Genomic DNA, 57671 nt, shown 5'->3' with positions numbered 1-57671 from the left:
CCAGAGATTCACGATATAGTAAACAGTTTTACGCTGACGTCGCAAGTACCGCTAGTAGACACCCTCGATGACGGTTTCGTTGTCAAACGCAACCACTGGACCAACGTCGGCGATAGAGTCGCCCACCGCCCCGTCGGGCGCCTGGATGCGGGTGGCCATGTCGCGTTCGAGATTGTTCGGCAACAGGAACGACTTGCTGACATGGTTCATCACCACCTGTCCTCGTTCGCCAAGTGCTACAGGCTCTTTCGTATCGGGGTTCACTACGCGAAAGGACAGCCACGGCGCGATCGGATCGAAGATGCACAGGTCGTTGTCGCCTATCCGCTCGGTGAATGAGCCGAGCGTCATGGTGTTGCCGAAGAACCCGTACAGCGGGATTTCGGGGAAGACCTCGGTGCGCAGAATGTCGGCGGTGTCGGGGTCGAAACGTGTTCCGCCCCATAGAATGACCTTTACCTGCCGTCTCACCAGCTCCGCCAGCTGCTCGACCTCGGCGATTTGGGCAAGCAACGGAGGCGTGGCCACCAATACGCCGATTTCTTGAGTCTGCAGAATGTAGGAGGACTGCTCGATCAAGTGCGCCGAATAGGCGCGCGCCCCATCGAATTTGCCGTCCGCGATGAGCTTCTTCACCCATCGGGGATCCATGTCGATGGAGAAACGTATGCCGCCCCGGAGTGCGGCCACTGCGCCCATGAACTGACCGATCCCATGGGGACCCGTCGGTGTGATAGCCAGCCAATCCACGTCGTGCGGGACGCCGACGGCGTCGAGTTGGGTGCTGATGGTGGCGGTCATTTGGTCCATCCAGTCTTGGAGGAAGACCACGCGTTTGGGCGCGCCGGTGGTGCCGCCGCTCTCGAACACCCCCGCGATTGGCGGTGTCGGGCCATATCCCTGGGGAATGAGATCACGTACCGCGACGTCACGCAGTTCGTTGGTGACGTTGGGGAACAGCGACAGATCGGTGAATTCCTTGACATCGCGCCGCGGATCGAAATCCAGCGATTCGCCGTGTTTCAACCAAAACGGTGATCCGGTGTCGGGGCTGAAGTGCCATTGCATTGCGGCTTGAAGAAACTCGTGCGGATCGGGGGTCTCGCCGAACGGGATATCGAGGATGGCGGTGGACGGATTCGACATGCGGATTCTCCTTGGATGCGATTTCGTCGTGAGTTCGGCGATCAGCCTCGGATGACGGCCTTGGTGCGCATGAGAAAGTCGGCGAGATACGAGTCATGAGGGATTCCCGGTCGCTGCCAATACGTCGGGTGCCCGCCGATGTACAGGTTCTTGATCGACGGATCGGCAAGCAGCTCATCGAGGAGCTGCTCATCCCGTGTGATCGCAGTCAACACAAGGCTATTGGCGAGCGGCGCCGCCCCGGATCCACGCGTCCACGGGGCGACCCAGACGCACGGGAAAGGCAGTTCGATCGCGGCCTGCTCGGCAGTTGGGCTGTCGAGCTGATAGACCGCAGGCCGCAGGACGGCACTGCCGTCGCCGAGTGGGTCGACGACGCCGTCACCGCCGAGCCACGCTTTGGCGCCGGCGGCCTTCGCCAGGAGATGCCGCTCGTATGTCCTGGCGGTGTCAACCGGATGGACCGGCAGCACCGCCCGCGGATCCTGCAGCGGCAGACTCGGAATTGCCGCGAGGCGTTCGGCCAGCGCCTGCGCGAGCGGACTCGGGTCACCCTCGATGAAGACGGCGGTGGTGTTGATGCACCCGACGCCGCCGTCCCAACTGACCGATTCCACGATCACATCGAGGTAGTCGCGCCAGTCGGAGTCCGCGGTGACGAGGATCTTGGACCGGCCCGGCCCGTTGGGCAGCACCGTCGGGTCGTCGGCGTACTTGTCGATGACGTCCTGGCCGCCGTAGACCATGCTCAGGTCGGCTTGGCGCAGGATCTCATCCGCGCCGTCGTAGTCGGTGGGCAATGTGACCACGTGGTCATCGGCGAAACCCGATTCGCGCAAGGCGGTGACCAGTCGATGCGGGGTGAGCGGCTCGCGGCGGGAGGGGCGGATAGCCACCCGGTACCCCAGGGCGAGGGCCTCCAGCCACAGCGAATGCACCGCCGGATGATTACCGGCGGCATGGACGGCGAAGACGTCGCCCCGACGGATCCACACCCCGTGCCCGTCCCGCACCAGTGGATCGCGCCAATCCTCGACGGCGCCGATGGGGCGGGCGGCCCGCACGCTCCGATATGCCGCGGCGGCGCTGGCCCGGATGGTGTCGATCGCGGTCCGAACGTTCGACAGCGGAGTGCCCAGGCGGCAGACGGTTTCTTCGTACTGGGCGACGGACATACCCGCGACCTCGCCGGTAGCGAACAGATCGCCTGCACGGGACAGAGCAGCCAGCCGGTCGTCCAATGGCATGGTCCGGGCCGCCCGCAGAGCGGCCATCGTTCGGGCGACGTACAGCCTGGGCACCAGGCTCAATTCGGCGACCGGCGTGCCCACGACATCCGCGATCGACACGCGATTGCGGGTCCGATAAGGCCCGGCAGGGCCTAGTGCTTCGATCACCAACGGAGCGAGAACCGATGGCGTGTCGGTCTGCAACATAGGCGGTTCCTCTGTGTTGGGCGTTCGCCGGTTGGATTAGATTACAGTACAGACATGTAACATAAATTTTCAAGCTATTCTTGCCTTGTGCCCACCCCTACGCGCGACACACCGCGGCGCCCGGGCAGGCCGCGTGATCCCGCTGTCGACAAGGCGATCCTGGACGCGACATTGGAGCGCCTCGCGTCTGACGGGTACGCGCGACTGACCATCGGCGACATCGCTGCGGATGCCGGGGTTGGCCGGCCGGCGATCTATCGGCGGTGGCCGAACCTGCAGGCGCTGGTCATCGACGCCCTCGATGCCCTTCTGCAGCAGTCGCGGACCGGCGATCCGTTGTCCGATATCGACGAGATGTCGCCGATTGAGGCACTTGTCAAGGTTCTGCACGGAATCGTTCCCACGGCGGTCTGGCAGCGAGGCCCTGGCCTCATCGGCCACCTCATCGCCGACATGGGCCACGTTCCCGGGTTGGATGAAGTAGCCCGCGCGCACCTGGTCGAGCCGCCCCTTCAGACGATCGTTCAGGCCATGCGGCACCTCCAGACGCGCGGCCACATCCGCGGTGACCTGGATCTGGACGTGTTCGCCGACCTCCTCTTCGGCAGCTATATCGCCGCATACTTGCGTACAGGCCAGCTTGATCCGGAGCTTCCCGATCGTGTTGTCCGCGCGATGTGGCCCGTGATTGCCACAGCACAGTCCCTCCAACCTGGCGTGCGAAAGCCACCGATCCGACCTTGAGACGAGTGACCGGCCGGTCGGATTTTGGGATCTACGCGAATCTGCTGAGCCGCCTGGTGATTCGCCACAGCAGCTCCGGCTGGTTCATCCGAGTTAGGGTGTGGCGCGGGCAAATTGACGCGCGGCAACGTCGTCGAAGGCGGCCGGTGCGCGGCCCAACAGCTGGGTCAGGACGAACGGGTTTCCACAGAAACCGTGACGGTCGTAGTGGGCAAATGTGGAAATCATGTCGGCGGCCGCCTCGGAGTTTTCTTGAGCGGCCGGCGGCAGCGGACCTTGATCGACGCGAGCGGTTTCGGGCTGCAGGTCGATCCCCCGGGCGCGTGCCACGGCAGTGACGGCGCGGCGCATCGTCGTGAGTGGGCCGGCCAGTTCGTATGTGGCGTAGTCGTGAACGCCGGGCTGCGTCAAGATCTTGGCGCCGATCTCGGCGCTTTCGACGAGATCGAGCACTGCGATCTCGGCGTCGATATTGAACGGGACCTCCACGACGCCGGCGGGCCGGCCACCGAACATTGCGATTACCACCTGCGCATACATGGACGGCTGAAGGATCGTCCACTTCAGGCGACTCGATTGCAGAATCGACTCGGCTCGGGCCTTCCGAAGATGGTTGCGCAAGAAGGGCGTATTGGAATGCATCACCGAGTGATAGGTGAAACGCTCGACGCCGCAGGCCTCGGCCACCCGCACTGCGTTGATGATGAGTTCGTCTTCACGCGGATGCAGCGCCGGGGGGATCGCATATACCGAACGCGCCCCGGTGAACGCCGCCGTGAGAGTGGACGGTTCGGCCAGGTCGGCCCGCACCACATCGCGCGCTCCGGCGGCGTGCAGCCGTTCTGTCCCTGCGTCGCTGTGGCTGATCACGCTGAAGTCTGCATCAACGGCGGCCAACGCCCGGACCAATTCGATTCCTGCCCAGCCCGCCGCACCGGCGATGACGATTTCGCTCATCGGTCAAGCTCCCTTCAATACGTTGCCGATCCGTGCCCATCCAACGCCTCGCACTCGACCATGTGGGCGTACCCTATGCGCGCACCTGCAGATGAGGCAGTGCACATTTCGAGCGCGTATTTTCACGACACACGGCGGCTCTACACATTTGACAGTTTTTAAACTAATGTGTCAACACCGGGTCGGAGTCTACTCTTCCAGCTTCGCCCACGATCGAACTGCTCGGCAAGAACAATGAGGTGAAATAGCATGGAAACACTGAAGTTTCCGGTGCCCGACCGTTGGGACATGGAAACAGATCTGGTGGCGATCGGATCCGGGATCGGCGGCCTGAGCGCGGCGATCACAGCCAACGAATACGGCATCGAAGCGGTCGTGCTCGAGCGTTCGGCGTTGGTGGGCGGCGTTACCGCCTATTCGTTCGGCGAGCTCTGGGTCGCGGGGAACCACCTTGCGGAAGCAGCCGGGTTGAGCGACTCGGCCGAGGCCGGCCTCGGCTACATGCGCTGGCTCTCGGCGGGCTTCGGCGATGAGCGTTTGATCCGCTCGCAGGCGGTGCATGGCCCGATCGCGCTCAAGTTCTTCGAAGAGAACGCGGGCGTGCGCTGGTCACTCATCCGCGACTTCTCCGATTATCTCTGGCCGCAGTGTGCGGACGGCGTGCCGGAGGGGCGCTTCATCGAGGTAGAGCCGTTCCCCGCAGCCAGTCTCGGCGACTGGCAGAGTCGAGTACGCGTCTCGCCGCACGTGCCCTACGGCATGTCCCACAAGGACATGTTCGGCGCCGGCGGCATCGCGAACTTCGCGAACTGGGATTTCGGCGTCATGGCCGGCAGGCTGGCGCAGGACGAGCGTTGCCTTGGCCCGGGGCTGGCCGCTTATTTCGTCAAGGCGGCGCTGGATCGCGACATCCCTCTGCTCACCGAGACCGACGTGGTTGGGCTGATCCAGGATGACGAAGGACGGGTGGTCGGCGTAGCCAGCCGGCGTGACGGACAGGACTACTTCGTCCGCGCCCGGCGCGGCGTGGTGATCGCGACGAGCGGCTATGACGGAAATCAAGGCTTCGAGAAGCGCCTGAGTCAGCATGTCGACGTCCACTCCATGCTGGGCCCCGAGATCGATGGCGCACACCTCCGGCTCGCAGGACGCCTGGGTGCACAGGTCGCGCGCGTGCCCGACGTCTCGATGCTCGGCTATTCGATACCCGGCGAGGAGATCGAGGACGGCCGGCCGCTATGGCGCAACACCCTGACGGAGATGGGCCTTCCTCATGCGCTGGTCGTGAACCGCGCGGGCCGCCGCTTCGGCGACGAATCCTTCTACCGCACCTTGGCTTTCGCCGTCGACTACTTCGACGGGAGCAACCAGAGTCAACCGAACTTCCCCTGCTGGATCATTCAGGACGCGCAATCGCGCGCCAAATATCCGTTCGGCTCGATCATGCCCGGCCAGGACCTGCCCGATGGCCTGGCGGTCAAGGCTGACACGCTGGCGGAGCTGGCGACACGCACGGGGATCGACCCGGAGGGGCTGGTGGCCGAGGTCGACCGCTTCAACGGCTATTGCGAGGCTGGCGTCGATCCCGATTTCCACCGCGGTGAGAAGCCGTGGGCGAAATACATGTGCGGTGATGTCAACAACAAGCCCAACCCCAACCTCGGCCCCGTCGCACAGGCGCCGTTCTATGCGATCCGGCTGGAGCGGGTGAGCGGTGGCGGCATTTCGTCGACGGGCCTTCTGATCGACGAGCATTGCCGAGTGATCGACTATGACGATCGCCCCATTCCGGGCGTCTATGCGGTCGGCGGTTCGTCCGCGCGGCTGGATCAGGGCGCGGGCTCCCAAAGTGGTTTCTCCAATACCCGAGGCATGACACAAGGCTGGCTATCTGCCCGTCACGCGGCCGGGAAGCCATCGGAGGAGTTGGCGTGATCGATCATTCGCTCACCCTGGGGATCGACGCGTCAACGGATCAGGTCTGGGACTACGTCAGCGACATGTCCAACTGGGCGGCCGCCATGCCGGGCTATCGCGAGTTCGAAGTGATCGACGAGATGAACTCGCGCTGGACCTTGAAGGTCGGCGTCGCGGCGATGGTCCGCACGGTCAACGTCCTGGTCCGGATCGATCGCTGGGAGGGACCCGATCTGGTCGAGTTCACCTATCGACTGGACAACGACCCCGTGGAGGGCGCCGGGACGTACAAGGCCCACTCACGGCCCGATGGGGGCACGGAAATCGAGCTCGAGGTCTCGATCAACGGCCAGGGTCCCATGGCACCCGCCTGGGAGGCGATGGCGACGCCGCTGCTGCCGAAGCTGGCAAGGGGCTTCGCCGAGAAGTTGAGGGACAGCATCGAGGCCGTCGCCACTGCACACGAAGCGCCAGTAGCCGGTGCTCAGGCCGACGTCCCGACCAGCATCTGGCAACGGCTCCGAGGCATTTGGCAACGACTCCGCTACCGCAGCCGCAACACAAAGTCCGTCGTGTGATCGGAGAGGACCGACTATGAGCCAAGCGACCGAAACTGCCCTTCCATCGCGATCCGTTGAGGCACGCATCGACGAACTCGAGAGCCGCGCCGCGATCCAGCGGCTGCTCGCCGAATACTGCCACGGAGTCGACAAGCATGAGTTGGATCGATTTGCCGCGGTCTGGCACCCCGACGCGTCGCTCATGATGGGTGAGCCGATCGGCGATTACCACGGCATCGACGAGATCCTTTACTTCATACGCGAAATCATTTGGGAGACACAGCTACCCGAGAGCCACCACTGGACCACCAACACATCGCTGACCTTCTCCGACACCGATCATGCCGATGGGGTATCCGACGTGCTCGCCGCCGGAACCGGCCCCGACGGCCGTCGTGTCAGCATCGCGGCGACCTATCGCGACATCTTCGAGCGCCGCGCGGGCCAGTGGCGCATCCTGCGCCGTGCCGCGGAGATCCACTACGAACTGCCGGTCGCCGTTCCCGGCGAGACCGAGGACGTTTCGTGACGCCCCACGCTCACCCGGTCTGCGCTCAGCGACCTATCTGTCGCTCAGCTGTGCCCGACTAACCCACGCCGCGATCTGGGTGCGCGAATGGAAGCCCAGTTTGGTGAGGATGTTCTGGACATGCGACTCCACCGTCCGGGGCGAAACCACCAAAGCCGCCGCAATCTCGCGGTTACGCATCCCCTTCGCCAGAAGCTCGGCCACCTTGCGTTCCCGCTGGGTGAGCGACTGGAGCTGATCGGAGATGACCGAATCCGCGGCGGACTCCCCGCGGACTTCATGGCCGCCGTGTGACCCGATCAGAGAGTCGAGCGGCTGTGACATTCCGTCCACAAATGCTTGGTCGAATGCAGCATCTCCGATGCCTTCGCGAATCTGCGCCTCAACCATTTCTCGTATCTCGGCTCGGTCGAACTGGTATGGCATCCGGAGCGGCCCCGCCCGCCATATCACATCTGCTGCACCCTGTAGTCGAGCGGCGCGGACGTAGTCGCCGGAAAGCGTTACTGCCCAAGCCATTCCATCCAGGCACATTGCGGTCCCAAGATCATGGTTCATTTGTCTGAAGATCACCATCGCCGTGGTGAAGCAGTCGACGGCGACCTCACGGCGGTCCTTGCGGCAGTGCATCAGACCGTTGATCCAGAGCGCCGATCCACGCCAAAGCTGAGCACCGTGCGCCTGCATGAAAGTCAATGCGTCGATGGCCAGGTTGTCAGCGCGCGAATCATCCAGTGCGAACGCCATCGCCGAAGCGAAAAACATCGCCTCCCCGGTGATGGCAGGGTCATTCACCGAGCGCCCCGCGGCGACCGCGTTCTCCGCAGCGGACAGCGCCGCGCGCGTGTCACCGAGTAAGAATTCGGCCATTACCGGACACAGGGTCAGCGCTGCGTTGATGCGATCCAGTGAGTACTCGCCGGCGAGCTTTCTGCACTCGGCCATGCTTTTCAATGACGAATCTACTTCTGCCAGTAGCACTTCTATGTACGCGAGTACCCACAGCGCCTCTGCGCGGGCCGCCGACGGTTCAGTGTCGGCCGCGAGAGCCTTTCGCAACCATTGGCAGCCTTCCACGACCAGTCCCGGCGATGCCCAGAACATGCGCAGGACGGCGGCTATGGACAGCGCCACCCGTGGCTCACCGACGCCGGAGATACATTCCTGCAATGCCAAGCGGATATTCGCATGGTTCGCACGAATGTCCTGAAACCACGGGATCTCCCGTTCGGTGAAGAAGTCATCGTGGCCGCGCTGTGCTAGCGCCGCGAAGTATCGAACGTGGCGAAGTCGGACCTCTCTGGCCTCGCCCAACGTCGCGAGCCGTTCCTTGCCGTATTCGCGCATCGTTTCCAGCATCGAGAAGCGGGCACCACGCCCCGAAACCGCGTCCTGCCTCCGCAGGATGGACTTGTCGACGAGGCCGGCCACAAGATCGAAGACATCGTCTCGGGGTAGCCGATCGTCGGCGCACACGGATTCTGCCGCGTCGAGGTCGAATCCGCCGGCGAAGACCGACAACCGGACCCACAACAGCTGTTCCACCGGCGAACACAGCTCGAAACTCCAGTCGATGGTGGCTTTCAATGTCTGATGCCGGGCGGGAGCCGACCGTGGTCCTGTGGTCAGCACGTCCAACGAACGTTCGAGGCGCAGCAGGATCTCCCCCACCGAGTAGGCCCGCAAGCGGGCGACAGCCAGTTCGATCGCCAATGGGATGCCGTCGAGCCGGCGACAGATCTCAATGACCGACCGCCGGAATTCCGGCCCGTCAGGGAGGACGGCAAGCACCGCCGCCGCGCGATCGAGGAACAGATCTACCGCTTCGGAGTGGAGATCCGCCGGTTCGATCCGGTCCAGCGCAGACGACCTCGGCACGGATAGCGGCGGCACCTCGAACAGGTATTCACCCTCGCTGCCAAGAACTTGGCGACTGGTCGCCAGAACATGCAGTCCAGGCGCCGCGGTCAACAGTCTGCTCATCAGGCTTGCCACCGGTTGGATCAGATGTTCGCAGTTGTCGATGACGAGCAGCATGGTCTTGTCGGACAGGTACTCCGCCAGCCTCTGAGCGGGGTCGCCCGAGGTGTCGGTGAGCCCGAGCGTTACCGCCGTATGGAGCGCGAGCAGGTCTCCCTGCCCCAACTCGGCGAGCTCCACCAGCCATACACCGTCCGGAAAGGCCGGATGCACGTCACAGGCGACCCGGCGTGCGAGCCTGGTCTTTCCCACTCCGCCGGGCCCGGTCAGGGTAAGCAGCCGAGTAGCGGTAAGCGCACGCCGCACCTGAGCCAGCTCACGCTCACGCCCGACGAAGTTCGTGACTTCGGCAGGGAGCTTGCCCAGCGACCGCACGTGCATAAACCGACGCTACATCCAGGGCGATGCCGGTTGTTATAACGCGGGCATCAACCCGACCGCCGACGGGCTCTCGGTTTCTCCGTGGTCTTCGATTGTTTTTGCTGGTCGAGTGTCCGCTCGAGGTAGTCCAAGTCCGCACGAAGTTGCGCAATCGCCGCACGTGGACCAATCGCGCCTGGTAGGTGCCCGTCGGGCGAACGAACCATGCCCAGGGCGAGATCGGCAATCTGCTCGGCCACCTCGGTCGGGGTGTGCTCGCCCAGCGATTGCTGCCACCAGGCGATCCAGTTGCACATGCCGATCACCGCAAGCGCGGTGGTTCGCGGATCGACCGGCCGGAACTGACCGGCCTCGATGCCCTCCTCGATAAGCAGGATGAGTTCCCGCAGCGTCGCCCGCTGGGCCGCGCGCTGCGAGCGGGCGAGATCGTCCGGGAGTTCCGCTTCTGAGCGGACCAACATCTGGAAGCGCCCGGGATCGTTCGCCCGCCGCAGGGCGATGGCGTGTGCAACGCCGCGCAATCGCGCGGCTGGCTCACTACCGGGGTGAGTGGCCAGACGCTTGATTTCGGCCGCGGGGGCTTCGGTCGTCTCGGTGACCAGCCGAGCAAGCAGCTCGTCCTTGCTCTTGACGTAGTAGTACAAGGCGGGTCGTGTCATGCCCATCGCATCGGCGACATCCTGCAGACTCGTCCCCGCGAACCCACGCTCGGCGAACAGGCGCGCCGCTTCCGTGAAGATCTGGTCCTCTACCAGACCTCGGCGCGATGTGTTGCGAGGTGCGTCGTCGGTGCGGGTCGCAGCAGCGGCTTTCGGGGCCGGCCGCGACTTCGTCGCCTTCGCGGTCGCCTTCGGAGTCGCCTTCGAGCCCGGCTTGTTAGCTGCCACGCTCAAAGCTTAACGGCAAAGTAAAATCCATGGCCGGCAGGCGGCAGCCGTGTTCAGCGCCGAAGATCAGAGGGCGCATGCGAGTCGGTAACTACAGGGCCGGTGTGGGCGTCGACGCATATTCGCTGATCATGGAGTTCGCGAGTTCGTCGAGGAGCGCCGTCATGCGCCGCGTGGCGCGCCGAGCGGCGAACGCATCCTGGCTGTGTGTGGCCTTCCGCAGATCCCACATGGTTTCGGAGATCAACTGCTGCAATACGGCCGCATCGGGTCGCGGCCCGACTGCTCGGCCAATGGGGTTCGGTCTGGCCTCGAGCCGAGCCGTTACTTCTGCCCGAGGCGGCGTTGCCAGTGTGGTCATCGTCACACCTTGGCACGGCGCGGACGACTGTACGACGTCAGGACTACTGAGTTCACTACTGAATTTTGTCCGTCGGTACTGCCCAGATGCCGACGAACAACCGCCCTGCCCCGCCGACGGCATCGCATATCTGATCAGCCGACGAAGGCCTTGAACAGGGTCGCGGGGTCAGATGCTCCATGGCCGTCAGCGGCGAGTTTGTGGAAGTGTTCGCCGACGATGCTGATCAAGTCGACGGGCGCATTGATCGACTGTCCGTAGGCAATGACTTCGTCGACGTCCTTCAAACTCATGTCGACGGTAACGAGCCGCCCTTCGAACTGGCCCGACGCGATGAGCGGGGCCCGTATCTTGAATTGGCCTGACATGGCGCCGGGACTCGCGGAGATGAGCTCTGCAACCTGATGCAGGTCGAGACCCGCCAAGTGCGCGTACGCCATGGCCTGTGACGCGGCCGTCACGTGGACGAGGCCCAGGAACTGGGCGACCAGCTTCATCTTGGTGCCGGTCCCAAATTCCCCCACGAAGCAGTAGTTCGGCGACATTGCCGCGAAGACGTCTTTCAACCGGTCGTGTACCGAGCTGTCTCCGCTGGCGTAGATCACCGCGATCTTGGCTTGCGCCATCGCCGGTGTGCCGCTGACCGGTGCATCGAATAATTCCGAGCCGCGCTCGTTGAACTGCTTGCGTACCCTTTCCTTCTCAGATACGGGCAGTGTGCTCATTTCGATCAGCGGCGGCGGGTCATCGACCGCGAGCAGCTCGGATGTGACCTCGTCGAACGAGGCAACAGACGGCAGGCAACTAGCGACGACGTCCGCGGCCTCAGCGACAGCCGATACCGACCCGTCACCCGGCACTGTTGCCCCGCGCGCGACGAGGAGTTCGGCGTTGCCGCGATTAGTGCAAACCACCGTGAAGCCCGCATCGAGCAATGAACACGCCAAGGGCAGGCCGAGACGACCCACTCCAACGAAACCGACTGTCGTCATCGCCCTTATCTCCTTGTCGACCGGACGAACTGCACAGCCGTCAGAACGGCTGTGTTCCTCGACACCTACGTTAATCTATCGTCGTATGTGTAAGCAACAGTAGGATTGGCCCCCCAGTTGCGCCGGTCGCTGGCCTCGAGATGCCGGAGATCGATGCACCGTGTCAACCGCTTGTTAGCGACTGTCGTTCAACGGGTTTCAACGATCGAGTGGTGCACCGCGCAGCCAGCGCGCACCACTGGCGTAGAGGGAGTCGGCCTGACTGCCACACGGACCGGGCATGTTCAGATCGATGTGAAATCCCATCCTCGCTTGAACGTACGCGAGATGGCGGTATCCCTCTGGAAGATTGTCCAGCAACGCCGTGTCGAGTTGCACGGTCTCCGTGGGATTGACTGGGCTGAGGCGATCGTGTTCGTAGATCGGTTGGCGAAGGACCAAGCCCCACTTGTCATCTCGACATTCGAAGAAGTCATAGAAGCGGCCGCTGGCCTCCACATCGCACAGCACGCCGTCGACGAGTGCACGCTGGCCTATCCTCACTTTGGTCTGCGCGACGGCCCGGTGGCCAAGCACATCGACAACCGAGCCGCCGAGGAAGTGGCTGACTTTCGCGCCCCGTTCGGCTGCGTCGCGGCACAGGCGAATGAACTCGTCACGGGGCCCGTGCCACCACAACGTCACCATCCGTCCGTCGTCGTGCCAGACCGACCGGAGGCGTTCCCAATCGAACGAGTCGCGCCAAATCGCCCAACCATCGATCAGTCTCCTGATCTCCAGTTCATGCCGCAGCCCGGTCGGGTTGGCGTTCATGTCGTCGCATCAGCTCTTGTTCGCCATGCGGCACGAAGGCCGGCCATCCGCTCCCAGAACGTTTCGGGTCCTGATCGGGGATCCAGCCGGCGTGCCCAAAAGTAGGCATACAGCGCATCGTAGATCTCGCAGGAGGCCTCAATATTGTCGTGATCCGCCGGCCACCGCAGCATGAGGCCCTCAGACAAGGCCAATAGAGCCATGCCCAACCCGAGGGTCTCGGGCGTGGCACCTTGCTGGTCCTCCCCGAACAAGTGTCGGATGCCGGCGCGCACTACATCCGCGATGTCGTGCAGAACCGGATCGTCGAGCTGGTAGCGCCGCAGCAACTTGTCGAAAGTGGAACCGTTCTCGTCATGCATCCCGATCTCCGCCCCGGGTAAGGCGAACGGAATCGCATCGGTGGGCCATGGCTTGTCCGGGTCAATGAACACGAACTCCGCATCCGGATCGATGCTCCTCCGGATGAGCCACGGCGATGCCACTCGATCCAGATGTACGTTCTCTCTAGTCACCCAACGCATCAGCGTGTCAACTCCCGCAGCAGGGCCTTGCCGAACGCCATGCCGCCCTCCCCGTCGAGCCTCACCGTTGCCGCCATCGCCACATCTCCTTACGCAAACGTTGATAATTCTTCACAATAGTCTGCTATCCGGGTATGCTTCCGGCACTCCAACATTCCCGATACCGGAGGACTAAACCATGCAGTCGTTCGTCGCCATATTGTCCGGCGTCTTGGCGGTCGCCTTTCTCCTGTCCGGAGTCGCCAAGTTGGTCGGAGTCGAGGCGCTCGAAAAGAGCGCTCGGAAGCTGGGCATCTCGCGCCGCCTGCATGTCACGGCTGGACTTCTCGAGATTGCCGCCGCCGCAGGACTTGTGCTGGGGCTGTGGTGGATCCCGTTGCGTATAGCGGCGGCCGCCGGATTGACGGTCATGATGGCGATCGCCGTCGGCTATCACGTGCGCGGCAAAGACAAGGCGGTCGAAACCTCCGTACCGGCTCTACTGGGTGCTCTCACGCTGGTCGCCGCCGTTCTGTCAGTACCGACGAATCTTTGACATAATCGTCCACCCGGGAATACGGTGCCGGGTGAACCCGTGAGCCAACAAGAGGGACCAACGACATGACCGAGACATTGAGCCCGCACACCAACCATGAGGCCGTGGTCAAGGCAGCAGCCGCAGTCGCCCAGGAGATCGGCGGCCTGGCCGCCGAGGCGGAGCGTCTCGGGCGCCTCCCCGATGAGACCGTCCGGCTACTGGACGAGGCCGGCCTGCTCAGATTGCTCGCGCCGCGCGCTCGGGGCGGCCACCAAGGGTCGATCGACACCTTCAGCGATGTGGCGGAGGAGCTCGCGAAGGCCTGCGGTTCAACGGCCTGGGTCGCCAGCATCTACATCGGCAACTTGTACATGCTGACAGCGTTCTCCGACGAGGCGAACGCGGAGGTTTACGCACACGAGTACCCCAAGGTCGCGCAGTCGTTCACGCCCACCGGGCAGGCGGTTCCCGTCGACGGGGGTTTCCGTCTGTCCGGTACCTGGCGGTTCTGCTCCGGCCAGCATCATGCGCAGTGGGTCATCTTCCTGTCCTTCATCACGGACGGTGACAACCCTCCCGAGGTCGCGACGTTCCTGGTACCTAAGGAAGACTGCGTTGTCGCCGACGACTGGCAGGTCTCCGGCCTGGCGGGGACGGGCTCGAATTCGATGACCGTGACGGACAAGTTCGTTCCCAACCATCGAGTTGCGCGGCCGAGTTCGCCGCAGCCGTCGGCCGACTTTGCCGATCCCTTCTATCAGATCCCGACCATCCCATTCTTCAACGCGGGTAGCGTCGGCGCTCCGCTCGGTCTCGCCGGCCAAGCTCTCACATTGCTCCGTGAGCGCATCCACAAGAAGGGCATCACCTACACCAGCTATACGCGTGCGGCTGACGCTGCGGTCACGCACTTCCAGCTCGCCGAGGCCTCGATGAAGTTCGATCAGGCACGCTTCCACGCCAAGCGGGCCCGCGATACGGCGATGAAGCTCGCCGACGGACCGCTCGAGTTGGAGGAGCGGGTTCGAATCCGTGCCGACGTCGCCTGGGTGGTCGATCTCTGCCGCGAGGTCATCGACATCGCGCGGCGCGCATCCGGTGCGAGCGCCATCCACCTCAAGGACCCGACGCAACGCATCGTCCGCGACATCGGGGCCTTGTCCGTGCACGCCTTCCTTATCCACTCGACGGCTGCGGAACTCTACGGCCGCGTTCTCTGCGGACTTGAGCCCGGCACAGATCTGTATTGAGTCCACAGCAGAGGGAAAGGAATTCACCCATGAGCCCAGAGCAGAACAAGGCCGTAGTCGCCGAGCTCTTGAAGGCACTCGAGGGCGGAGATGTCGACGCCATTCTGGCGCGGCTGACTGACGACGTAACGTGGTGGGTGGCCGGCGATCTGCCCCTCTCTGGCGACCATGACAGGGCAGCGATCGAGCAGATGATCGCCGGACAGGCTGCGATGGTTGTCCCCCCGATCAAGTTCACTCCGGTCGGCTTCATCGCAGAGGGCGACCGGGTCTCGGTCGAAACCGAGTCCGCTGCCGACCTGAAGAATGGCAAGCACTACAGCAACAAGTACCACCTCGTGTTCGAGTTCGAGGGCGACCTGATCTCGCGGGTGCGTGAGTACATGGACACCAAGAGAGTCGCCGACATCCTGTTCGGCTGACCTTCTGCGCTCAGAGCACTCCACGCATCGGATCCGAGACTCGTGGTGTTCTGTGCTCATGCCTTGTCGACGATGTCGAAATAGGCTCGAATATCTCATATTTCGGTGTGGTTGACCCTCGGCTCCTCGGCCTCGAACGTGGCTGCGGTGACGCTGAACCAGCGACAGACGGCCCAAGCTTCAGTGAAGCATTCGTTGACTACAACGTCGAACATTTTATACAATTGTCAGTATCTCGCGAATGCAGCCGACAACACTCGCCGACGCAATGCGTCTACCAGAGATCGAAGGGAACCCATGACTACCAGCTTCGGGGCGAAGGAAATGATCGAGCTGGTCAATCGCCATACGGAGTGCGAGGTTCGCGCCGATTGGGATGGTTGCATGGCGACGATGTCGGCAGATCCTTACTACTTGCATTATCCGCTGGGCTTGCGGGTTAGTGGTCGCGACGCGGTCCTCGAGATGTGGAAGCGCATGGTGGCCACCGCCGAGTTTGGCGATGCTGTCACGTCGTCGACAATCCGCCACTGGATCGTCGATGAGTCGGTCATCGTCGTCTTCGAGTGGGATGTCGATGACGGCGATGGGCAGAAACGGAAGAAGTGCAGCTTCGCAGAGTTCCGGTTCGCCGGCGGTCTGATCGAAAGCGAGACCATCTTCGGTGACAACGACGTCGACGCCCTGACGCGCGAGGCGCTGGGCGGGGACTTCCTGCGTCTGCCGGGAGTGGAGCCTCTCGAGGAAGCAGCAGTGCCCGTCATATGACGGCGCGAGGTGCCAATGTCTCATAAACACTGAGAGCCAAGCGATGTTCTGGACGATGGTGATTTCAACAGCCGTCTTTACGGCCTGGATCGTGCCCGCGACTCAGCGCCGTTGTGAACAGTGGGCCCAAGCTCGCGATAGGGATCTGTAGCAGCTCCGGCGCCGCCCAACAGCACATCTCAGCTTCGAGCGATGCGACGAGCCTGCGCCATCGGGATTCTCGGGAATCTGCTCGTTCGAGACGAACATAGTCGACAACGATTCAACGCAATAGTACGAGCTCTGCTCAAATATCTGATGCGCTGAAACCGGTTTCGAGGCGATTCTTCACCGCGCCCAGATACCTGGCGGCATCGGCGCCGTCGACCAGTCGGTGGTCGTAGCTGAGCGACAAATACGCCATCGATCGCACGCTGATCTGCATGCTGCCGTCGACGCGCGTCGGCACGACTCGTTCCACTACTGCGCCAAGCCCGAGGATGGCCGATTGCGGCTGGTTGATAATCGGAGTGTCGAATAGTGCACCACGACTGCCGGTGTTGGTGATGGTGAAGGTGCCGCCGGACAGCTCGTCGACGCCGACCGTGCCGTCGCGCACCCGGCCGGCCAGATCCGCGATGGCACGCGCGAGACCGCTGACGCTCAGATTCTCGGCGTTTCGGATCACCGGTACCATCAGCCCCTTCGGACTGTCGACGGCCATGCCGAGATGGCACACATGGTGGTAGATCACCTCGGTGGCGTCGGCGTTCAAGGAGGCGTTGATGACGCGGTGATCGGCAAGCGCATCCACGGCGGCCTTCGCGAAGAACGGCAGAAACGACAGCTTGATCCCGGTCTGCCGCAGGAAATCGTCCTTGTGCCGGGCGCGCACGGCCGCGACCGCGGTGACGTCGGCTTCCAGCACGGTGGTCAACTGCGCCGAGGTGTGTAGCGACTCCATCATGCGGCGCGCGATGGTCTGCCGGATTCGCGGCAGTTTCTCGATGGTCGAGTCAGAGGAACGGACTGGCTCCGGCGCCGAAGTCGCGGCGGGTGCGCTGACTGCCGTGGATGTCGTTGCCGCCGCGACAGATTCGGGTTCGACCGGATCCGCCGCGGTCACTTGGTGTGCCTGTTCCCGCCGATCGGGCACCACCTCCTCGGCGGGAACAGGCGTCGTCACCGGAGCGGCGGGGTTTCCTGCTCCGATGACAGCCAGGGGTTCGCCGACGGCGACGACGCTGTCTTCGTCGGCGAGAATGCGCAGCAATGTTCCTGCTGCGGGCGAGACGATCTCGGTGTCCACTTTGTCGGTGGACACCTCGAGCATCGGCTCGTCGAGGGCGACCTCGTCACCTGGTTGTTTCAACCAGCGGGTCACGGTGGCCGAAGTGACGCTTTCGCCGAGGTCGGGCAGCGGCACACTGGTCTCGGCCTGACTTATTGTCGTCACGAATCGGCTCGCGTCGTTGCGGCTTCACCTGCGGCGCCGAGAACGTCGAGCGCGGCAGCGACGATACTGTCGGCGTCTAGACCGTGGTATCTGTAGACCTCGTCTAGCGATCCGACCTGTCCGAACCGGCTTACGCCGAGCGCGACGTGGTGCACGCGATTGACGCCGGCCAGGAACGCCAGCGTGTGGGGATGCCCATCGAGGACGGTGACGATCGGGGTCGCCCGGTTGACGGGGAACAGCTGATCGAGGATCCAACTCTCGGCGGTGCCACGACCCTGCCGGGCCTGCATTGCCTCGAACAGCAGCCCCGGGCTGGTGACGCAAACGACGTCGGCGACGACACCGGCTGAACCCAGACGCTCGGCGGCTGCAAGCGCTTCGGTCATCACCGCGCCCATCGCGACGATGGTCACCACCGCGCCATCCCTGCGAACGATCGGATATCCGCCGGCCACAACCTGTTTTCGACGGCGCTCGCGTGCAGCCAGGTCTTCGGGCACCTCGGCGAGCTGCTGGTCGACCGGCCGGGTGGACAGCCGAAGGTAAGCGGAGGTGCCGTCGGGCCGGCCCAGCCGGGCCAGGCTGGCCAGCAGCGTCCATTCCACGTCGATGGCGAACGCAGGCTCATACGAGATCAAACCTGGCGTTTCGATGCCTACCGACGGCGTCGTAATCGATTGGTGGGCTCCGCCTTCGGCAGCGAGGGTAACCCCCGACGGAGTCCCGATCAGGATTGACTGCCCACCCGCGTATATGCCGTAGGTCCACGGTTCCAAAGCGCGCTCGACAAAGGGGTCGTAGAGGACGCCGATCGGGAACAGCGGCTCACCCCAGCGGCTCCAGGTGGCGCCCAACTCGCCGATCAGGCCGACGAGGTTGGTTTCGGCGATGCCCAGTTCGATGTGCTGCCCGGTGGGCTGCTCTCGCCAGTGCATGAGGGTCTCGGCGTCGTCGGCGAACCAGTCGTAGCGTTCCGCGGTCGACCACACACCGACCTTGTTGATCCAGCCCGCCAGATTCGTGGTGGAGCTGACGTCGGGGCTCACGGTAACTGTTCGACGTGCCGCCTCCGGAGCTGCCCGGCTCAGGTCAAGCAATACCCGGCCCAGTGCTGCCTGCGTGGTGGCCGTGCCCTTGGGGGTACGGCCGAAATCTGTTGGGACGGTAGGTACCACCGAGGTGGGAGCCGGTTGCCGATGTAGCCCCCGCGCCACGTGCGAGCACAACTGCGCGGCCGGGGTCCCCTCGTCGAACCGGCCCCAGGGCTGTTGCGGATCCCTACCAAGCTCGGCGGCGAGTGACTCATACTGCTCGACCGACAGCAGCGACGAATGGTTCTGCGGATGACCTTGCGATGGCAGACCGTAGCCCTTGATCGTGTAGGCGATGATCACAGTGGGCCGGGTGTCATCGATGCGCCCGTAGGCATCAATGAGAGCCTGCAGATCATGCCCGCCGAGATTGCGAATCGCGGCCAGCAGTGTCGAATCATCCAGACCAGCAATCAGTTCCGCGATCTGCCCGTTATCAGGACCGGTTCCGGGCAGACGGACGCGCAGTTCCGACGCGTCGCAGCGCAGCAGCCGCTGATACTCCGGATTCGACATCTCCAGGATGCGGGTTCGCAACACGTCACCGCCGGGCCGGGTGAACAGCGACTCAAGCAGGCCGCCGAACTTGACTGTGATCACCTGCCAACCCGCAGCCTCGAACATCGATTCCAGCCGGCCTGCGGCGATGTTCGGCACCACCCGGTCGAGCGACTGCCGGTTGAGGTCGACGATCCACACCACCTCGCCAAGATCGACGATGCCGGGATCCACGATCGCCTCCCACACCGCGCCCTCGTCCAGTTCGGCATCGCCGACCAGTGAGTACTGCCGGCCGGTGCCCGCGTCGGCGCCGAGGGTGGTGTTGACATAGCGGCGTGCCATCGTTCCCCAGATTGGCGCCGTGGCACCAATACCGACCGATCCCGTGGAGTAGTCGACCGGATCGGGGTCCTTGGACCGGCTTGGATATGACTGCAAGCCACCGAACTGGCGCAGCGTGGTCAGATAAGACTCGTCCAGCTCACCGAGCAGGTAATTGATCGCGTGTAATACCGGTGAGGCGTGCGGCTTGACCGAAACCCGGTCATCGGAACGCAGCGCCGCGAACCACAGCGAGGTCATGATCGACACCATCGACGCGCACGACGCCTGATGTCCCCCGACCTTGAGTCCGGATGTGTTGGGACGCACCCGGTTCGCGTGGTGGATCATGGCCGTCGACAACCACAGCGTGCGACGTTCGATTTCCGCCAGTGCTTCAAGATCGATAGACCCACCGAGGCTGTGCTCGGGCTCGGTGACCGCGGTCATCGGTGTACTCCTTCTCTGCGCGAACGTGTACAGATCGCGCAACAAGTGTGGCTAGGTGCTCGCCTTTCGCGCAACCATGCCGCGCTATTGTGTGCATAATGCCAATGTGCACCCGGAGTCGTGGGCCCAGCGCTTGTCGATTCGACAAGCTGGGAGCCCACCGAATTGGAGGTTGGCGTCATGGTTCAGGCCTTTCGCGCAGATCCGATCGATGTCCGCATCTTTCGGGCACTCATCGCCGAACCCCGTGCGAGCGCGGTCGCTCTCGCCGATCGAACAGGATTGTCGCGGAACACCATTCAGGCACGACTGAGCCGACTGGACGAGCGCAACGCCCTGGACTCGTTTGAACGATGCATCGACCCGGCAACTCTCGGCTTTCCACTACGCGCATACCTGTTCGCGAACGTGACGCAACGAAAACTTTCCGCAATTGCCGCCGATCTGAATGCGATTCCCGAAGTCTTAGAAGTGCAAGGACTGAGCGGGGCGATGGATCTGCTGATCCAGGTCGTTGCGCGCGATGCCGACGATCTCTACCGGATAGCCGGTCAAGTACTGGAGATCGATGGAATCGAGCGGACCACAACGTCGCTGGTGATGCGCACCTTGGTCGAATACCGTGTCACCCCGCTCATCCCGGACGACGAATAGATGTCGTCGTACGCATCGAAATCGCGCTCTATCGGCGGTGATGGCGAGCGACGACAACTCCACTTACGTGTGTGAAAACTATTTGACAATGTCGTCGGCGTCATCGTAATGTGACCGAGGTTACTAGCAGCTTCTGTAAGCCGCGCCGGCAACGCCCACCGCGGAATGGGAGGTGGTCGGTGTGCCCAGAATCGCGCACGCCCCCGCGCCGGGGCATACCCCGAGTCCCCGCGGCGCGTCGGTATCTCGTTGGCAGACGAAGCTTTCCAAATCTCTGCAGGCCAAGTGCGACCACGATCCCACCAATGTCTCTTGAACCAGCACACCGTCCCATGAGCGCGCTTGCCGCGTTTGACGATTCGCTCCGCACCCGAGGAGGAAGCCAGTGACACTTTCGGACAACCCGAAGGATATGACGAGGAAGTTCTACGACAGCTACAACGAGCAGAACCTGGCCGCCAGCTTCGAGCGCTACGTCGCGACAGACGCGCAGAGCCACGCCATGGGCGGTACCTATGATCGAGCGGCCTGGCTGGAGACCGACAGCGCACTGTTCGACGCGTTCACTGATTTCTCCATGACGATCCTCGACCAGATCGCTGAGGGCGACAAGGTCGCAACGCGCTGGATGATGAACTGCACTCAGCAATCGGAATTCTTCGGCGTGCCTTCGAGCGGACGCACGGCGGTGTTGACGGGAACGGCCTTCGACCTCGTTCGCGACGGCAAGATCGCAGAGCACTGGCTTGACATCGACTTCACCGGATTCCTGCAGCAACTGGCGACCCCGCAGCAGTAGGGCCGTGTTTCGGCGTAGGCGGAGCAACGGCGTCTGTCGGCGCCATGGCGTCCGGTGGTGAAACACCCTGTAGGCCAGCAGATGTCAATCAAAGAAAGGTGTTCGGTTCGATGAAGCACACTCGGACATATCCCTTGAAGAAGAGTTACGACGTTGTGGTCATCGGCGCCGGCTCGACGGGCGCAACTCTGGCCGGCCGACTCAGCGGACGGCAGAACCGCAGCATCCTCGTCCTTGAGGCCGGCCCGGCTCCCAGTTCGTTGGAGGACTTTCCACCAGCCGTTCTCGACCCGAGCGACTACACCGCGATGATCCCCGGCCACCCGGCGAACTGGGCGTTTCCCGGCGAATCACGTCCCGGCGTCGAGGTGATGGCCCCCCGGGGGCGAATCATCGGTGGGTCAGGATCCATCAACGGCGCCTACTTCATTCGCGGGCGGCGCTCTGACTTCGACCGCTGGGAAGAGCTGGGTAACGACAAGTGGTCCTATGCCGAGACGCTGCCCTGCTTTCGAAAGCTGGAGCACGACGCCGACTTCACCGGTGAATTGCACGGCGTGGACGGACCGATACCAGTCAGGCGGGAGGACAAGGACCGAGCGCCGGAGTTCACGGCCGCCTTCACGGCCGCCTGCGTCGGCCTCGGCTACCCCGAGGAACTCGACAAGAACGGCGATGAACCCGAAGGGGTTGGACCGGTGCCGTACAACATCGGCGACGGCCGGCGCGTCAGCCCCGCGATCGCCTACCTGTTGCCGAACCTGGAGCGACCCAATCTCGATGTCTGCGGTGATGCGTTGGTCGGCCGCGTGTTGTTCGATGGCGGTCGCGCCTATGCCGTCGAATTCGAGCTCGACGGTGTGCGGCAACGGGTCAACGCCGGCGAAGTCATCCTCGCGGCCGGGGCGCTGCGGACGCCACAGCTGCTCATGCTGTCCGGAATCGGCCCGGCCTCCCAGCTTTCTGACCACAACATCCCTGTCGTTTGCGACTCGCCGGGCGTAGGGGCCGAGCTAGTCGACCACCCCGACGTCGTCCTGAGCTACGGTATCGATCCGCGCGTCCGCCGAATCAAAGGGCGTGGCGCAATGACTTCGGCACTGCACTGGAAAACCGCGTCACACAATTCAGTTAGCGACGGCTCGGTCGAGATCCTGCCCTATGTGATGACTTTGGCCGAGGCAATGGGCATCGACGAAGCTCTGCCGGACGGGGCGCGAAGCGACGACCCGATGCACAATCCGTTCGTCTTCATGCGGCTGATGCAACAGCACAGCCGCGGACGCGTCTTCCTGCGCTCGGCTGATCCACACGACGGTCCCGGGCTTTGCTGGAATTTCCTCACCGACTCGCGTGATATAGCCCAGTACCGGGAAGTGGTCAGGGTCGCGGCGGCGATTTTCGAATCGGATGCGATGCGCGAGATCGGCGGTAGGACAATCGGTCTTGATTCACACGATCTCGACACCGACGCCGCACTCGACGCCTGGATCCTTTCCCATCTGTCAACGTGGGGCCCGGGCCACGGGACCTCTACTTGCAGGATGGGGCCGGTGTCCGATGCGCTTGCCGTTGTCGACCAGGACGGCCTGGTCCGGGGGGTATCCGGACTGCGGATCGCCGATACGTCGATGTTCCCGACCAACATCGCGCGCGGCACAAACGCGACTGCCGTGATGGCCGGCGAACGGTTGGCGGAGCTGATCCCCTGATCGTCCCCCGGCCGACCAAACTATCGGCGTCGCCGCTTGGGCTCCTGATCGGATTCGTTTAGGAGCCGGTCCAGATACGCCAGATCCTGTCGCAGCAGGGCCACCGCAGCGCCGGGTCCCATCAGACCGGTGTTCCGGGCAGAGGACTGCAGGAGGCTGGCGACCGCCATGTCGGCAATCTCGATCGCCACCTGCTTCGCGACGGACCGGTCGTCCTCGTGGAACCACCACGCCACCCAGTTGCACATCCCGATCACCGCCAGCGCCGCCGAGCGGGGATTGACGGGGCGGAACTGCCCCCTATCGATGCCCTGCTTGATGAGTTCGATGATGCTGCGCAGCATGGCGCGCTTGTTTTCCTCGTGGACTTTGGCCAGGCCTTCGGAAAGTTCGCCTTCGGAGCGCTCCAGCAACAGAAACCGCGTGGGGTGTAACGCGCGGTTGTACGCCATGACGTAAGCGATTCGGGAAAGCCTAGCCACGGGTTCGAGATTGGAGTCGGTCGCCAGATCGAGGATCTCAGCCGTGTTCGTTTCGGTGATCTCCGTGACGAGCTTCGCCAGTATGTCGTCTTTGCTTTCTACGTAGTAATAGAGCGCGGGACGGGTGATCCCCATTTCGTCTGCGATGTCCTGAAGACTTGTCCCTGCGAAACCGCGCAGCGCAAATAGCTTGACCGCCGTCTCGTACATCTGATTCTCGACGAGTTCCTTACGCACGTTCGACGCGCTCGGCGCATTTGATACTCGTTTGCGGACACGTTTACCCGAACTGGCTGGATCGGATGATCGCGCAGTGCCCACCGTCTTCGCCACTCCCTCATTCTAGGTCGAGCGGCCCTCCTAGTCCGGGCATCCACGTGGCAACTTACGCTCACGATTACTAATTGACGAGCACGTGCAACAGTCTCGAGCGATAGTCGGGCGAGCCATCTACCTGCGATGTCGTTGTGTCCGTGCCGATCACGCCTGCGCTGCGCCGCCCGTCCTTACGAAGTCGTCCAATTTTTTTACGGGGCCCGCACAGCGCTGATGAAGATCCGTTCGCGCATGATTGGCGCGGCGAACGGATCGTTGATGAACTCATCCTGCGGGCTTGACGCCAGTGCGCGTGAGCCGGCGGCCACGGTGGCAGTCGCGCCCACGCTCGAGGAGAGATTCCAGCTGTCGCTGTCGGAACGGGCATGGCTAGTGCGCCACACGAGGTTTGGCCGCGGCGCGGCGATGTGGCCGCCGCTGACGGTCGTCAGCGGATGCGGGCGCACCCGCGCGCAGGCCGTCCATGACGAGGTCGAGCAGCCGGGTGAGGCGCGGTTTCCAGTCCTCGTCGGGGTCGATCTGCCAGATGCCGGCGATGGCGAGGAAGAAGTCTTCGGTGCTTACTCCAGGGCGAATACTGCCCGCTTGCTCGTTGGCTTGGAGCAGGAGTTCCGCCGCGGCGGTGACCGCGGCGCGCCCCGGCGTCGCCGGGCTACAAGTTGCCTGGCGCATCGCGTCAGCCAGGCCGGCCTTAGCCATGGCGAACTGGGCGAGACGACCCATCCATTCCCGCAACGCGTGATCGGGTGCCCGGGACTTGAGCAGCTTTGCCGCAGAGTCAGCCACCTGCTGTACCTCGTGGTCGTAGACCTCGAGGACGAGTGCCTTCCGATTTGGGAAGTTGCGGTAGAAGGTGGCCTGCCCGACGCCTGCCTTTTTCGCGATCGCGCTCAGCGGCACGTCCGCGGAACGCATCAACTCCGCCAGCGCCACTTCCAGGATGCGTTCACGATTCTGTAGCGCATCGGAGCGCGCTGGTGTCTGCGTCGTGCCCTGCACTTGCTCACCTTTCGTGGGTGTTTGGGGGTGAAACTTGCTGAACGGACAATTGTCCGTTACCTTGGCGGTCGGACAATTGTCCGCTTAGACCCCAACCCTACCCCGCAGTGAAGGCGAGAACACGATGAAGATCACCGGCAACACGATCCTGGTCACCGGCGGCACGTCAGGCATCGGACTGGGTTTGGCGGTGGAGCTGCATCATGCCGGTAACAAGGTCATCGTGGCCGGGCGGCGCAAGCAACTGCTCGACGAGATCGTCACCGATCACCCCGGCATCGAGGCGATCGTGCTGGACGTCGCCGACCCCGCATCGATCGCGCTGGCCAGCGAAACCCTGGCCGCCAGCCACCCCGAGCTCAACGTGTTGGTCAACAACGCCGGCATCATGCTGCCCGAAAACGTCCTAGACCCCGCCTCCCTGCAGATCGCCGAGGACCACATCGAGATCAACCTGCTGGGCACCATCCGGATGACCTACGCCTTCTTGCCGCTGCTGATCAACAATCCCGACGCGGCCATCATGAACGTCACCTCGGCGTTGGCGTTCGTGCCGATGCCGATCACCCCGACCTATTGCGCGACCAAGGCCGCGCTGCACTCGTTCTCCGAGAGCCTGCGCGTGCAACTGACCGACGCCGGCGTGCAGGTCATCGAGGTGGCCCCGCCGGCGGTGCGCACCACCCTGATGGGCCAGCAGGACCAGGACACCTCCATGCCGGTAGCCGACTTCCTCGCCGAAACCCTGGACCAATTACGCGCCCAGCCCGACGCCAAAGAACTCGTCGTCGAGCGCGCCAAATTCGTCCGCGACGCCGAAGCCAACGGCACCTACAACCAAGTCCTGACCATGCTCTCCGGAGTACCCAGCGCCAGCTAGCTCAGCACGGCGACGTTTCGCGACGGACAGATTGGACGGGTCAACGTGAAACCCACGAATGATGACAACGTCGAAATAGGAAGTGTCCTGGCGCTATTGGGCCGCATCATGGATGATCACGACACTGATCGCCTCGCGAGTGCCTGACCAACGACGCGATTTGGGACGGCAGCGCCTTTGGCTTCGAACCGGTTATCCACGTCATCTGACCGTAGGGTGGCTCGGTCAGCGTTGATGGCTCCGGTTCGGCGGCTCAGCGCGATCCGAGTCGTCGAGCAGCCGTTCGAGAAAGGCGAGGTCCTGACGCAGCAGTGCGGCCGCAGCCCGGGGTCCCGTTGCCGCAGTGACTCTGTCGGGGGACTGCACGACGCTGGCGAGAGCCAAATCGGCAATGTCGCTGGCGACCTGTTCCGCGCCGGCGGCATCGTCCTCGTGGAACCACGACGCCACCCAGTTGCACATCCCGATCACCGCCAGAGCCGCCGAACGGGGATTGACTGGGCGGAAGTGTCCGGCCTCAACGCCCTGGTCGATCACGCCGATGAGGCTGCGTAGCATCGCCCGCTTGGTCTTCTCGTGGACTTCGGCGAGCGTGTCGGAGAGTTCGGCCTCCGACCGTGAAAGCAACAGGAATCGCGTCGGTTGCATGGCGCGGTTATGCGCCATGAGGTAGGCGATGCGGGAAAGCTTCTGGGCGGCATCCAATTCGGGGTCGGTGGCCACGGCAAGTATCTGGCTCGTACTGCCTTCGGTGATTTCGGTAATCAGCTTGGCCAGCAGATCGTCCTTGCTCTTCACGTAGTAATAGAGGGCGGGACGGGTGATGCCCATCTCGTCGGCGATGTCTTGCAGGCTGGTGCCGGCAAAGCCGCGGTGCGCGAACAGCTTGGCCGCGGTCTCATACATCTGATTCTCGACGAGCTCCTTGCGCACGCTTGATGCGCCCGCTCCGGCCAACGGATTCTGCTTTCTGCCTCGTTTGATGTTGACCGGCCGATCGGCCGTGTCGAAGGGTTCTGCCGCGTCCACCGTCTCCACCATCTCCTCATGCCAAGCCCGGGCCGTGGTACAGCTACGACAGCCACATGCCAGCAGTTTACATCCGTGACTAATAGTTGACGCGATCGATAACCATTTGGCAACAGCTTGGATCTGTCAGCACAGTTCTTGAACCAGCCAAAACGGAATTGTTGGGCAGCAAATATCCCTCGAAACGCTGGGAAGGTTCGGCTATTCCGGGGCCGCGGCGGATGCACGTGCATCCAGCCACTGATTTGATTCGGCCGGTGCGGCGTTGCGGATTCCACCGTTCAGCAGCCGGTGGCAGTGCGTGGCGACGATGGTAAGCAGATCCCTCGGCGCGCCGATGTGTTTCCCGTGGTCCAGCACCTCGTCGATGTCCCTGATCGTCGCCTCGACGGAGACAGGCGATCCCTCGGCCTGGCCCTCAGGAATCCACTCTCCCAAGGTGGCGCCCGGGCTGGCGGCGATGAGTTCGGCGACCTCGTCCAGGTCGAGCCCGACCCGGTGCGCATAGACCATTGCCTCCACCGCGGATGCGACGTTGATGGTGGACAGCAATTGGGCGACGAATGTGTACTTCGAGCCGTTGAGGGATGAACCAACGTATGTCGCGTGCGGGGACATCGCTTGCAGGACGGCCTCGTACTCCAGGTAGAGATCGCGGTCACCGCTGGCGTAGATCATTGCGACGTTGCGCTCCACCATCTCTGGAGTGCCGCTGACCGGCGCGTCGAGCATCCCGGTTCGGGCAAAGAGCAACCTTCGGCGAGCAGCGAGTTTTACCTCCAGAGGCAGGGTGCTCGCCTCAATAAGGGGCGGCACGGACGCGCCACTCAAAATGCCTTCGCCGCCGTAGAGGACGTCCTCGAAAGCAGACACCGACGGCATGCACGTGACCACGGCGTCGGAGTTCTCGGCGACTGCGAGTGGCGATCCGTTGCCGGGTACGTCGCCCCCGAGGCGAACGAGTTCGTCGCTGCCGCCGCGTTTGGTGGTTGCCACCGCGAAACCGGCGTCGATCAACTGCTTCGCGAGCGGCAAACCCAGTCGGCCGACACCGATGAATCCGATGGTGCGGGAGGTCATTCCCCCTCCTCCGTAGCTGTTCCCGTCGCGATCCAGCGCGCTGTGCGGCCCGGTTGGAGCATCTCGCGATACAACCAGCTTACGATTGCGGCAACTATTTGACAATAGAGTTAGCGAATCGTATGTTTCGGATCTGTCAGCGGCTTACGAACTGCCTTCAGATGGCGTCGCAGGTCGGCGATGAACACCGAGTAGAGACCGGTGAACATCGCACGGTTCTCCTCGACCTGATCGTCGGCGCAGTCGAACTCGCCGTACCACTCGATGAACGTCTGGTCGCTCTCAGTTATCGGCAGGAGATGCAGGGTGGCCCGATACGACCGCACTGGGAAGAGGATCGGATCGTCCGCGAACTCATAAGAGTAGCGGCGCCCGGGATCGTCGTAGGCGACCAGGCGCTCGCGCAGCACGAGGCCGTCGTCGGCCGTCACACGGCGGACTGAACCGATTCCCTCGTCACTCTCGGGCACCGATGAGGTGATCATCGCCACCCACTCCGCCATGCCGTGGAAATCGCCGATCACCGACCACACCGCCGCCGCCGGAGCGTCCAGGGTTGCGCTTACGTATGCGAGGTTCACTTGATCACCGCTCCGGCGTCGATGGTCAGTGCTGCGCCCGTGATGTAGCGAGCCTCGTCTGAGGCGAGAAACAGCAGCGCGTTCGTGACGTCGATGGACTCGATCCACGGGATCGGCATCGCATTCAACTCGGCGGCGATTACGGCGAACTTCTCCCGGGTCGGCTCCGGGTCGTCCGGTAGGAAGACCCGGTATGTCGGCTCGTTCTGCGCCATGTCGGTGTCCACGGTGGTCGGGTGGATGCTGTTGACGCGGATCCCCAACTGCGCGAGTTCGAGGGCCAGCGTTTTCGTCAGGCCGACAAGGCCGTGCTTCGCGGAGACGTAATGCGCCAGCCCCGGCTGTGCCATCAGCCCCGTCGCGCTGCTGGTGATGATGATCGATCCGCCATTGCCCGCGGCGATCATGTGCGGGATAGCGGCCTTCGTGGTGCGCCAGACGCCGCTGAGGTTGATGTCGATCATCTCCGTCCACTGCTGCTCGGTCAGCTCGTGCGCAGCGCCGATGGACAGGATTCCGGCGTTGGCGCAGACGATGTCGAGCCGGCCGAACTCGGCGACGCCGTCGCTGACTGCCGCGGTTAACGACTCGCCGTCACGCACGTCGGCTTGGCGGACGACGATGCGCCCGCCCTGGGCTTCGACCTGGCGGGCAGTTTCATCCAGATCCGATGGGCTGGCGAGTTTGTAGGGTGCGGAGTCGACCTGCGCCGCGATGTCGACGGCGATGATGTCGGCGCCCTCCTCGGCTAGGCGCACCGCGTGGCTGCGCCCCTGGCCCCGTGCTGCGCCCGTGATCAGCGCGACTTTGCCGGCAACTTTTCCCGTCATGCTTGCTCTCCTCGTCGAGTGCGCTTGGTAGGGGATGTCAGGTCTGGGCCGAACGTGATCGGGACTCGGCGCGGATAGTTGGCGAACCGGGAACCCACTCGATCGCCTCCGGATCGGCTACCGTACGGACGGGATTGCGCGAAGTCAGGTGATGCGCAGAAACGCTGTCTGCGTGGCACTTTCGATGGCACGGTGCGGTCACTGGGGCTGCCCGTACACCGCTACGACGACCGTACGATCAAGGCTGTTCACCGACCACACGCCAATAGCGGTGTTGGCGCAGTCCGACATGATTGCGAAATAAGCGGGGTTGTAATACCACTGGTTGAGGAGCTCGATGCCACTGATCGCCAGGGCGGGATTGATTGCGACGGTTTCGGCGACCATACCTTGGAAGCCGGCGGCGTTGGCCCGGGCTTGTGGTGTGGACCCGTCAGAGCCGATGTCACCGTCGAGGCTTCGGTTGTTGAGTACATCGTCGGTGTGCCATTGGGCGGCCAGTCGTAGCTGCGGGTTGATCTTGATGTCGTTCATGCAGCCCGCTTGGTGCTGAACCGTGTAGACGTTCGCGACGACACCGTCGTTGAGGCGCTTGTTGTCGGCATGTGCAGTGGGCATCGCCAGTGCTGTCCCGGCGGCAAGTGAGGCAACTATTACCAGTGCCTGCGTCGCGCGACACAACGGTCGGATCATGGGGCGGCCTCCGTTCTCTTTCTGCGTCAAGGCGTTTGCGGCCGGTAACCTGCCGCGGAGTTGCGCAGTTGCCAAATCAATACCGGGCACAATTCGTTGGCCGCCTGGTTGATCAGATATGACGCCTGGTAGTCATCTGCGGTCTGGAAATCGGCTTTGACATCGCCGACGCCCTGCGCGCAAGGGGCTGCCGTCGCCGCGACGCAGCACAGTGCGGCCGTCGCCAGGATCGCACCGGTGAGGCCCCGACTCATACGGGGTCGAATTGCGAGATCAGCCATCGGCCATGGACCTTGTCGAGGGTGATGCGCACGCTCGATGCGGTGTTGGTGGGTGCGTCCTGCCCCATGATGGTGGTCTGGTTGACGAAAACGAGTACCACTGCGTGGTTTTCGGTCGCAGACACCGACGCGGCAGCCGGTACGGTCGCCACCGCCGAGATCTGCTTCTGCTTGGCGCCGGGGATCACAACGTCGTTGGTGAGCCCGGTGTAGGTGTCCTTGAACTGTCCGGTCAGGCGGTCCCGCGCAGCGGTCAGGTCCTTTTCCACGGTGTCCGGACGATACGACAGCATCGCGATTGCGCTTTCGGTGGCGGCCTGAACTGACTGCGCAGCGGCGGTCTGCGCGAGACGGGCCGAGTTGTCCTGCCACTTCAGATAACCCGCGCCCAGCGCCAGGATCAGCGCCAGGCCGGGTAGCACACCGTAGGCCAGGATGCGCTTCCAGGAGAACCGGCCCACCCGGCCGCCGCCGGCCTCGGCGTGTTCGGCCGCGGCATCGGCGCTTTCGCCCATCGGCTCCCCGCTATCGGCGTCGGCGCCCATCTGCTCCTGCGCCGTCCCTTGTTCGGCCGGCGATCCGTCGGTGATGACGTCAGTGTCGACGGGCACACTGCACTCCAATCCGGTGGTCATCTGGGGGTTCCTCTTATGGGACGAACTCGACGTTGGACACCTTGGCGCCGTCGCCGACCTTCTGGACGTCGATCCGCATGCGCCATAGCCGCGGTTCCTGCTCGGCCACACCGGCTGTGCTCGTCTTCACTGAAACGGCAACAAGTACTTGCGCCTGATCATCACTCTGCGACTCAAGGCCAGCCGCAGTGACGGTGCCTTCCGACTTCGACTGCGCGTGCTTGACGACATCGACAAACGGCTTGGATCGCTTCTCAAAATCGTCATAGAAGGTGCCCGTTGACGAATCCAGGATCCGCTGCACGTCCGCTTCGACCTCGGTGTCGCTGATCGTGGTCAGGTTGAGCGCCCCCTGCCTGCCGACCTGCAGAAACAGGGCGCGAAGCTGTTGGGTCTGGTGCGATTCGTGTGTTCGATAGCCCAGCCAGCCCACCAAACCCGTCACCGCCAGCACAACAACCAGCCCGACCGCCAGCGCAAGCCGAACAGCCGAACGGCCTTGTCGGGCAACGGAGTCGGCGGTGCCTTTGGCGTCGCATGCGATCACCGCGTCGTCGGGCTCACTCAGCTCCCCGGCGGAATCAGCATCGACTGCCACGTCTGCTCCTTCGCGCCCTGGGCCAGATTGGCCTGCGTGTACACCTGTCCGTCTGGTCCCACATAGGTGCCGGTGTTTGGGTCATATTGGGCGACCGCGACGGGCGGCGGCGCTGGCACGGGCGGCGGTGCACCTTCTGCAGGCGGTGAACCGGGCGGCTGCTGTGGAATGTCCTGGCCGGACAGTGTTGCGTTCGGGTCGCCCTTCCAGTTGTAGCCGTCGTTGAGCGGGACATACTGCTCGTCGCTCTCGCACATCTTGACCGTTGGTGCGCGTTTGCCCGGACGGGTGATGCACGGCAGGTTGCGTGCCCCTCGCACAGCGACCTGGGAGTCCTGCGGCACACGGCAATACAGGTCGCCGGCCGGTCGGTCCGGATAGTCGACCAGCGCGGGTGAGCGCATTTGCTGAGGCGGCAGGTAGCCGGTGTTGCAAACTGGCGGCAGGTTGAGGTTGAGATTGAAGTCCAGAGTGATGCCGCGGTAGTCCTGCTTGGTGTTGGCGTCGGCGACCATTCCGGCCTGAATCGCCGCGATGGACTGGGGCACAAGGACGAGGAGTTGTTCAAGCGAGGGCTGATAGGTAACGGCCACGTCGCCGATGCTGACGAGGTTCGCCAGCACGATCGGCAACGTCGGCTGCAGGCGTTCGAATAGCTGCTGCGCTTCGGCCGCTGCGGGACCTCCCTTGTCGATGACGCCGGCCACCGAGTCGTCATGGGCGCGTAGTTGATCGCTAATCGCAGCCAGGTGCGCGGCCCACGCGTGGATCGCGTCCGATGTTTGGTTCTGCGAGTCCAGCACCGGCTTGGACTGGTCGATCAAGGTGGTCAGCGAGTCGAGGTTGGCGCGCGCGTCGGTGGCCAGTGTCGTCGAGCCTTTGGTCAGCCGTGATAGTTCCGGGCCTAGACCGCCGACGGCCAGGTAGCTCTCGTCGACCGCGACCTTGAGGTTGTCCTGCGGGATCGCCTGCAAGCCTGTGTTGGTGGCGTCGAGCAGCGTGTTGATGTCCGGCGGCACTGACGTGTCGCTCAGTGGGATCACGTCACCGTCCTTCAACGGTGGCGCATCGCCGCTGCGCGGCAGCAAGGCGACGAACTGCTCGCCCACCGCGCTTTGGCTGTGTACCTCGGCCTTGACATCGGAGGGGATGTCGATGCCCGACTTAAGCAATAGCACCGCCTCGACACCGGTGTCGGTGAGATCGACCTTCTCCACGCGTCCCACCTCCACGCCGTTGTAGGTGACGTTTCCGGTGGCGTACAGGCCCCCCGACTGCGGCAGTTGGACCGTGACGGTGTAGTGCCCGACACCGACCATGGCGGGAAGTCTCATGTAGCCGAACGCCATGTACGCGGCGGCGACCAGCGTAATCACGGCGAAGACCGCCAGCTGGATCATCATGCGTTTGTGCAGTCGCATGTCACGGCCCCTGATCGAATCGGTACGGAGCCACCAATGGATTGCCTGCCGTATAGGGGCTGGGCAATTGGCCGATCGTACGGCCCCATTGCATCTCCAGTTCGGTGAGATCGCCTTCCCAACGTGTGCCGGTGAACAGGCCACGGTCGATGCGGCTCAATGTCAGGTCTAGGACCAAGGTCGAGTTCCCATAGTCACCGCGGAACCAGTTCGTCAGTGTTTCGTTCGGCCACGGCAACGTGGCAAGGCTGGAAAGCGAGCGGGTAAGGTTCGGACCGGCGTTTGCCAGCGATTCCAGCACGGGCCCAATGTCTTTGAGTTCAGCGACGAGCGCATCTTTGGTCTGGTTGGTGGAGTCCGCTGCGAGGGAACTGAATTTGCCCAACTGATCAACCGCCTCGGCCAAGTTGTTGCGCTGGTCCTTGAGTACAGTCAGCGCATCGGGGATGGTGTGCAGCGCCTTGTCGACAACGGGCTTCTGCTCCGCGAACTGGCCGACGAGTTTGTTGAGGCTTTCGCTGGACGCGATGATATCGGCCTTTTGGGCGTCGAGGTGGCCGATGAACTCGTCGAGTTGCTCGAGAAAACTGCGCACATCGCTTTCGCGGCCCGAGAAGGCGGCGTTGAATTCTCGGGTGATGTCCTGGACTTGTCCGATACCGCCGCCGTTGAGCAGCAAGGACAGTGCGCCCAGCGTCTGCTCGGTGCTCGGATAGGCGCCCGCGGAGACCAGAGGGATCAGCGACCCTTGGGCCAGCCGGCCCTCGGGGGCAACATCGGTGGGCGGAGCCAGCTCCACATGCAATGTTCCCAGGAGGCTGGTTTGGCCAATCTTGGCCGTCGCGTTGGCAGGTAGTACCACGCCACCGTCGAGACGCATGGTGACGAGCGCGTGCCATCCCTGCCGCTCGATCTTGGTGATGTGCCCGACGGTGACATCGCCGACCCGAACTCGCGAGTTCTGCTGGATATTGGTCACATCAGGCATCTGCGCCTGGATCTCGAACGATCCGGGTCCGTTGCCTTCGGTTCCAGGCAGCGAAATCGAGTTGACTCCCCGCCAGCCCGCGCAACCCGAAATCGTCACTACTGCAAGCGCTGTCAGCAGGGCCCAGACACCACCGCGCCAAACGTGCGCGGTCATGATCCGGCTCCGTGGGGCACCATCATGCCGGTAAGCCCGTCGGCGGGGTTGGTCGCCTCTGGTTCTCCCCCGCTGGGTGGTGCGGGCGCCTCTGCCGGCAGGGGGGCGCCGTCGGCGGGAGGACCTGGTGCGGCAGCGGGCGCGGCGTCCGGTGGCGGCGTCGGCCGGAAGTCTGGGCGCATCCAATCCTCGCTGTAGGTAACCTCGTTGGGCCGTGCCTGGGTGCCGACAAACGGGTTGATACCGAGGGGCGGGAAGTTGTACTGCCGGTTCTTGACGATCGGCGCCAGGTATTGAACGCACAGCTTGGCCGCCTGTTCGGCGCCGAGCCGCGACGCGGCCTGGATCGCCCCGCACAAGAACATGAGTGGATTCGCGAAGTTGGCGGCCGCCAGGACGCCGGACAGCGACGCCTGGGCGGGCTGATAGATGTTGTTGAAGTTCTGCACCGTATTCGGCAAGACATGCAGCGTCTGCTTGATGTCATCGAGACTTTCCACCACGGCTGTGGAGAGCGACGCCAACTTGTCCGAGGTGGTGCCCAGCGCCTCACGGTTGTCCGCCACGAAGCTTTGAACATCGCCGACAGCGGTATTGAGGTCGGTGACTGCCCGGCCAACCTGCTGGGGGTCGTCGGCCAGCAAGGCGGTGACTGCGGCCAGGTTCCGGTTGAGCTGGCTCATCACGTCGCTGCTGAACTGCAGGGCAGACACCAGGGTCGACAGGTTCTTGATTGTGCCGAAGATGTCGCCGCTGTGGTCGCCGAGCGCCGAGATCGCTTGCGACAGTTTGATGATGGTTTCTCGGATGTTGGAGCCTTCACCGCGCAGGTTGTCGGCGGCGGTGTTGATGAATGCACCCAACGTACTAACCCCACCCGGTTTGGAGGGTTGAAGCGTCTCGGTCAGCTTCTGCAACTGAACCCGTAGGTCGTCCCACTCGACCGGAACCGCTGTGCGGCTCTGTGGGATCACTGCGTCGGCCTTCATCGTGGGTCCGCCGGTGTAGGCAGGGACGAGTTGGATGGCGCGCGCGGTCACCAGGGAGGGCGCCACGATCAGCGCCTTGGCGTCGGCGGGCACCTGGTATTTGCGATCGAACCAGAACGTCACCTTGACCCGCTGTGGTTGTGGCTCGATGGAGTCGATCCTGCCGACGGGCACCCCCAGGATGCGGACGTCGTCGCCGGGGAAGATGCCGTTGCTGTTCGCGAAATACGCAACGACGGTGGTTCTGCTGATCGTGCGCAACATATTCCAGCTCACCGCAACGCCGGCGACCAGGACAAGAACGAGCACGGCCGCCAGACCGACGCGAACACTGGCACGTCTTTTCATCGGCCTGCCTCCGTCGGTGCTACCACTTCATTTGGCGCCGGCACGTAGACCGGCGATGGCTCGGGCGTCGGCAGGGCCGTTTCCCCCGGCGCCAGTGCGGGCGGCCCCGGCGGCGGGCCACCCGGCGGTGGAGCGGGAAGCGGCTCGCGGTAGGGATAGCAACCAGTAGGGCCGGGCAGCGGCAAGCCGGGCGGGCCACACCCCTGATCGCCCTGGTTGCCAGTGATGGCATCGGGCAGCGTCAAACGCGGCTCACCGCCTTGGCCTGTTCTCGGGAACGGCACGGGCAGCGCCGGGGTGCCCGGCTGACCCGTCTGCGGGTCACTCATTTGGGAGGGCGACAGGACATTGGGATCCAGGCCCAAATCGGAGAACGCGGCCTCGACGAACGGCTGAATGAACTGGCCGGGCACCAGGTTGGAAATGTAGGCCTTGAAAAACGGCCCGGACGCCAGGGATTCGCCGAATGACATCGCGTAGGCGTTGAGCAGTTTGATGGATTTCTGTACGTTCGCCTTGCGGTCATCGACGATCGTCAGCACGCCGTTGAGCTTGTCCAACGCTGGTCGCATCTGATCACGGTTGTCCGCGACAAACCCCGAAACCTGCTGAGCCAGAGCCGAAACATTGTTCGAGATCTCGTCCAGCGCGGCGCTTTGGTTGCGAAGTTCAGCCAACAATGCGTTCGAGTTGGTGATCAGGCCGACCACCTTGTCGGTGCGCTCGGCGAGCACGCCGGTGACCTTGTTGGCGTTAGACAGAAGGTTGCGCAGTTCCGCATCACGATCGTTGATGTACTGAGAGAACCGTGCCACCCCCTGGACAGCGGCCTTCAAATCCGGTGGTGTGTCCTGGAACGTCTGCGAAAGCATCGCCAGTGACTGCGACAACTGATCGGTGTTCAGGGCGTCGACAGTGGTGGCCAGATCGCCCAGAGCGTCAGGGACTTGATACGGAGAGGTGGTGCGTTCGACCGGGATCGGACCCGACAACCGCCCATCCCCACGAGGTGTGACATCGAGCAGCTTGGCGCCCAGCACGTTCTTCGTCTTGATTGCCACCTCGGTTCGGTCACCGAGTGAAATCTCATTTTTCACCGTAAACGTGACCAGCACACGCGGCCCATCGAGTTCCACATCGGACACTTCACCGACTTGGAAGCCCGACACCTGGACCGGCGCACCTGTCAGCAGCCCCCCAGCCTCGGCGAAGTACGCCGTGTACTCCTTGCCGGCTCCGATGAATGGCAGGTTCTTGTATTGCATCGCCCCCAGCGCGATGGCGGCCGTCACGGCGACGCCGACGACCCCGATGACTACCGGGTTGCGTTCGGAAAAGAATTTCATTTGGGAGTGCACCGCCCGGAGCTTTGGCCGACCACCTTGACGTACACCGGCTGACCGCCCTTGCCGTTGACTTTCAACACGATGTCGCATACGTAGAAGCTGAAGAAGTCACCGTAGAGGCCCTGCCGCGCGAGGGCCTGATACTTGTCCGGCAGCCCGTCGAGCAGGTGCTCCACATATTCGTGGTCTGCCACCACAATCGAGGTCGCGCGGTCGGATTGCACCAGGGTGTTGTGGAACGGTGGGCGCGCTTCCGCCAGCAGTTCGCTGATGCCTGCCGCTGCAGCGTTCGCGTTCGCCAAACCATTCGCGATGTCGGTTTTTCGGGCGGCGAGGCCCTCTACGAGTTGGGACAACGAATCCACGGCCTTGCCGAATTGCGCACTCTGGCCCGCCAATGAGCCAATAACAGTGTTGAGGTTGTCGATGACCTGGCGGATCAACTCATCACGGTCGGCCAATGTGCTGGTGAATGTAGCGGTCTGCGCCAGAAACGAATTGATCGTGGCTCCCTGACCCTGGAAAGCCTGGATCAGTTGGCCGGTGAGCGCGTTGACCTGCTCTGGGTCCAGCGCCCGGAACAGCGGCCTGAATCCCCCGATCAGCGCGTCCAGGTCAAGAGCGGGCGCCGTCCTGTCCGTGGGAATCGTCGCGCCCGCAGCCAGCCGCTGCGGCTCACCCGCCCCCTCCTGCAATTCCAGGTAGCGATCACCGATCAGGTTGTCCCAGCGGACTATCGCCTTCGTTCCTTTGGTCAACACGACCGAAGGGTCGGTGCTGAACTCCACCGCCACTATGGTGTCCGGCCGGATCGAGATGCCCTTGACCTTGCCGACCTCCACCCCCGCGATGCGAACGAAGTCACCGTTCTTCAATCCGCTGACGTTGGTGAACTCGGCGTCATAGACAATCTCCTTCTGAAAGCGGAACTGGGCGAAAATCGCGAGCATCGCGAACAGGCCAACGGCACAGACGACCACGAAGATCGTCAGGCGCACGATGGCGCCGCCAAGGTTGTCTCTCACTGCCGCGTTCCTCTCGATACTAGGTGGGTCATGGCGCTGGAGGTGGTGCGCCGGGCGGCGGCGGATACAGCGGAGTACCGTCCGGCCCGTACTCCGGCGCGCCGTAGGGCGGCCCACCGGGGTATGCCGGCGCCGGCCCCGGGGCGGGCCCCCCTGGGTAGCGAATGCTCGGGGCTTCGGGGACTGCGCGAGTAACAGGAAGGTAGTTGGCCCAGCCCGGGAAGCCGATGCCCGGATTGGGTCGGACATCGAGTCCGGTTCCCCACCCGGTGTTCGTAATCAATTGGCGCACAGGGAAGTTCTTGGTCGCATCGGGCAGCGAACCGCATCCCGGCTTACCCCCCGGTCCACCCTTGGCGGCGATGATCGGCAGATTTTCCGGATAGCGGTAAGGATCGTCACCGAACGTAATGCCGGCGTCGAGGATCGATGTTTTGCCGTTGCCACCCACGGCGGTATACGCACCGTTGTCAAGCCACCATTTCGCGCCCATCAGCAAGCAGGTGTATTCGGGGTTGTACTTATAGAGCAGGTCGGTGGTTGGTTGCAGGACGTTGACGGCGCGGATCAGGTTGTCTTTGGCCGGACCCAGCAGATCGATGCCGCTGCGTGCAAGGCCGGTGACGTTGAGCAGCAGGGCGTCCAACTCTGATGCGTGATTGGTGAGAGTGGTACTGGTGGTGCTGGCGGCATCGAGGATCGCCAGAATGTCTTGCGCGGCAGCACTATAGGTGTCATTGAAGTCGGTGAAGGCGCGGATGTCCTGCGCAACGGTATCCATTCGCGGATTAAGTGCCAGCAGAACCTGATTCGCGTCAGTGGTCGCTGCTCCGATGGCCTGTCCCTGGCCCCGCACACCCTCGGCCAGCGCGGCCAACGTCGCGTTGAACTTGGCAGGGTCGATCTTTTTGATCACGCCCACCAGATTCTGGAAGACCGTATTGACCTCGGTGCTTACGTTTCGGGACTCCAGTACCGCCCCGGAGGACAGCCGTGCAGCGCTGGGATGCTCCGGTTCGATCAAGTCGACATATTTGGCGCCGAAGGCGGTGGTAGCTCTGATCTGCGCTCCGACGTTGGCCGGAATGTAGTTGATCTTGTCGGGGTAGATCTCCAGCTTCAAGCTGACGGCATCGGTGCCGTGGCTCACCGTTGCCACCCGGCCTACCTCTACGCCGCGCATCTTTACTTTGCCGCCCGACTCCATGACCAGACCCGCCCGATCGGAAGTCAACGTAACCGGGACGAATTCACGAAAGGTGCCGCTGAACAGCGTAAGGACTGCGGCACACCAGATCACCACCACCGCAAGGAAAATCGCTGTCCACCAAGCCGGGTGTAGGGCACGTTTGCGCTTGTCTGCCATTGTCCTCACCCGGAGAGATTGAAATTGCCGGACTGCCCGTAGACGGCCAGTGCGATGGACACGATCACAAACGCCGACACAACCAACGAGGTGCGTACGGCCCGGCCAACGGCCTCGCCGACACCGGCTGGCCCACCGACCGCGGTGTAGCCGTAGTACGTGTGCACCAGCATGATCGCGATGCCCATCGCGATCACTTCTAGAAACGACCAGATCAGGTCAGAAGAACGCAGGAAGGTGTTGAAGTAGTGGTCGTAGACGCCGGTCGACTGACCGTAGCCGAGGGTCGTACTCGCTCGTGCCGCAAGGAATGACATGATCACTGCAACGCAGTAGAGCGGGATGACGACGATCACACCCGCCATCACTCGGCTGGACACCAGATAAGCGATCGATCTGACGCCCATCACCTCCAGCGCGTCGATCTCCTCGTTGATCCGCATTGCGCCAAGCTGAGCCGTAGCGCCGGCGCCGATGGTTGCTGCCAGACCTATGCCGACCACTGCCGGGGATACCAAGCGCACGTTGACGTATGCCGAGGTGAAGCCGGTCAGTGCTTCGACCCCGATGCCCGCCAGCGAGTTGTAGCCTTGAACTGCGACAGTCGCTCCGGTCGACAGAGTCAAAAAGCCGACGATCACGATGGTTCCGCCGATCACGGCCAGAGCGCCGGCGCCCAGACTCATCTGGGCGATCAACCGCAGAACCTCGACCCGGTAGTACACCAGTGCAGTCCGTATCTCAGCGATCGTCCTGGTGTAGAAAGCCATCTGCAGACCGACTCGGTTCCAGCCCTCCGTCCAACCAAGGACTGTGCGGGTAATGCGCGGAAACCGTTGCCGCGCCACCGCTTTGTAACTCACCTCGTCACCTCTACGCCGACGGTAGTGACGATGACATTGATGACGAACAACGCCATGAACGAGTAGACCACCGTTTCGTTGACCGCATTACCCACGCCAGCAGGCCCGCCACCCACGGAAATGCCCTTGTAACAAGCGATCAGGCCGGCCGCCAATCCGAAGAGCGCTGCTTTGGACAACGAGACCAAAACGTCGGTCAACCCGGTGAGCAACGTTAAGCCAGCCGCAAAGGCGCCGGGTGTGACGTGCTGGACAAAGACGGAGAATAAAAACCCGCCGCCAAGACCGATGACCGAGACCAGCGAATTGAGCAATAGGGCAACCACGGTGGTGGCAAGCACACGCGGGACCACCAGTGATTGAACCGGGTTGATGCCCAACACCCGCAGCGCATCAAGCTCTTCCCGGATCGTGCGCGAGCCCAGATCGGCACACATCGCGGTCGCACCGGCGCCCGATATCACCAGGACCGTGACGATCGGGCCGATCTGGGTGACGGCAGCCTGTGCGGCACCGGATCCTGACAAGTCCGCTGCACCGAACTCCAGTAGCAAGACGTTGAGCATGAACACCGTGAGCACAGTGAAAGGAATGGCAAGCATCAGCGTCGGGATGAGCGAGACGCGTGCCACAAACCAGCTCTGCAGTAGCAACTCCCGCCAGGCGAATGGCGGCTTGAACATCAGCACCATGGTGTCCATCGCCATGGCATAAAAGTCGCCCACGGCGCGGATCGGCTTGATGGCGGCGGCCGCGGAGATCAACGCTCTCCGCCCTGCTGCGTTAGGCCAAGGTTCATGCCCCGCTGAATCCCTTCATGCAGTTCCGCAGACCTCATCCGGACCGACCGGTGTCGGCCCTTGTGTGGGCTAGGCCACACGGTTCGACGAATCTAGCGAATTTTCTACGTTTAAGTCAAGGCTCTGGCTCCGGCCGATCTCGACTGGTTCTACCTCAGTCGCCCGGTTGGAATCGATGCCCACGTTCCCGGGGTGCGGCTGGGTCGCTACCGTGTCGGGAGTGACGTTCCGCCCACTGACGAGCAAGGGAACCCGGCGATCAGCGGTGAGGACTACGCCATCGCGCTCCTCGACGAGATCGACCATCCCCGGCATCACCGGTGCCGCTTCACGGGCGCCTACCGACTGTCCGTCATGCGCAGGCATACCCGCCGTCAACGGTGTACTCCGAACCGGTGCAAAAGCTGGCCGCGTCGGATGCCAGGAATGCGATGACAGCCGCTACCTCCTCTGGACGGCCGAGGCGGGGCTGCGGTAGCGCAGCGGTCATCGCATCGAGGGCTTCGCGCGGGAATCCGGTGAAGATCGGGGTGTCGATCAAACCGGGATGTACCGAGTTCACCCGGATCGAGTACGGCGCGAGATCCAGTGCTGCACTGCGGGTGAGCCCACGGACAGCCCACTTCGAGGCGGAGTAGGCGATGGCGTCCTTGACGCCGACGAGGCCTGCCGACGAGGAGACATTCACGATGGAGCCGCCGCCGGCGCTGCGCATTGTGTCTGCGACCGCCTTCATCCCGAGGAAGACACCAAGCGCGTTCACCTCGAAGGTCTTACGAAAGTCGGTGCTGTCGACGGCCTCCAGGCCGCCTGGCGTGAAGATGCCCGCATTGTTCACCAATACCGAGATCGACCCCGACCCAGCCGCCGCCTGACCAACGGCGTCGGTCCAGGAATCGGCATCGGTGACGTCGAGATAGACACTCGCCGCGCGGTCTCCAAGCGCGTCAGCCGTGGTCTTCGCGGCCCCGGTGTCCAAATCGGCGACATAGACAGTGGCGCCCGCTTGGGTGAGTGCACGCGCCGTGGCCTGACCGATACCGCTGGCTCCTCCGGTGACCAGCGCCACCTTGCCGTTCAGAGTCATTCCAATCCGCCTTTCTCAGAGGTGGCCTTCGAAGGCTTCGAGAACGGGCCTGGGGTCCAGGAATTCCAGATGCTCAAGCAGTGTGCCGTCGCCAAACCGCAGCCGAATGAAGTACCTGTTGCGGTACGGTGCACCCCACACCGTCTTTGCCTGCGATCGGGCGGTCACGAACACAAGGTCCGGATCGTCTGCCGCCGCGTGGACCTCGACATCGAAGAACTCGAATGAATCCCAGGCCTGCCAAAGTGCCGCCACTCGTGCGCGATTCGCCTCTAGGCCACTCGTGGGCGTCTCACCTTCGCCGGGCATCAGCGGGGCGTGCATACTGAACTCCGGGCCGACGAGCCCGTCCCAGTCGGCGAAAGCCCCCGTTGCCAGCACGTCGAGCCAGCGACGTGCGTTCTCGGTAGTGCTCACTGTTTCCATGACTTACCAATGCCTTTCACTAGGGGGTTGGTAACCGCACTAAAGCTGGCCGTATACGGCGATTACGACGGCGCGGTCAAGGGAGTGAGCACCGTGAACGGATAGCCAGCATCAGCATCGGCAAGATCGAGACCGCGCGACAAACCAGTTCTGGAGCAACAACTCCCGCGATGCGAATGGCGGTTTGAACATCAGCAGGAAGGTATCCAGCGACATCGCGAGAAGGTCGCCGATAGCCCGGACCGGTTTGATCGTCGCTTGGATCGCGGTCATTGTCGCCCGCGGTACTCAGTGTGAGGGGCATATTTAGAGTTCCTGCCTACGGTCCGGATGAATCCGTCACCGTGATGGCACGGATCGGACACCGTTTGGCCGCGAGAATGACGTCGGCGTGCACAAATTCGTCCGGAATGTCGTTGATGACCCGCACCTGCTCGTCGTCATCTCCGATCTGGAAGACGGCCGGCGCGAGGCTCACACAGATGGCATGGCCCTCGCAGCGGTCATAGTTGACCTTCACCTTCATGGGCGACGCTCCTTCAGGATCTCGGGGAGAACGTGGCCGGCAACGACGGAATGGCTGCCGTTTCGGTGCCGCCGAACTCGTAGTTCACCGCTGCCGGGCCGACCAGTCGGATATCGGGCAGCCGGCGTAGGAGTTCCTCCATCGCTACCCGCAGCTCCATCCGGGCGGTCGGCGCGCCAGGACAGGAGTGAAGGCCGAATCCGAAGGTGAGATGGCGGTTCTTGCGTCCAAACTTGCGGTCCAGGTGGAACTCCGCGGGATCGTCGTAGACCTTGGGGTCGCGGTTGGCCGCCGCCCAGCAGGCCTGAATGTAGCTGTCCTTGGGAACGACCACTCCGCCAAGCGCGACGTCGCGAGTAGCGCGCTTGTAGAGGCCGTAGAACGGGGTGTGCAGCCGGAGGGTCTCTTCGACGGCACTGGGGATGAGATCGGGATTCTCCTGGATTTGCGCAAGCACATCCGGCCGGGACAGCACCTCGTAAAGCAGGCTCGACATTGCAGCCACGCTCGTGCCGTGCCCGGCGATGAGGAACGAGTTCATGATCTGGCCAATCTCCAGCGGACCCAGCGGCTTACCGTCGAGCTCGGCGTGGGCGAGGTCGGTCAAGAAGTCGTCACGCGGATTCTCCGCCCGCGCCATTACCTCTCCCGCCCCGAACATGGCGAAGTCCATGAACGCCTTCGGACCCTTCTCTGGGTCCTCGAAGTCGGCCACGACCCGCAGCGTCAATTCGCGCACCGTGTGCCGCTTTTCGCGGTCGAAGCCGATGACACGGCATAATGCGAATAGCGGCACTTCTTCTGAGAAATCCTTTACCAGGTCACAAGAACCCTTGTCGGCGAAGCTGTCGATGAGTCGGTTGATGTCCTCGCGTACGCCCTCTTCGACCAGCGCGGGGGTGTCGGCGTTGAAGGCCTGGGAGACGATCTCGCGCCACGCGGTGTGCTCCGGTGGGTCGAACTCGATCGGCGGGAAGGCCGGCCTGTCGACGACCGGAAGCACCACTGTGGGGCTGTAGGAGAACGTCTCCCAGTCACTGTGCAGCTTTTTGACGTCGTCATAGTCGAGGGCCAAGTAAAAGCCGCCCATCTCGTCGCTGTGCGCCACCGGGCAGCCCGCCGCGCGTGCCCGCTCGAACAGCGCAAGCGCCTTGTCAGGCGTCGAGGTATAGCTGCTGTAGCCCGACAACTCGGCCTTGAGTTCTTGGTCGACCTCTTGGGGCATGGACTTACCTTCCTGGTTGGACCTACCGGCCGCCGGATACAAGGATCGGCGATCAGTCGCGGAGCTACGGCCGATTGCCCGAGCGAGATCGGGTCGATTCGTGGCACGTCGGCTGCGATGACCCACACCGGCACTCCGGGAAGCGTGCTCGTTGCACGGCCATCGACGACCTCCCTTCCCGGGCCTCAGTGCGATGGGTCACATACTAGCCACATTATTGACTGAGAATCAATGACTTAAAGTCGAGCCATCCCATTGTCACGTAAGACATGCACCCGAGGTCGCATGGAATGCTGCTGAGCAGCGCATACGGTGCACCTCCACGCGGCGACGCGGGGAGCCTGCCGGGCTCCCCTTTCTTGACATGAAGTCAACGAACCGGTAGATAGGGGACCAGTGCGGCGGTCGAGCCAGGTGGGGATACGCCGTGACATCTGAACCGTTGATCGGTTCCCTCGCATCGTGACGGCCGTCAAATTGCGGAGACCAACATGACACAACTCCTCCATCGCGAGGTCGAGAGCGCCACCGAGACGATCAAGCTGACGGTTCGCACGGTCGAGCGGATCGCCGAGGACTGCATCTCCCTGGTGTTCGAGAAGGCCGGCGGCGGCGAACTGCCGGCGTGGGCGCCGGGTGCCCATATCGACCTAATCCTCGCCGACGACCTCATCCGCCAGTACTCGCTGTGCGGTGACCCGTCCGACACGTTCTCCTGGCGCGTCGGAATTCTTCGGGAGCTGGAAAGCCGGGGCGGCTCTAGCTACCTACACGACCATGTCGGCGCCGGCTCGACGCTGACGGCACAGGGCCCGCGGAATCACTTCGCCCTCGAGCCGAGCGAACGCTACCTCTTCGTCGCCGGCGGCATCGGGATCACACCCATTCTGCCCATGATCAAAGCGGTCGAGGCTGCAGGAGGCCGGTGGCGTCTGCTCTATGGAGGGCGGCGGCGGACGTCGATGGCCTTCGTCGATGAGGTCGAAAGGTACGGGGATCGGGTCAGCGTCCGACCGCAGGACGAGTACGGCCTGCTCGATCTGGCCGGCTTTCTCGGCGACGCTCGTGATGGTACAGCCGTATATTGTTGCGGCCCTGAGCCGTTGATCGCCGCGGCCGAGGAAACCTGTGCGGCTGTTTCACTTCCCCTGCACGTTGAACGATTCGCACCAAAGCCGATTGTCGACGTCGCACCGAAAGACGAGTTCGAGCTCGTCTGCGCGGAGTCGGGATTCACGCTGACGATTCCAGCGGACTCGACGATCCTCGCAGAGGCACGCAAAGCCGGCATCGAGGTCCTGAGCTCCTGCTCCGAGGGCACCTGCGGAACCTGTGAAACCGATGTTCTCGAGGGTGTGCCAGATCATCGTGATTCCGTGCTGACTCCAGAGGAGCGCAGGGCTGGCGAGTCGATGATGATCTGCGTGTCCCGCTGTGTCGGCAAACGCCTCGTCCTCGATCTCTGAGCCCGAAACGGCCTGTGCAGGAACGACATAGACGTCGGCCCTGCACGAGAGCACGGCGTGGGCAAGTATTCGACCCGATCAGATCATGTCCGGCTCCACCACTCCGGGCTCGATGCCCAGGACGCGGCGTCCAACCTGCTCGTAGCTGATCTGTGAATTGAAGAGGACGTGCCGCGCAGAGGCGCTGAAGTCACGCCAGTAGCGTTGCGCCGGAGCGGTTGTGGTGAACCCCGACGAGCCGCCCAAGTCCATCAACCGCTCGATCGCGGTCCGGAGCAATTGGATCACCAGGGCACCCTCTCCGCGGGCCTCGGTGCGCTCCTCCAACGACTGCACTCTGCCGTCGCACGCCGCGGCGTCGATACGCGCGCACGAGTTCTCCACCATCCGCCGAGCCGATTGAATTTGCGTCGCAGCCTCACCGAGCAGGGCGTGATACGCCGCCGAATCGCTCTTGTGAGCGTAGGTGCTGTAGATGATCGGGCCCCCGCTCTTGGCGATGACGGCCTCCAGCAGTCCCTCGGCGCAACCGAGGAGAACGCCGAGGGCTTTGGCGCGCAAGATCGGATAGTTGACCCAGAAGTCACTGGCCTCGCGCAGTGCGTCATCGACGGTGGCAGCCGGCGAGACCGCAATATCGGAAAAGGGAGCGAGATTCTGCGGCTCTACCTTGACGTTGTTGGCCACTACGGTGTCCGAGCCAGTACCCTTCATCCCGGCGACTTGCCAGGTGTAATCCAAGTCGACTGCGGACATAGGCAGTGCCACCAGGACGGGTTCTTGCTCGGGCGAAAGCGCGGGAATCATCGTCCAGGCTGCGTGATGCGAACCTGTTGCGTAACTCCAGCGCCCGGTGAGTCGGTATCCGTCACCGTCGGCGACTAACTGCCCCATCCCGTTCTGGGGTGAGCAGATTCGCGGAATTCCGCTAGTGAAGATCTGCGCCTGCATGTCGGCGGGCAGCTTCGAGGCAAGCCACAGGCATGAGTTGTAGATGGTGTACACCCAAGCCGTCGACGGGCATCCTTTGGCCAGTTCCGCTGCAACCCTGGCCATTGATCGGCTCGATTGCGCGAGACCGCCGATGCGGCGTGGGCCGGCCATCGAAAAAATACCCAGCTCAGTGAGCTTGGCGACGACCTCCTCGCTGAGTTCGCCTCTGTCCTCGTGCTCGTCGGCTTTGCTTTCCAGTAGCGGACGCAGGGATTTCGCTGTGGCAACGAGATTGCCGGCCAACTCGTCCTGAAAACTGAACACAGTCTCCGTTGACGGGCGGATGTCTTGGTCAATGGACATTGATACAACTACCTTTCTGGGTAAGGAAACCTTCTGTCGGCTCATCGGGCAGCCGCGTACAGCAGCGGCCAGGATGGCGTTGATTCATCTGAGTTCGCGTCGAGATGGCCGGCACCTGGGGCGAAGTGCCCCATGAGGCGCCGTTTCGTCTCGAGGTAGCGAACGTTGCTCGAGACGGCCCCGACATGCAGCGGAATGCATTGCGACACAACAATGCCGTTGTCTTCAAGTCCCGCAATCTTCGCCGGGTTGTTTGTCAGCAGCCGCACTGAGCGCGCATTCAGGTCGTTCAATACGGCTGCCGCGCCGCCATATTCACGACCATCGGCGGGTTCGTCGAGCGCGAGGTTGGCTTGCACGGTGTCCAGGCCGCCATCCTGAAGTCGATATGCCGCGAGCTTCTTGAGCAGGCCTATGCCGCGGCCCTCATGCCCACGTAGATAAACCAGCACGCCGCCATCGCCTGCAAGCCGCCGCAAAGCAGCGTCGAGCTGCGGTCCGCACTCGCAGCGTTGCGAGCCAAACGATTCACCCGTCAGGCACTCGGAGTGCACTCGCACCAGCACTCCGTCGCCCAGTTCGCCGGAGATCAGTGCGACGATCTCCGCACCGGTCAGCCGGTCGCGGTAACCCACGGCGCGGAACGTGCCGAACCGTGTGGGCATCGTCGTCTCGACGACGCGGGTGACCCTGGGAGGTGTGGCCTCCGTCGAACCAGAATGCAATTCGCGATAGCGGATGAGTTCGGCGACAGTCAGGATGGCCAGGTCGTATCGGGCACCAAGGCTTTCGATCCCCGGCATCCGCAACATCGAGCCGTCGTCGGCGACGAGCTCAGCAATCACGCCAACCGGCGGCAGGCCCGCAAGCTCGCAGAGATCGACCGCGGCCTCAGTGTGGCCCGGACGCTCAAGAACTCCCCCGGGCCGGGCACGCAGGGGCAAGATGTGCCCGGGACGGATCAGATCGCGCGCGACGGCCGAGGGATCCGCCAGCACTCGCAGAGTGGTGGCACGGTCGGCGGCACTGATGCCAGTGCTGACTCCGTGCGCAGCGTCGACTGTCACGGTGTAGGCCGTCTGCTTCGGATCCTGGTTGTCCAACACCATTGCCGGCAGGGCGAGCCGGTCGGCGCGCGCACCTGTCATCGGGGCGCACAAGAGCCCGGACGTGCGCCGGACCGTCCAGGCGATCCATTCGGTCGTGACGTGGTGGGCGGCGAGGATGACGTCGCCCTCGTTTTCCCGGTGGGCGTCGTCGGCGACCAGAACCGGCCGCCCGGCCTGCAATGAGGCGATCGCCGCCTCCACGCGGCTCACGAGGTCACCAATCTGCGAAACCCGCTGGGGTGGAAAACGATCGGATCTATCGCAGCGTCGGGATCATCCGAGCAATGCAGTTCGTCGATGCGCCCGGTACCCGTGTCGACACAAATCGCTACGACGGCGGAAGGGACGTGTGCAAAAGCACGCCGAAGGACGGCGCTGTCGGTAGCGAGCGCTCCCATTGCTGCCTCCCCTGTAGGGACATCTAGGCGAACCCAGGCCGTGGCTGCACTGAATGCGTACCCCGACATAGCAGTGAGCAGGTGGCCCATGTCACATCGTAGTTTGCTTTGACTTATTGTCAATGACTTGAAGTCGATGAATTGCGGCCCGCGACTCGCAGACGTGCCGCGTGGGGACTGAAGATTCGCTGCGTCGTGGCCGAGCAGCCAATCGACGTTCGGCAGTTGGCCGCGCGTCAGTCGGTCTGGTCGACTCCCTGGTGCAACTGGTCGATCGCGCGCTCGACCGCGCCTTCGATCGACGGATCTAGCTTGGCGGCACCGCGTAATGCCGCGATGGTCTGTGCGAAAAGGACATCTGTCAGCGCCGTGACGTCGAAGGGTTGACCATTCTGGTGCCAGAACGCGGCTACTGCATCGGAGACCGCCGTTGCCGAACGGAGCATCATTCGAAGCGCCAGGTTTTGCGGATCCAGCCCGAGAGCTGCGCAGCCACGGTCGATCTCGCGCCACCGGTGTTCCTCGAAGAGCTCCCATGCTTCCGGATCCGCGCCCCGGCCGCCCAGCACCAGCCGGGTGGCCAAGCCACGATGCTTCGCCAAATATGCGAACTGGGCGTAATACCTCTGCCGCATTTGGACACCCGGCGGCAAGTCGGGGTCGACCTGGTGCGCGGCTTCGAATTCTGTGGCGGCTTCCTCCATCGCTGCGAGATAAAGGCCGCGCTTGTTCTTGAAGTAGTGGAAGAGCAGTCCATGGGCGACACCCGCCGACGCGGCGATGTCGCCAACAGCGACCTCGTCAAAATGCTGGGCCGAGAATGCTTCGACTGCCACCGCAAGGATCCGCCGACGGGTCTCCTCCGCCTGGGCTTTCCGAGGCGGCAGTTCCGTCTTCATGTCCACTCGCGGCCTCTCTGGCTCCAGTGCATTGCCTGGACTTCAACACGATTATGGTCCATCAATCGCCAGAATTCTCGACTTGGGGTCATTGACTACAAATCAATGCAGTTCTACTGTGAGCCTACACACGCCCGGCAGCCTGCGGCTTCCGGTGGTGTATCCGGCAAAGGCCCGCGACAGTGGAGAAGACCATGAAGGCTCGCCCGCACCTCGCACATTTTGTGCTTCAGACCAAGCAACTGCCGGTGATGCGCGAGTGGTACATGAAAGTGCTTGGAGCACATGCTGTCTACGAGAACCCGGTGATGTGCTTCCTGACTTTCGACGAGGAGCATCACCGGTTGGCACTGTTCGGTCCACCGGGCGACTTGCTGACCGAACGCACACCAATGACCGTCGGCTTGGCGCATTCGGCGTTCACGTACGCGACGCTGGGCGACCTCATCGACAAATACCTAGAACTCAAGTCTGACGGCATAGAACCGCGAATCCCGGTCCAGCACGGTGTCACGACTTCTCTTTACTACCGCGACCCCGACGGAAACATGGTCGAGCTGCAGATCGACAATTTCGCCACACCGGATGACGCCACCGCGTACATGCAAGGGCCGGAGTACGCCGCCGACCCCATCGGTCCCAGCTTCGATGCGGCCGAACTGGCGGCGGCGTTCAGGTCGGGCACGCCGGAGTCCGAACTCAAGACCCGGGCGTGGGCGGCGACGAGTCCGCAGGTCAACCCGTTCGAGCTGCTGTACACCTGAGTCCTGAGAGTTCACGAAATGCGACTGCTTAATCTCGGTGGCCGGCTCGCCCTCGAAAGAGACGGGCGGGCAGTCGATGTCGAACGCGCAAGTAAGGGCGTGTTCTCTTCCAGCTTTCAGGCCGCCCTCGACCAATGGGACGATTTCCGGCGCTGGGCCGGCGGCTTGGGCCACGTTGACGGCGTGGCCTTCGAGCCGACGGACCTCGCCGCACCGGTGGGAAACCCACGACAGATCTTCGCGATCGGCCTGAACTATCGCGGGCACGCCGGGGAGACAAATCTCGAACTCCCGGACACACCAATGGTGTTCACCAAGTTTGCATCCTCGATCACCGGACCCTACGGCGACATCGTGATGCCGCCAGGTGCGGTGGACTGGGAGGCGGAATTGGTGGCGGTCATCGGTCGGCGTGCCGAAAACGTGTCTGAGGCAGACGGCTGGGACTACGTCGCCGGACTGACAGTGGGCCAGGACCTGTCCGAGCGCAACCTGCAGGTCAAGCCCCCTGCCCCGCAACAGTTCAGTCTTGCCAAGTCCTACCCGGGCTTCGCACCTATGGGCCCTGCACTGGTGACCCCCGACGAGTTCGCCGATCCCGACAATCTCGAGATCGGCTGCTCAATAGGCGACGAGCAGGTGCAGGATGCGCGTACGGGAGACCTGATCTTCCCGGTGCCGACACTGGTTTCGTATCTGTCTGGCATCCTGCCGCTCCTGCCCGGCGATCTCATCTTCACAGGCACCCCGGCGGGGGTCGGCTTCGCACGCACGCCCCAGCGCTACCTCCAGGGCGGAGAAGAGCTGACCACGTTCATCGAGGGCATCGGAACCATGCAGCATCGCATGGTTGCCGGAGAGGTACAGCAGTGACCACCGGTACGTCGCTGGTCAATGACGGCGAGGTGTTGTGGACGCCGTCGGCGCAGACACTCTCGACCTGCCGGATGTCCCGGTACATGAGTTGGCTTGGTCGACGCGGCTTTAATTTCGCTGGGTACCAGGAACTTTGGCGGTGGTCAACGCAAGATCTGTCTGCATTCTGGAGCTCGATCTGGGACTACTTCGAGGTTCTCGCCGACGGTGACCCCGCACGGGTCGTGGCCGACGAGTCGATGCCGGGGGCGCAATGGTTCCCGGATGTGCGCCTCAACTACGCCGAAAACATGTTGCGGGGAAGCGACGACCAGACCGTGGTCACCGCCCTGTCTCAGACTCGCGAAACGGTGGTGCTGACCCGCGGGCAGCTCAAAGACCAGGTGGCACGGGCCGCCGCCGGGCTGCGTCGCCTCGGCGTCGGACCCGGCGACCGAGTTGTCGCCTACCTGCCCAACATCCCCGAGGCGCTGATCGCGATGCTCGCCACCACCAGCATCGGCGCGATCTGGGCTGTCTGCGCACCGGAACTGGGCGTCCGCAGTGTCCTTGACCGCATTCAGCAACTGGAACCCAAGGTTCTCATCGCGATCGACGGCTATCGCTATGGAAGCAAGATCGTCGACCGCACCGAGGAACTCGCGGCCATCCGGGCTGGATTGCCGACCCTCGCGGCGACAGTAGCGGTCCCCTACCTCGCAGAATCGGTCTCCGCTGGAATCAGCTGGGACGAGCTGCTCGACGAAACGGCGGCTCAGCAGTACGAGCGAGTGCCGTTCGATCAGCCGCTCTGGGTGCTGTTCTCATCTGGGACCACAGGTCTGCCAAAGGCGATCGTGCACTCACATGGCGGCATTGGGCTGGAGTTACAGAAGGCACTGGGCTTGCACTCGGATCTAGGCCCGGAGGACACGTACTTCGTGTACTGCACCACCACCTGGGTCATGTGGAACATCCAGGTATCCGCGCTGCTGTTGGGTTCGGCGATCGTCTTGTTCGACGGCGACCCCGTACATCCGCAAGCCGATGAGTTGTGGCGGATCGTTGAGAAGGCTGGCGTGACGGTATTCGGTGCCGGCGCCGCCTTCCTGATGGGATGCCGCAAGGCAGGCCTGCACCCGAAGGACACCTTCGATCTGACACGTTTGCGCGGCATGGTCTCAACGGGTTCGCCACTGCCCGCAGAGGGATTTCGGTGGGTGTACGACGCCGTAGGCCGGGACATCTATCTGCAGTCCACCAGCGGCGGCACGGACGTGTGCACCTCGTTCGTCGGCGGAACTCCGTTGCTTCCGGTACGCGCCGGCGAGATCACCGCCCCCGCACTCGGAGTGCTTGCCAGGGCGCTTGACGCCGAGGGTAACCCGATCGTCGACCAGGTCGGAGAACTCGTGATCTCGGCGCCGATGCCATCCATGCCCGTGCAGTTCTGGAACGACCCCGACGGAGTCAAATACCGCGCTGCGTACTTCGAGCAGTACCCGGGTCAATGGCGGCACGGCGACTGGGTCACCTTCAATACCCGCGGCGGCTGCACGATCAGCGGTCGCTCCGACGGCACCCTCAATCGCGGCGGAATCCGATTGGGTACCAGCGAGTTCTACTCCGCACTGCAGGACATCGCCGAGATCCAGGACAGCCTCGTCGTCCACCTCGACGACCCGTCGGGAGGAACCGGTGCGCTGATCCTGTTCGTCCAACTGCAGCCGGAATCGAACCTCGATGACGCGCTGCGGTTGCGCATCGTCAACAAGCTCCGCCAACGACTTTCGCCACGGCACACTCCCGATGAGATCATCGCGATTCCCGAAGTGCCCTACAACTTCACGGGTAAGAAGCTCGAGGTGCCGGTGAAGCGGCTGCTACTCGGTGCACCACGAAACACTGTCGTCTCCGACGGCGCCGTCCGAAATCCCGCTGCACTGGACGTCTTCGAACAGATCTCCGTGCGCCTAGCCCCATCGCCTTCCTGACACAGTCCAACGAGGAGAACACACATGACAGACATCCGGGTTCCGGTGCTCATCATCGGTGGCGGCGCGTCGGGCATGATGACCTCGATCATGCTGTCCACGTTCGGAATCGACCATCTGCTGGTCGAGCGCCACGAGGGCACATCGATACTGCCGAAGGCGCACTACCTCAACCAGCGGGCGATGGAACTATTCCGCCAGTTCGGGATCGCCGATGACGTCTACGCGGTCGGGACGCCAATGGCGAACATGTCCTCGGTGGTGTGGCAGACCACGCTGGCCGGCGACGGTCCGCTGCAGGCTAAGACATTCCACAAGATGGACTGCTTCGGCGGGGGCGCCCTCGCCGAGTGCTACGAACGCGACAGCCCCTGCCCATCGACGAACTATCCGCAATTGCGACTCGAGCCCATCATGCGCCGACATGCCGAAGAACGCGGCGCGGGCAAGGTTCTGTTCAACCACGAACTAGCCGAGATGTCCCAGACCGACGATGCGGTGAACGCGACCATCGTCGACCGGGCGACCGGGAAGAGCTTCACCGTCACAGCCGATTACCTCGTCGGCGCCGACGGCGGGAAAACCATCGGCCAGATGATCGGCGCGACAATGGTCGGCGCCACCGATCTTCTCGACATCGTCAGCGCCCACATCTCCGCCGACTTCTCCGAATGGTGGGACGACGACGTCCTCATCGCTCACTTCCTCAATCCCGAGGCAGGTTCCTATCCTTCGGGCGGGAACATGGTTCCGATGGGCCCGACGTGGGGCAAGCACTCCGAGGAATGGGCGTTCCACTTCGCGTTCCTGCCGACCGACGATTCCGATCTCGATGAAGCGGCAATTCTTTCCAAGATCCGGGAGTTGCTCGCTGTCGGCGATGTCCCGATCGACATCATCAGGATCAGCCACTGGTCAATACAGGGCACGGTTGCCGACAAGTATTCTGACGGAAGGGTTTTCCTTGTCGGGGATTCCGTGCACCGCCACCCGCCGACGACCGGGCTGGGATTGAATACCTGTCTGCAGGACGCGCACAATCTTGCCTGGAAGCTCGCCGCCGTCCTCAAGGGGCAGGCCGATCCAAGCTTGCTGGACACCTACGGCGTCGAACGACAGCCGGTCGGTATGCGAATCGTGGACTGGGCGTTGTTCACAATGCAGAACCACTTCGTCGTCGACGCAGGCATGGGCATGCTGCCGATTCCAGTCCCGCCGGCGATGCATCGTGCCGTCTTCGAGGTGTTCTTCTCCGATACTCCGATGGGCGCCGCCCGCCGCGCCCGATTCGAGGAAGTCGTCAAGTCGCAGCGCACCGAATTCCAGGCGCACGACCTGGAACTCGGCTACTCCTACCCGACCGGAGCGCTGGTGCCGGACGGATCATCACCACCGCCGACCGACCCGATGGGATCGATCTACTACCCGACCACACGGCCCGGCCACCGGCTGCCGCACGCCTGGGTCGAGTCTGACCGAGCCCGAATCTCCACGCATGACCTGACCAGCAACGACGGCAGATTTGTTCTCATCACCGGCCCGGAGGGCCAATCCTGGGCCGCCGCCGCAGCCAACGCCGCCGAGAAATTCGGCATCGAGATCGCCGTCGCGGCAATCGGCGAGGACTACCGCGACATCGACGGCCAGTGGACAAAAGTCCGCGAAATCGCGGACGACGGAGCGATTCTCGTTCGCCCCGACAACTACGTGGCCTGGCGCAGCATGTCATCGGGCGTTGATGCCACCGATACCCTCGCCAACGCCGTTGGCACAGTACTGCAGCTCTGAAGTCCAATCACCATCCCACACTAGGAGGAAAACACTCATGAGCTCGACAAAAGGTAAGCCCGACTTCGCCGAACCCGTTGCGCTTTTCGGCAGCGACGCCGAAGCGGTGAGCGAGATCGCCGCCATGGAGAAGGCCGTTGAAGCGAACTACAACAACGAGTTCCTCAACGACCCCGACGCCCCGCTGGAGTATTACATCGAGCATCCAGACGTGAGCTTCATCGACATCCTGGCGCCGGGTCACTACTACGGTGCCGACGTGCGGAACTGGTTCAACTACATCGGGCCACAGTTCGTCGGTGAACTTGGGCTGATCAACATGCGGATCTTCGCCAAGGAAGACGTCGGCTTCGTCTACATGCACCAAACCTACGAAGGCACCCTCGACGACGGAAAGCACTTCTTCTGGAAAATGCGCCAGACCGACGTCGTGCAGAAGATCGAAGGCAAGTGGAAGATCCTGCACACTCATCTGTCGTTCGCGGCGACTCCGGAAGCCAAGCACCCGGACTCCTGGGTGGTCGATTTCGAGATGCCGCCGAGGCCCCTGCCGTGGAAGGTGAGCGAGGTGCTAGCGGGTGGGTGATGTCCGGCACGGAATCATAACCGGCGCCAGGCGTAAGACCCGACGAGATGGAGCCATTGGAGGACAACGATAGCCGCAGCGAGTACATCGATGGACTGATCGAGCAGGTTCTGGGAGCTCCTCGCCAATTCACCAGCCGCGAGATCGCCGAAGCGGCAGGAGTACCGATGTTTCGGGCGCGAAAATTCTGGCGAGCGCTCGGATTCGCCAACGTCCCTGACGATGAACCTGAGTTCACCAGAACTGATGGTGATGCACTAATTGTGTTGCTGGGCCTTATTTCCGACGGTCTCCTTGACGAGACCCAGGTGCTCCAGCTCACCAGACTGTTCGGGCGAACTTCTGCCCGAATGGCTCGATCATATTCGGAAACCTTGCTTGAGCCGCTCACTCAATCAGTCGGGCGACAACTCAGTGAAGCTGGCGATGCCGCGCAAGTGGCTGGACGTTCGCTGTCCGACCTAGAAGCATTGCTGACCTACAGCTGGCGGCGGCAGGTCGCAGCGGAGCTCCATCGGCTGCGACCCGGGTCGGAGAGGACAACGACTACGATCGGGTTCGCCGATCTCGTTGACTTCACCCGGCTAAGCAGGCAGTTGTCGGACGGCGAACTCACCGCCCTTGTGAGTCGATTCGAGGAGCGCTCGGGCAATGTGATCACCGCCCATGGTGGACGCCTGATCAAATCATTGGGCGACGAAGTCCTGTTCGTCGCCGACGCACCTCGCGCCGCCGCCGACATCGCGCTGCACTTCGTCGAGAACGTCCGTCGACGGAATATCCCCGGCATCCGCGTCGGCCTAGAATACGGCCCCGTCATCACCCATGGTGGCGACATTTACGGCGACACGGTGAACCTGGCAAGTCGCCTTACCCAGGTCGCTCAGCCCAACCACATCTTGGTCGGCCCACAACTCGCCGCTGTATTGGCCGTACTACCCGAGTTCGATGTCGAATCCGTTGGGATGACTGAAGTTCGGGGTTTCGGACTGATCGAGCCAGCAGCGTTGAGACGCCCGGGGACCCGCAGAACAAAGGGCACCCCGGCGCAGATCTGACCCATCGCGCTCGCAATCCGGCGGTATGCCGCCGTCAGGCAGTATCATGACGGATGTTGCCCAACAGACTATTTCACGTTCTGCGCGGTAGTCGAACGTGCTGATTCTAGTTCGCCTGACGCGCGAAACACCTTGTGCAGCCTGGCTGCCGGTTCGAAGCACTCGCTGAGAACGTGCCGCCTCAATTTACGGCCGCGCAGGTTACCCCCGCCGCTGTTGCGCATGCAGCCTCAGGTACGTCGCCGGGCTCCGTCTGGCGATCAGCCGTTGTGGCGGTTTGGCGGCGACCACCGCACTTTCATTGCGCGACGATACCTGAACCTGCTCGACAAGGCGTCGAAGCGCCGGCTCGCGGTCACTTCCGACATAACCCCTCAGCCAATCGTGCAGCCGATCAGCGACGTCAGCGGGCAACTCTGCCCTGCTCGCGGCATGCCAGCGAAGCAGATCCAGAATGGCGCTTTCTTGCTCGCCCGCACCGATTTTCGCACACAGCCACGAATAAGCGGTCGGGTCGAGAAAACGTCTCGCCGAATTCGCCAAAGCCCAGGCCAAGAGACTTTCGTCCGCCCGATTCACACCTGAGCCTCCCTTCGTTGCGATCGCCGTGCGGACGATCATGGGGCTGCTTTGAAGACCTGAAGTAGGTCATCGATCACGTGATCGATGACAATCTGATGTGCTGAGCGTTCAGCGCCCCTGCTGAAGCTCAGCCCCAACAAACATCACAGCAAGCACCACCGCCAAGGCGTCGGCACCATACCATAGTGTAAACTATTCGACACATCTGTCACAAGACACTTTTGTCCCAGCAACAAGCCGACGTGTGGTGCCGCGATATCCATCGGCAGTCACCAGCTTCGAGGACGGTCGGCTGAGTGAAGGCGGCGCGGCCCCACTTCGCCGGTCATGCCCCGCTGCGGCGAGCACGTTGTCACACAAGAGGATTCGCACCGTCGAGTAGCCGTCGACATCGACCCGGACGGTCTCTGACCCATCCGGCGACGGTGCAGCCCGGTGTCAGCGGTTCATGGTGCCCATGTCCATCGGCAGCTGCGAGCCGGTGGTGTAGCGACCGACATCCGAGACGATCGGAACCTACAGCCGACGACGCACCGATAATGTCGCCCTACGTCGCCCGGTAAGTTGGTTATTCGCCAGGCGCACCGCCGAGCACCCCTAGTGCGGAGCCTTCAGCGCAGCCGTTGGTCGATGTACCCGGTATCGGTACGTCCCGCGGACCTTCGGCGTCTCAACGCATGTTCGAGATGACCTCATCGTCGTACGCAGCCATGGAATCGCAGCATTCCGTGACACC

54 protein-coding genes and 3 pseudogenes are annotated in these 57671 nt (G+C 63.1%); 20 read left to right on the top strand and 37 right to left on the bottom strand.

Going from position 1 to position 57671, the window contains the following annotated elements:
• Positions 1–51 precede the first annotated feature (51 nt).
• Positions 52–1146: an AMP-binding protein gene (locus tag VFH65_RS27080; protein ID WP_353325887.1), complete on the bottom strand. Its 1095-nt coding sequence runs from the start codon at positions 1144–1146 to the stop codon at positions 52–54.
• 41 nt (positions 1147–1187) lie between these two features.
• Positions 1188–2582: an aldehyde dehydrogenase family protein gene (locus tag VFH65_RS27075; RefSeq protein ID WP_353325885.1), complete on the bottom strand. Its 1395-nt coding sequence runs from the start codon at positions 2580–2582 to the stop codon at positions 1188–1190.
• A gap of 87 nt (positions 2583–2669) precedes the next feature.
• On the opposite strand from VFH65_RS27075, the gene VFH65_RS27070 reads away from it, so the two are divergent.
• The gene (locus VFH65_RS27070; RefSeq protein ID WP_353325883.1) at positions 2670–3326 is read left to right on the top strand and encodes a TetR/AcrR family transcriptional regulator; all 657 of its coding nucleotides are present in this window, start codon (positions 2670–2672) and stop codon (positions 3324–3326) included.
• Positions 3327–3419: 93 nt separating this feature from the next.
• Here the strand turns inward: VFH65_RS27070 and VFH65_RS27065 are convergent, their stop codons facing one another.
• Positions 3420–4283, bottom strand: a complete 864-nt coding sequence (locus tag VFH65_RS27065; RefSeq protein WP_353325881.1) for an SDR family oxidoreductase — start codon at positions 4281–4283, stop codon at positions 3420–3422.
• A gap of 249 nt (positions 4284–4532) precedes the next feature.
• Here VFH65_RS27065 and VFH65_RS27060 point away from each other — a divergent pair, with 249 nt between their 5' ends.
• From VFH65_RS27060 to VFH65_RS27050, 3 genes are read left to right on the top strand one after another with little or no spacing between them, the layout of a single operon-like run.
• Complete coding sequence (locus tag VFH65_RS27060) at positions 4533–6218, top strand: FAD-binding protein (RefSeq protein ID WP_353325879.1); 1686 nt, start codon at positions 4533–4535, stop codon at positions 6216–6218.
• Positions 6215–6778 carry a CoxG family protein gene (locus VFH65_RS27055; RefSeq protein ID WP_353325877.1) on the top strand — a complete coding sequence of 188 codons (564 nt, stop codon included), beginning with the start codon at positions 6215–6217 and terminating at the stop codon, positions 6776–6778. The genes VFH65_RS27060 and VFH65_RS27055 overlap by 4 nt, the downstream gene beginning before the upstream one ends.
• A 16-nt stretch (positions 6779–6794) precedes the next feature.
• Complete coding sequence (locus VFH65_RS27050; RefSeq protein ID WP_353325875.1) at positions 6795–7289, top strand: nuclear transport factor 2 family protein; 495 nt, start codon at positions 6795–6797, stop codon at positions 7287–7289.
• 33 nt (positions 7290–7322) lie between these two features.
• On the opposite strand, the gene VFH65_RS27045 is transcribed toward VFH65_RS27050, so the two are convergent.
• From VFH65_RS27045 to VFH65_RS27020, 6 genes are all read right to left on the bottom strand, one after another.
• Entirely contained in the window at positions 7323–9650 is a 2328-nt protein-coding gene (locus tag VFH65_RS27045) for an ATP-binding protein (RefSeq protein ID WP_353325873.1), read from the bottom strand.
• A gap of 47 nt (positions 9651–9697) precedes the next feature.
• Positions 9698–10537: a TetR/AcrR family transcriptional regulator gene (locus VFH65_RS27040; RefSeq protein WP_353325871.1), complete on the bottom strand. Its 840-nt coding sequence runs from the start codon at positions 10535–10537 to the stop codon at positions 9698–9700.
• A 91-nt stretch (positions 10538–10628) separates the two neighbouring features.
• Entirely contained in the window at positions 10629–10898 is a 270-nt protein-coding gene (locus VFH65_RS27035; RefSeq protein WP_353325869.1) for a hypothetical protein, read from the bottom strand.
• 134 nt (positions 10899–11032) lie between these two features.
• Positions 11033–11890, bottom strand: coding sequence for an NAD(P)-dependent oxidoreductase (locus VFH65_RS27030; RefSeq protein ID WP_353325867.1), 858 nt, complete (start codon positions 11888–11890; stop codon positions 11033–11035).
• A gap of 198 nt (positions 11891–12088) precedes the next feature.
• Positions 12089–12703 (bottom strand): nuclear transport factor 2 family protein, encoded by a 615-nt coding sequence (locus tag VFH65_RS27025; protein WP_353325865.1) that lies wholly within the window; start codon positions 12701–12703, stop codon positions 12089–12091.
• Positions 12700–13227, bottom strand: a complete 528-nt coding sequence (locus VFH65_RS27020) for a chromate resistance protein ChrB domain-containing protein (RefSeq protein WP_353325863.1) — start codon at positions 13225–13227, stop codon at positions 12700–12702. The genes VFH65_RS27025 and VFH65_RS27020 overlap by 4 nt, the downstream gene beginning before the upstream one ends.
• Positions 13228–13405: 178 nt before the next feature.
• On the opposite strand from VFH65_RS27020, the gene VFH65_RS27015 reads away from it, so the two are divergent.
• The 4 genes from VFH65_RS27015 (at position 13406) to VFH65_RS27000 (ending at position 16184) form a co-directional block, all read left to right on the top strand.
• Positions 13406–13762: a DoxX family protein gene (locus tag VFH65_RS27015; protein WP_353325861.1), complete on the top strand. Its 357-nt coding sequence runs from the start codon at positions 13406–13408 to the stop codon at positions 13760–13762.
• A 65-nt stretch (positions 13763–13827) separates the two neighbouring features.
• Positions 13828–14994 carry an acyl-CoA dehydrogenase family protein gene (locus tag VFH65_RS27010; RefSeq protein ID WP_353325859.1) on the top strand — a complete coding sequence of 389 codons (1167 nt, stop codon included), beginning with the start codon at positions 13828–13830 and terminating at the stop codon, positions 14992–14994.
• 29 nt (positions 14995–15023) lie between these two features.
• The gene (locus tag VFH65_RS27005) at positions 15024–15416 is read left to right on the top strand and encodes a nuclear transport factor 2 family protein (protein ID WP_353325857.1); all 393 of its coding nucleotides are present in this window, start codon (positions 15024–15026) and stop codon (positions 15414–15416) included.
• A gap of 324 nt (positions 15417–15740) precedes the next feature.
• Positions 15741–16184: a nuclear transport factor 2 family protein gene (locus VFH65_RS27000; RefSeq protein WP_353325855.1), complete on the top strand. Its 444-nt coding sequence runs from the start codon at positions 15741–15743 to the stop codon at positions 16182–16184.
• Between the two features lie 286 nt (positions 16185–16470).
• Here the strand turns inward: VFH65_RS27000 and VFH65_RS26995 are convergent, their stop codons facing one another.
• Together VFH65_RS26995 and VFH65_RS26990 are read right to left on the bottom strand one after the other, a co-directional pair.
• Entirely contained in the window at positions 16471–17619 is a 1149-nt protein-coding gene (locus VFH65_RS26995) for a 2-oxo acid dehydrogenase subunit E2 (RefSeq protein ID WP_353325853.1), read from the bottom strand.
• The gene (locus VFH65_RS26990) at positions 17616–19985 is read right to left on the bottom strand and encodes a transketolase-like TK C-terminal-containing protein (protein WP_353325851.1); all 2370 of its coding nucleotides are present in this window, start codon (positions 19983–19985) and stop codon (positions 17616–17618) included. Before VFH65_RS26990 ends, VFH65_RS26995 begins: the two co-directional genes overlap by 4 nt.
• A 180-nt stretch (positions 19986–20165) precedes the next feature.
• Between VFH65_RS26990 and VFH65_RS26985 the strand changes: the two genes are divergently transcribed.
• The 3 genes from VFH65_RS26985 (at position 20166) to mftG (ending at position 23150) form a co-directional block, all read left to right on the top strand.
• Positions 20166–20639: an Lrp/AsnC family transcriptional regulator gene (locus VFH65_RS26985; RefSeq protein WP_353325850.1), complete on the top strand. Its 474-nt coding sequence runs from the start codon at positions 20166–20168 to the stop codon at positions 20637–20639.
• Positions 20640–21024: 385 nt separating this feature from the next.
• Positions 21025–21438, top strand: coding sequence for an ester cyclase (locus VFH65_RS26980; protein WP_353325848.1), 414 nt, complete (start codon positions 21025–21027; stop codon positions 21436–21438).
• Between the two features lie 110 nt (positions 21439–21548).
• The gene (gene mftG / locus VFH65_RS26975; RefSeq protein WP_353325846.1) at positions 21549–23150 is read left to right on the top strand and encodes a mycofactocin system GMC family oxidoreductase MftG; all 1602 of its coding nucleotides are present in this window, start codon (positions 21549–21551) and stop codon (positions 23148–23150) included.
• 20 nt (positions 23151–23170) lie between these two features.
• On the opposite strand, the gene VFH65_RS26970 is transcribed toward mftG, so the two are convergent.
• From VFH65_RS26970 to VFH65_RS26960, 3 genes are all read right to left on the bottom strand, one after another.
• Positions 23171–23965 (bottom strand): TetR/AcrR family transcriptional regulator, encoded by a 795-nt coding sequence (locus VFH65_RS26970; protein ID WP_353325844.1) that lies wholly within the window; start codon positions 23963–23965, stop codon positions 23171–23173.
• A gap of 194 nt (positions 23966–24159) precedes the next feature.
• Entirely contained in the window at positions 24160–24294 is a 135-nt protein-coding gene (locus VFH65_RS26965; RefSeq protein ID WP_353325909.1) for a hypothetical protein, read from the bottom strand.
• 43 nt (positions 24295–24337) lie between these two features.
• Entirely contained in the window at positions 24338–24967 is a 630-nt protein-coding gene (locus VFH65_RS26960; RefSeq protein WP_353325842.1) for a TetR/AcrR family transcriptional regulator, read from the bottom strand.
• 124 nt (positions 24968–25091) lie between these two features.
• On the opposite strand from VFH65_RS26960, the gene VFH65_RS26955 reads away from it, so the two are divergent.
• Positions 25092–25847: an SDR family oxidoreductase gene (locus VFH65_RS26955; protein ID WP_353325840.1), complete on the top strand. Its 756-nt coding sequence runs from the start codon at positions 25092–25094 to the stop codon at positions 25845–25847.
• A gap of 225 nt (positions 25848–26072) precedes the next feature.
• Here VFH65_RS26955 and VFH65_RS26950 read toward each other — a convergent pair whose 3' ends face one another.
• From VFH65_RS26950 to VFH65_RS26850, 20 genes and pseudogenes are all read right to left on the bottom strand, one after another.
• Positions 26073–26888, bottom strand: a complete 816-nt coding sequence (locus tag VFH65_RS26950; RefSeq protein WP_353325838.1) for a TetR/AcrR family transcriptional regulator — start codon at positions 26886–26888, stop codon at positions 26073–26075.
• Positions 26889–27077: 189 nt separating this feature from the next.
• The gene (locus VFH65_RS26945; protein WP_353325836.1) at positions 27078–27956 is read right to left on the bottom strand and encodes an NAD(P)-dependent oxidoreductase; all 879 of its coding nucleotides are present in this window, start codon (positions 27954–27956) and stop codon (positions 27078–27080) included.
• Positions 27957–28066: 110 nt separating this feature from the next.
• On the bottom strand, positions 28067–28537 hold the full coding sequence (locus VFH65_RS26940; RefSeq protein WP_353325834.1) for an SRPBCC family protein: 471 nt from the start codon (positions 28535–28537) through the stop codon (positions 28067–28069).
• Positions 28534–29367 carry a mycofactocin-coupled SDR family oxidoreductase gene (locus VFH65_RS26935; protein ID WP_353325832.1) on the bottom strand — a complete coding sequence of 278 codons (834 nt, stop codon included), beginning with the start codon at positions 29365–29367 and terminating at the stop codon, positions 28534–28536. The genes VFH65_RS26940 and VFH65_RS26935 overlap by 4 nt, the downstream gene beginning before the upstream one ends.
• Positions 29368–29571: 204 nt before the next feature.
• A pseudogene (locus VFH65_RS26930) lies at positions 29572–29985 on the bottom strand (CAP domain-containing protein); the annotation flags it as partial.
• A 101-nt stretch (positions 29986–30086) separates the two neighbouring features.
• Positions 30087–30245, bottom strand: a pseudogene (locus VFH65_RS26925) (DUF732 domain-containing protein); the annotation flags it as partial.
• 65 nt (positions 30246–30310) lie between these two features.
• Positions 30311–30976 (bottom strand): hypothetical protein, encoded by a 666-nt coding sequence (locus VFH65_RS26920; protein WP_353325830.1) that lies wholly within the window; start codon positions 30974–30976, stop codon positions 30311–30313.
• Positions 30977–30989: 13 nt separating this feature from the next.
• On the bottom strand, positions 30990–31574 hold the full coding sequence (locus VFH65_RS26915; protein WP_353325828.1) for an Mce protein: 585 nt from the start codon (positions 31572–31574) through the stop codon (positions 30990–30992).
• A complete protein-coding gene (locus VFH65_RS26910) occupies positions 31541–32995 on the bottom strand; it encodes an MlaD family protein (RefSeq protein WP_353325826.1) in 1455 nt (484 codons plus the stop codon). Before VFH65_RS26910 ends, VFH65_RS26915 begins: the two co-directional genes overlap by 34 nt.
• Position 32996: 1 nt before the next feature.
• Positions 32997–34139 carry an MCE family protein gene (locus VFH65_RS26905; RefSeq protein ID WP_353325824.1) on the bottom strand — a complete coding sequence of 381 codons (1143 nt, stop codon included), beginning with the start codon at positions 34137–34139 and terminating at the stop codon, positions 32997–32999.
• On the bottom strand, positions 34136–35476 hold the full coding sequence (locus tag VFH65_RS26900) for a virulence factor Mce family protein (RefSeq protein ID WP_353325822.1): 1341 nt from the start codon (positions 35474–35476) through the stop codon (positions 34136–34138). Before VFH65_RS26900 ends, VFH65_RS26905 begins: the two co-directional genes overlap by 4 nt.
• On the bottom strand, positions 35473–36822 hold the full coding sequence (locus tag VFH65_RS26895; RefSeq protein WP_353325820.1) for an MCE family protein: 1350 nt from the start codon (positions 36820–36822) through the stop codon (positions 35473–35475). The genes VFH65_RS26900 and VFH65_RS26895 overlap by 4 nt, the downstream gene beginning before the upstream one ends.
• A complete protein-coding gene (locus tag VFH65_RS26890) occupies positions 36819–37847 on the bottom strand; it encodes an MCE family protein (RefSeq protein WP_353325818.1) in 1029 nt (342 codons plus the stop codon). Before VFH65_RS26890 ends, VFH65_RS26895 begins: the two co-directional genes overlap by 4 nt.
• 28 nt (positions 37848–37875) lie before the next feature.
• The gene (locus tag VFH65_RS26885) at positions 37876–39213 is read right to left on the bottom strand and encodes an MCE family protein (protein ID WP_353325817.1); all 1338 of its coding nucleotides are present in this window, start codon (positions 39211–39213) and stop codon (positions 37876–37878) included.
• Between the two features lie 5 nt (positions 39214–39218).
• The gene (locus tag VFH65_RS26880; protein WP_414688519.1) at positions 39219–40076 is read right to left on the bottom strand and encodes an ABC transporter permease; all 858 of its coding nucleotides are present in this window, start codon (positions 40074–40076) and stop codon (positions 39219–39221) included.
• A complete protein-coding gene (locus VFH65_RS26875) occupies positions 40073–40783 on the bottom strand; it encodes an MlaE family ABC transporter permease (protein ID WP_353325905.1) in 711 nt (236 codons plus the stop codon). Before VFH65_RS26875 ends, VFH65_RS26880 begins: the two co-directional genes overlap by 4 nt.
• 445 nt (positions 40784–41228) lie before the next feature.
• Positions 41229–41963, bottom strand: a complete 735-nt coding sequence (locus VFH65_RS26870; RefSeq protein WP_353325815.1) for an SDR family NAD(P)-dependent oxidoreductase — start codon at positions 41961–41963, stop codon at positions 41229–41231.
• 15 nt (positions 41964–41978) lie between these two features.
• Positions 41979–42389 carry a nuclear transport factor 2 family protein gene (locus VFH65_RS26865; protein ID WP_353325814.1) on the bottom strand — a complete coding sequence of 137 codons (411 nt, stop codon included), beginning with the start codon at positions 42387–42389 and terminating at the stop codon, positions 41979–41981.
• Between the two features lie 319 nt (positions 42390–42708).
• A complete protein-coding gene (locus tag VFH65_RS26855) occupies positions 42709–42915 on the bottom strand; it encodes a ferredoxin (RefSeq protein WP_353325812.1) in 207 nt (68 codons plus the stop codon).
• 13 nt (positions 42916–42928) lie between these two features.
• A complete protein-coding gene (locus tag VFH65_RS26850; RefSeq protein WP_353325810.1) occupies positions 42929–44140 on the bottom strand; it encodes a cytochrome P450 in 1212 nt (403 codons plus the stop codon).
• A 491-nt stretch (positions 44141–44631) separates the two neighbouring features.
• Here VFH65_RS26850 and VFH65_RS26845 point away from each other — a divergent pair, with 491 nt between their 5' ends.
• Complete coding sequence (locus VFH65_RS26845) at positions 44632–45606, top strand: PDR/VanB family oxidoreductase (RefSeq protein ID WP_353325809.1); 975 nt, start codon at positions 44632–44634, stop codon at positions 45604–45606.
• A 78-nt stretch (positions 45607–45684) separates the two neighbouring features.
• Here the strand turns inward: VFH65_RS26845 and VFH65_RS26840 are convergent, their stop codons facing one another.
• The 3 genes from VFH65_RS26840 to VFH65_RS26830 all read right to left on the bottom strand — a co-directional run bounded on the left by VFH65_RS26840 (position 45685) and on the right by VFH65_RS26830 (position 49308).
• A complete protein-coding gene (locus VFH65_RS26840) occupies positions 45685–46902 on the bottom strand; it encodes an acyl-CoA dehydrogenase family protein (RefSeq protein ID WP_353325807.1) in 1218 nt (405 codons plus the stop codon).
• Positions 46903–46943: 41 nt separating this feature from the next.
• Positions 46944–48221, bottom strand: coding sequence for a 3,4-dihydroxy-2-butanone-4-phosphate synthase (gene ribB, locus VFH65_RS26835; RefSeq protein ID WP_353325805.1), 1278 nt, complete (start codon positions 48219–48221; stop codon positions 46944–46946).
• A gap of 424 nt (positions 48222–48645) precedes the next feature.
• Positions 48646–49308: a TetR/AcrR family transcriptional regulator gene (locus tag VFH65_RS26830; protein WP_353325804.1), complete on the bottom strand. Its 663-nt coding sequence runs from the start codon at positions 49306–49308 to the stop codon at positions 48646–48648.
• A gap of 194 nt (positions 49309–49502) precedes the next feature.
• Between VFH65_RS26830 and VFH65_RS26825 the strand changes: the two genes are divergently transcribed.
• From VFH65_RS26825 to VFH65_RS26795, 7 genes and pseudogenes are all read left to right on the top strand, one after another.
• Positions 49503–50072 carry a VOC family protein gene (locus tag VFH65_RS26825; RefSeq protein WP_353325802.1) on the top strand — a complete coding sequence of 190 codons (570 nt, stop codon included), beginning with the start codon at positions 49503–49505 and terminating at the stop codon, positions 50070–50072.
• 18 nt (positions 50073–50090) lie between these two features.
• Positions 50091–50945, top strand: a complete 855-nt coding sequence (locus VFH65_RS26820) for a fumarylacetoacetate hydrolase family protein (RefSeq protein ID WP_353325801.1) — start codon at positions 50091–50093, stop codon at positions 50943–50945.
• Entirely contained in the window at positions 50942–52921 is a 1980-nt protein-coding gene (locus VFH65_RS26815) for an acetoacetate--CoA ligase (RefSeq protein WP_353325799.1), read from the top strand. The genes VFH65_RS26820 and VFH65_RS26815 overlap by 4 nt, the downstream gene beginning before the upstream one ends.
• Positions 52922–52945: 24 nt before the next feature.
• Entirely contained in the window at positions 52946–54709 is a 1764-nt protein-coding gene (locus VFH65_RS26810) for an FAD-dependent monooxygenase (protein ID WP_353325797.1), read from the top strand.
• A 37-nt stretch (positions 54710–54746) separates the two neighbouring features.
• The gene (locus VFH65_RS26805) at positions 54747–55295 is read left to right on the top strand and encodes a YybH family protein (protein ID WP_353325795.1); all 549 of its coding nucleotides are present in this window, start codon (positions 54747–54749) and stop codon (positions 55293–55295) included.
• Positions 55296–55342: 47 nt separating this feature from the next.
• Positions 55343–55678, top strand: a pseudogene (locus VFH65_RS26800) (adenylate cyclase regulatory domain-containing protein); the annotation flags it as partial.
• Between the two features lie 54 nt (positions 55679–55732).
• A complete protein-coding gene (locus VFH65_RS26795) occupies positions 55733–56353 on the top strand; it encodes an adenylate/guanylate cyclase domain-containing protein (protein WP_353325903.1) in 621 nt (206 codons plus the stop codon).
• Positions 56354–57671: the final 1318 nt, after the last annotated feature.

Source organism: Mycobacterium sp., assembly GCF_035697385.1.
GTDB lineage: Bacteria > Actinomycetota > Actinomycetes > Mycobacteriales > Mycobacteriaceae > Mycobacterium.
Note: the sequence above shows the minus strand (reverse complement) of the source record. Positions and strands in the feature narration are given on the sequence as shown.

Coding starts and splice junctions, on each gene's coding strand:
- VFH65_RS27080 (WP_353325887.1), bottom strand. CDS start 1,146: ATGTCGAATCCGTCCACCGCCATCCTCGATATCCCGTTCGGCGAGACC.
- VFH65_RS27075 (WP_353325885.1), bottom strand. CDS start 2,582: ATGTTGCAGACCGACACGCCATCGGTTCTCGCTCCGTTGGTGATCGAA.
- VFH65_RS27065 (WP_353325881.1), bottom strand. CDS start 4,283: ATGAGCGAAATCGTCATCGCCGGTGCGGCGGGCTGGGCAGGAATCGAA.
- VFH65_RS27060 (WP_353325879.1), top strand. CDS start 4,533: ATGGAAACACTGAAGTTTCCGGTGCCCGACCGTTGGGACATGGAAACA.
- VFH65_RS27050 (WP_353325875.1), top strand. CDS start 6,795: ATGAGCCAAGCGACCGAAACTGCCCTTCCATCGCGATCCGTTGAGGCA.
- VFH65_RS27045 (WP_353325873.1), bottom strand. CDS start 9,650: ATGCACGTGCGGTCGCTGGGCAAGCTCCCTGCCGAAGTCACGAACTTC.
- VFH65_RS27035 (WP_353325869.1), bottom strand. CDS start 10,898: ATGACCACACTGGCAACGCCGCCTCGGGCAGAAGTAACGGCTCGGCTC.
- VFH65_RS27030 (WP_353325867.1), bottom strand. CDS start 11,890: ATGACGACAGTCGGTTTCGTTGGAGTGGGTCGTCTCGGCCTGCCCTTG.
- VFH65_RS27025 (WP_353325865.1), bottom strand. CDS start 12,703: ATGAACGCCAACCCGACCGGGCTGCGGCATGAACTGGAGATCAGGAGA.
- VFH65_RS27020 (WP_353325863.1), bottom strand. CDS start 13,227: ATGCGTTGGGTGACTAGAGAGAACGTACATCTGGATCGAGTGGCATCG.
- VFH65_RS27015 (WP_353325861.1), top strand. CDS start 13,406: ATGCAGTCGTTCGTCGCCATATTGTCCGGCGTCTTGGCGGTCGCCTTT.
- VFH65_RS27010 (WP_353325859.1), top strand. CDS start 13,828: ATGACCGAGACATTGAGCCCGCACACCAACCATGAGGCCGTGGTCAAG.
- VFH65_RS27005 (WP_353325857.1), top strand. CDS start 15,024: ATGAGCCCAGAGCAGAACAAGGCCGTAGTCGCCGAGCTCTTGAAGGCA.
- VFH65_RS27000 (WP_353325855.1), top strand. CDS start 15,741: ATGATCGAGCTGGTCAATCGCCATACGGAGTGCGAGGTTCGCGCCGAT.
- VFH65_RS26990 (WP_353325851.1), bottom strand. CDS start 19,985: ATGACCGCGGTCACCGAGCCCGAGCACAGCCTCGGTGGGTCTATCGAT.
- VFH65_RS26985 (WP_353325850.1), top strand. CDS start 20,166: ATGGTTCAGGCCTTTCGCGCAGATCCGATCGATGTCCGCATCTTTCGG.
- mftG (WP_353325846.1), top strand. CDS start 21,549: ATGAAGCACACTCGGACATATCCCTTGAAGAAGAGTTACGACGTTGTG.
- VFH65_RS26955 (WP_353325840.1), top strand. CDS start 25,092: ATGAAGATCACCGGCAACACGATCCTGGTCACCGGCGGCACGTCAGGC.
- VFH65_RS26950 (WP_353325838.1), bottom strand. CDS start 26,888: ATGGTGGAGACGGTGGACGCGGCAGAACCCTTCGACACGGCCGATCGG.
- VFH65_RS26945 (WP_353325836.1), bottom strand. CDS start 27,956: ATGACCTCCCGCACCATCGGATTCATCGGTGTCGGCCGACTGGGTTTG.
- VFH65_RS26935 (WP_353325832.1), bottom strand. CDS start 29,367: ATGACGGGAAAAGTTGCCGGCAAAGTCGCGCTGATCACGGGCGCAGCA.
- VFH65_RS26920 (WP_353325830.1), bottom strand. CDS start 30,976: ATGACCACCGGATTGGAGTGCAGTGTGCCCGTCGACACTGACGTCATC.
- VFH65_RS26910 (WP_353325826.1), bottom strand. CDS start 32,995: ATGCGACTGCACAAACGCATGATGATCCAGCTGGCGGTCTTCGCCGTG.
- VFH65_RS26905 (WP_353325824.1), bottom strand. CDS start 34,139: ATGACCGCGCACGTTTGGCGCGGTGGTGTCTGGGCCCTGCTGACAGCG.
- VFH65_RS26900 (WP_353325822.1), bottom strand. CDS start 35,476: ATGAAAAGACGTGCCAGTGTTCGCGTCGGTCTGGCGGCCGTGCTCGTT.
- VFH65_RS26895 (WP_353325820.1), bottom strand. CDS start 36,822: ATGAAATTCTTTTCCGAACGCAACCCGGTAGTCATCGGGGTCGTCGGC.
- VFH65_RS26885 (WP_353325817.1), bottom strand. CDS start 39,213: ATGGCAGACAAGCGCAAACGTGCCCTACACCCGGCTTGGTGGACAGCG.
- VFH65_RS26875 (WP_353325905.1), bottom strand. CDS start 40,783: ATGGCGATGGACACCATGGTGCTGATGTTCAAGCCGCCATTCGCCTGG.
- VFH65_RS26870 (WP_353325815.1), bottom strand. CDS start 41,963: ATGACTCTGAACGGCAAGGTGGCGCTGGTCACCGGAGGAGCCAGCGGT.
- VFH65_RS26865 (WP_353325814.1), bottom strand. CDS start 42,389: ATGGAAACAGTGAGCACTACCGAGAACGCACGTCGCTGGCTCGACGTG.
- VFH65_RS26855 (WP_353325812.1), bottom strand. CDS start 42,915: ATGAAGGTGAAGGTCAACTATGACCGCTGCGAGGGCCATGCCATCTGT.
- VFH65_RS26850 (WP_353325810.1), bottom strand. CDS start 44,140: ATGCCCCAAGAGGTCGACCAAGAACTCAAGGCCGAGTTGTCGGGCTAC.
- VFH65_RS26845 (WP_353325809.1), top strand. CDS start 44,632: ATGACACAACTCCTCCATCGCGAGGTCGAGAGCGCCACCGAGACGATC.
- VFH65_RS26840 (WP_353325807.1), bottom strand. CDS start 46,902: ATGTCCATTGACCAAGACATCCGCCCGTCAACGGAGACTGTGTTCAGT.
- VFH65_RS26830 (WP_353325804.1), bottom strand. CDS start 49,308: ATGAAGACGGAACTGCCGCCTCGGAAAGCCCAGGCGGAGGAGACCCGT.
- VFH65_RS26825 (WP_353325802.1), top strand. CDS start 49,503: ATGAAGGCTCGCCCGCACCTCGCACATTTTGTGCTTCAGACCAAGCAA.
- VFH65_RS26820 (WP_353325801.1), top strand. CDS start 50,091: ATGCGACTGCTTAATCTCGGTGGCCGGCTCGCCCTCGAAAGAGACGGG.
- VFH65_RS26810 (WP_353325797.1), top strand. CDS start 52,946: ATGACAGACATCCGGGTTCCGGTGCTCATCATCGGTGGCGGCGCGTCG.
- VFH65_RS26805 (WP_353325795.1), top strand. CDS start 54,747: ATGAGCTCGACAAAAGGTAAGCCCGACTTCGCCGAACCCGTTGCGCTT.